53 protein-coding genes (1 of these 53 cut by a window edge) are annotated in these 55,795 nt (G+C 69.7%); 21 read left to right on the top strand and 32 right to left on the bottom strand.

Annotated features, from left to right (window positions below; all coding sequences use genetic code 11):
- The 5 genes from phoB to PO78_RS03025 form a co-directional block, all read right to left on the bottom strand.
- A protein-coding gene (gene phoB, locus PO78_RS03045; protein ID WP_004301653.1) for a phosphate regulon transcriptional regulator PhoB crosses the window boundary here: on the bottom strand, positions 1-7 show its beginning. It extends 704 nt beyond the left edge of the window; 7 of the gene's 711 nt are visible here — the first part of the coding sequence; its start codon is at positions 5-7; the stop codon falls past the left edge of the window.
- Between the two features lie 232 nt (positions 8-239).
- Positions 240-1,214: a 4-hydroxybenzoyl-CoA reductase subunit beta gene (gene hcrB / locus PO78_RS03040; RefSeq protein WP_004301651.1), complete on the bottom strand. Its 975-nt coding sequence runs from the start codon at positions 1,212-1,214 to the stop codon at positions 240-242.
- Positions 1,211-3,520 carry a 4-hydroxybenzoyl-CoA reductase subunit alpha gene (gene hcrA / locus PO78_RS03035; RefSeq protein WP_004301650.1) on the bottom strand — a complete coding sequence of 770 codons (2,310 nt, stop codon included), beginning with the start codon at positions 3,518-3,520 and terminating at the stop codon, positions 1,211-1,213. Before hcrA ends, hcrB begins: the two co-directional genes overlap by 4 nt.
- Entirely contained in the window at positions 3,517-4,002 is a 486-nt protein-coding gene (hcrC, locus tag PO78_RS03030) for a 4-hydroxybenzoyl-CoA reductase subunit gamma (protein ID WP_004301648.1), read from the bottom strand. Before hcrC ends, hcrA begins: the two co-directional genes overlap by 4 nt.
- Entirely contained in the window at positions 3,999-4,454 is a 456-nt protein-coding gene (locus PO78_RS03025; RefSeq protein WP_004301646.1) for a MarR family winged helix-turn-helix transcriptional regulator, read from the bottom strand. Before PO78_RS03025 ends, hcrC begins: the two co-directional genes overlap by 4 nt.
- Before the next feature lie 174 nt (positions 4,455-4,628).
- Here PO78_RS03025 and cobS point away from each other — a divergent pair, with 174 nt between their 5' ends.
- The 6 genes from cobS to PO78_RS02995 all read left to right on the top strand — a co-directional run bounded on the left by cobS (position 4,629) and on the right by PO78_RS02995 (position 10,361).
- Entirely contained in the window at positions 4,629-5,621 is a 993-nt protein-coding gene (gene cobS / locus PO78_RS03020; RefSeq protein WP_012584304.1) for a cobaltochelatase subunit CobS, read from the top strand.
- Between the two features lie 10 nt (positions 5,622-5,631).
- The gene (locus PO78_RS03015) at positions 5,632-7,500 is read left to right on the top strand and encodes a cobaltochelatase CobT-related protein (protein ID WP_004301642.1); all 1,869 of its coding nucleotides are present in this window, start codon (positions 5,632-5,634) and stop codon (positions 7,498-7,500) included.
- 39 nt (positions 7,501-7,539) lie between these two features.
- Positions 7,540-7,962: a gamma-butyrobetaine hydroxylase-like domain-containing protein gene (locus PO78_RS03010; RefSeq protein WP_004301640.1), complete on the top strand. Its 423-nt coding sequence runs from the start codon at positions 7,540-7,542 to the stop codon at positions 7,960-7,962.
- 7 nt (positions 7,963-7,969) lie between these two features.
- Complete coding sequence (gene ubiE / locus PO78_RS03005; protein ID WP_004301638.1) at positions 7,970-8,707, top strand: bifunctional demethylmenaquinone methyltransferase/2-methoxy-6-polyprenyl-1,4-benzoquinol methylase UbiE; 738 nt, start codon at positions 7,970-7,972, stop codon at positions 8,705-8,707.
- An 18-nt stretch (positions 8,708-8,725) separates the two neighbouring features.
- Positions 8,726-9,610 carry a Tim44 domain-containing protein gene (locus PO78_RS03000; RefSeq protein WP_004301637.1) on the top strand — a complete coding sequence of 295 codons (885 nt, stop codon included), beginning with the start codon at positions 8,726-8,728 and terminating at the stop codon, positions 9,608-9,610.
- A 169-nt stretch (positions 9,611-9,779) separates the two neighbouring features.
- Positions 9,780-10,361, top strand: coding sequence for a ubiquinone biosynthesis accessory factor UbiJ (locus PO78_RS02995; RefSeq protein ID WP_004301636.1), 582 nt, complete (start codon positions 9,780-9,782; stop codon positions 10,359-10,361).
- 132 nt (positions 10,362-10,493) lie between these two features.
- On the opposite strand, the gene PO78_RS02990 is transcribed toward PO78_RS02995, so the two are convergent.
- The 14 genes from PO78_RS02990 to PO78_RS02925 all read right to left on the bottom strand — a co-directional run bounded on the left by PO78_RS02990 (position 10,494) and on the right by PO78_RS02925 (position 23,365).
- Positions 10,494-10,919: a F0F1 ATP synthase subunit epsilon gene (locus tag PO78_RS02990; protein WP_004301635.1), complete on the bottom strand. Its 426-nt coding sequence runs from the start codon at positions 10,917-10,919 to the stop codon at positions 10,494-10,496.
- Positions 10,920-10,973: 54 nt separating this feature from the next.
- Positions 10,974-12,374, bottom strand: a complete 1,401-nt coding sequence (gene atpD / locus PO78_RS02985) for a F0F1 ATP synthase subunit beta (RefSeq protein ID WP_004301634.1) — start codon at positions 12,372-12,374, stop codon at positions 10,974-10,976.
- A 26-nt stretch (positions 12,375-12,400) separates the two neighbouring features.
- Entirely contained in the window at positions 12,401-13,270 is an 870-nt protein-coding gene (atpG, locus tag PO78_RS02980) for a F0F1 ATP synthase subunit gamma (protein ID WP_004301632.1), read from the bottom strand.
- 21 nt (positions 13,271-13,291) lie between these two features.
- On the bottom strand, positions 13,292-14,830 hold the full coding sequence (gene atpA / locus PO78_RS02975) for a F0F1 ATP synthase subunit alpha (protein ID WP_004301630.1): 1,539 nt from the start codon (positions 14,828-14,830) through the stop codon (positions 13,292-13,294).
- A 14-nt stretch (positions 14,831-14,844) separates the two neighbouring features.
- The gene (locus PO78_RS02970; RefSeq protein ID WP_004301629.1) at positions 14,845-15,378 is read right to left on the bottom strand and encodes a F0F1 ATP synthase subunit delta; all 534 of its coding nucleotides are present in this window, start codon (positions 15,376-15,378) and stop codon (positions 14,845-14,847) included.
- 3 nt (positions 15,379-15,381) lie between these two features.
- Complete coding sequence (locus tag PO78_RS02965) at positions 15,382-15,855, bottom strand: F0F1 ATP synthase subunit B (protein WP_043741944.1); 474 nt, start codon at positions 15,853-15,855, stop codon at positions 15,382-15,384.
- A 47-nt stretch (positions 15,856-15,902) separates the two neighbouring features.
- Complete coding sequence (gene atpE / locus PO78_RS02960) at positions 15,903-16,148, bottom strand: F0F1 ATP synthase subunit C (RefSeq protein WP_002925444.1); 246 nt, start codon at positions 16,146-16,148, stop codon at positions 15,903-15,905.
- 66 nt (positions 16,149-16,214) lie between these two features.
- On the bottom strand, positions 16,215-17,066 hold the full coding sequence (gene atpB / locus PO78_RS02955) for a F0F1 ATP synthase subunit A (protein WP_004301627.1): 852 nt from the start codon (positions 17,064-17,066) through the stop codon (positions 16,215-16,217).
- A 2-nt stretch (positions 17,067-17,068) separates the two neighbouring features.
- On the bottom strand, positions 17,069-17,410 hold the full coding sequence (locus PO78_RS02950; protein WP_004301624.1) for an ATP synthase subunit I: 342 nt from the start codon (positions 17,408-17,410) through the stop codon (positions 17,069-17,071).
- 281 nt (positions 17,411-17,691) lie between these two features.
- On the bottom strand, positions 17,692-18,543 hold the full coding sequence (locus PO78_RS02945; RefSeq protein ID WP_043741942.1) for a ParB/RepB/Spo0J family partition protein: 852 nt from the start codon (positions 18,541-18,543) through the stop codon (positions 17,692-17,694).
- 14 nt (positions 18,544-18,557) lie between these two features.
- Complete coding sequence (locus PO78_RS02940) at positions 18,558-19,328, bottom strand: ParA family protein (protein ID WP_043741940.1); 771 nt, start codon at positions 19,326-19,328, stop codon at positions 18,558-18,560.
- Positions 19,329-19,435: 107 nt separating this feature from the next.
- Entirely contained in the window at positions 19,436-20,089 is a 654-nt protein-coding gene (gene rsmG / locus PO78_RS02935; protein ID WP_043741939.1) for a 16S rRNA (guanine(527)-N(7))-methyltransferase RsmG, read from the bottom strand.
- 79 nt (positions 20,090-20,168) lie between these two features.
- The gene (gene mnmG, locus PO78_RS02930; protein WP_043741938.1) at positions 20,169-22,127 is read right to left on the bottom strand and encodes a tRNA uridine-5-carboxymethylaminomethyl(34) synthesis enzyme MnmG; all 1,959 of its coding nucleotides are present in this window, start codon (positions 22,125-22,127) and stop codon (positions 20,169-20,171) included.
- A gap of 113 nt (positions 22,128-22,240) precedes the next feature.
- Entirely contained in the window at positions 22,241-23,365 is a 1,125-nt protein-coding gene (locus PO78_RS02925; protein WP_043742140.1) for a substrate-binding domain-containing protein, read from the bottom strand.
- Between the two features lie 239 nt (positions 23,366-23,604).
- Between PO78_RS02925 and PO78_RS02920 the strand changes: the two genes are divergently transcribed.
- The 6 genes from PO78_RS02920 to PO78_RS02895 all read left to right on the top strand — a co-directional run bounded on the left by PO78_RS02920 (position 23,605) and on the right by PO78_RS02895 (position 30,574).
- A complete protein-coding gene (locus PO78_RS02920; RefSeq protein ID WP_043741937.1) occupies positions 23,605-24,606 on the top strand; it encodes an XdhC family protein in 1,002 nt (333 codons plus the stop codon).
- The gene (locus PO78_RS02915; protein ID WP_004301609.1) at positions 24,582-25,190 is read left to right on the top strand and encodes a nucleotidyltransferase family protein; all 609 of its coding nucleotides are present in this window, start codon (positions 24,582-24,584) and stop codon (positions 25,188-25,190) included. Before PO78_RS02920 ends, PO78_RS02915 begins: the two co-directional genes overlap by 25 nt.
- A gap of 248 nt (positions 25,191-25,438) precedes the next feature.
- On the top strand, positions 25,439-26,257 hold the full coding sequence (gene fdhD, locus PO78_RS02910; protein ID WP_043741935.1) for a formate dehydrogenase accessory sulfurtransferase FdhD: 819 nt from the start codon (positions 25,439-25,441) through the stop codon (positions 26,255-26,257).
- A 14-nt stretch (positions 26,258-26,271) separates the two neighbouring features.
- Complete coding sequence (locus PO78_RS02905) at positions 26,272-29,025, top strand: molybdopterin-dependent oxidoreductase (protein WP_043741933.1); 2,754 nt, start codon at positions 26,272-26,274, stop codon at positions 29,023-29,025.
- Positions 29,022-29,669 carry a 4Fe-4S dicluster domain-containing protein gene (locus tag PO78_RS02900; RefSeq protein WP_004301603.1) on the top strand — a complete coding sequence of 216 codons (648 nt, stop codon included), beginning with the start codon at positions 29,022-29,024 and terminating at the stop codon, positions 29,667-29,669. Before PO78_RS02905 ends, PO78_RS02900 begins: the two co-directional genes overlap by 4 nt.
- Positions 29,669-30,574, top strand: a complete 906-nt coding sequence (locus PO78_RS02895; RefSeq protein ID WP_043741932.1) for a DmsC/YnfH family molybdoenzyme membrane anchor subunit — start codon at positions 29,669-29,671, stop codon at positions 30,572-30,574. Before PO78_RS02900 ends, PO78_RS02895 begins: the two co-directional genes overlap by 1 nt.
- A gap of 34 nt (positions 30,575-30,608) precedes the next feature.
- Here PO78_RS02895 and paaX read toward each other — a convergent pair whose 3' ends face one another.
- Positions 30,609-31,568: a phenylacetic acid degradation operon negative regulatory protein PaaX gene (gene paaX / locus PO78_RS02890; RefSeq protein WP_004324810.1), complete on the bottom strand. Its 960-nt coding sequence runs from the start codon at positions 31,566-31,568 to the stop codon at positions 30,609-30,611.
- Between the two features lie 193 nt (positions 31,569-31,761).
- Between paaX and PO78_RS02885 the strand changes: the two genes are divergently transcribed.
- Entirely contained in the window at positions 31,762-32,598 is an 837-nt protein-coding gene (locus PO78_RS02885) for an extracellular solute-binding protein (RefSeq protein WP_043741930.1), read from the top strand.
- A gap of 198 nt (positions 32,599-32,796) precedes the next feature.
- On the opposite strand, the gene hmpA is transcribed toward PO78_RS02885, so the two are convergent.
- Positions 32,797-33,996 carry an NO-inducible flavohemoprotein gene (gene hmpA / locus PO78_RS02880; protein ID WP_043741929.1) on the bottom strand — a complete coding sequence of 400 codons (1,200 nt, stop codon included), beginning with the start codon at positions 33,994-33,996 and terminating at the stop codon, positions 32,797-32,799.
- 155 nt (positions 33,997-34,151) lie between these two features.
- A complete protein-coding gene (locus tag PO78_RS02875) occupies positions 34,152-34,622 on the bottom strand; it encodes an Lrp/AsnC family transcriptional regulator (protein ID WP_231570607.1) in 471 nt (156 codons plus the stop codon).
- 170 nt (positions 34,623-34,792) lie between these two features.
- Here PO78_RS02875 and leuA point away from each other — a divergent pair, with 170 nt between their 5' ends.
- The gene (gene leuA, locus PO78_RS02870) at positions 34,793-36,505 is read left to right on the top strand and encodes a 2-isopropylmalate synthase (protein ID WP_043741928.1); all 1,713 of its coding nucleotides are present in this window, start codon (positions 34,793-34,795) and stop codon (positions 36,503-36,505) included.
- A 22-nt stretch (positions 36,506-36,527) separates the two neighbouring features.
- Here leuA and PO78_RS02865 read toward each other — a convergent pair whose 3' ends face one another.
- Genes PO78_RS02865 through PO78_RS02855 form a run of 3 tightly spaced genes read right to left on the bottom strand, consistent with a single transcriptional unit; the run spans position 36,528 to position 40,413 of the window.
- A complete protein-coding gene (locus tag PO78_RS02865; RefSeq protein ID WP_004324820.1) occupies positions 36,528-36,776 on the bottom strand; it encodes a hypothetical protein in 249 nt (82 codons plus the stop codon).
- Positions 36,777-36,802: 26 nt separating this feature from the next.
- Positions 36,803-38,458: a PEP/pyruvate-binding domain-containing protein gene (locus PO78_RS02860; protein WP_012584296.1), complete on the bottom strand. Its 1,656-nt coding sequence runs from the start codon at positions 38,456-38,458 to the stop codon at positions 36,803-36,805.
- 26 nt (positions 38,459-38,484) lie between these two features.
- Positions 38,485-40,413 carry a DUF47 family protein gene (locus PO78_RS02855; protein WP_012584295.1) on the bottom strand — a complete coding sequence of 643 codons (1,929 nt, stop codon included), beginning with the start codon at positions 40,411-40,413 and terminating at the stop codon, positions 38,485-38,487.
- Between the two features lie 329 nt (positions 40,414-40,742).
- Between PO78_RS02855 and PO78_RS02850 the strand changes: the two genes are divergently transcribed.
- The 4 genes from PO78_RS02850 (at position 40,743) to PO78_RS02835 (ending at position 44,832) form a co-directional block, all read left to right on the top strand.
- Entirely contained in the window at positions 40,743-42,482 is a 1,740-nt protein-coding gene (locus PO78_RS02850) for a PHA/PHB synthase family protein (RefSeq protein WP_231570599.1), read from the top strand.
- Positions 42,483-42,559: 77 nt separating this feature from the next.
- On the top strand, positions 42,560-42,769 hold the full coding sequence (locus PO78_RS02845) for a hypothetical protein (RefSeq protein WP_043741927.1): 210 nt from the start codon (positions 42,560-42,562) through the stop codon (positions 42,767-42,769).
- A gap of 84 nt (positions 42,770-42,853) precedes the next feature.
- The gene (locus PO78_RS02840) at positions 42,854-43,285 is read left to right on the top strand and encodes a hypothetical protein (protein WP_043741926.1); all 432 of its coding nucleotides are present in this window, start codon (positions 42,854-42,856) and stop codon (positions 43,283-43,285) included.
- Between the two features lie 29 nt (positions 43,286-43,314).
- The gene (locus PO78_RS02835) at positions 43,315-44,832 is read left to right on the top strand and encodes an AarF/UbiB family protein (RefSeq protein WP_043741925.1); all 1,518 of its coding nucleotides are present in this window, start codon (positions 43,315-43,317) and stop codon (positions 44,830-44,832) included.
- Between the two features lie 158 nt (positions 44,833-44,990).
- On the opposite strand, the gene PO78_RS02830 is transcribed toward PO78_RS02835, so the two are convergent.
- Entirely contained in the window at positions 44,991-45,488 is a 498-nt protein-coding gene (locus tag PO78_RS02830; RefSeq protein WP_004314866.1) for a hypothetical protein, read from the bottom strand.
- Positions 45,485-46,150 carry a ParA family partition ATPase gene (parA, locus tag PO78_RS02825; RefSeq protein ID WP_004314867.1) on the bottom strand — a complete coding sequence of 222 codons (666 nt, stop codon included), beginning with the start codon at positions 46,148-46,150 and terminating at the stop codon, positions 45,485-45,487. The genes PO78_RS02830 and parA overlap by 4 nt, the downstream gene beginning before the upstream one ends.
- Before the next feature lie 239 nt (positions 46,151-46,389).
- Between parA and PO78_RS02820 the strand changes: the two genes are divergently transcribed.
- Positions 46,390-46,929, top strand: a complete 540-nt coding sequence (locus tag PO78_RS02820; RefSeq protein WP_004314868.1) for a CYTH domain-containing protein — start codon at positions 46,390-46,392, stop codon at positions 46,927-46,929.
- Positions 46,930-46,971: 42 nt separating this feature from the next.
- Here the strand turns inward: PO78_RS02820 and PO78_RS02815 are convergent, their stop codons facing one another.
- From PO78_RS02815 to menA, 5 genes are all read right to left on the bottom strand, one after another.
- Positions 46,972-49,221, bottom strand: coding sequence for an EAL domain-containing protein (locus PO78_RS02815; protein WP_231570597.1), 2,250 nt, complete (start codon positions 49,219-49,221; stop codon positions 46,972-46,974).
- A gap of 396 nt (positions 49,222-49,617) precedes the next feature.
- Positions 49,618-50,259, bottom strand: coding sequence for a response regulator (locus PO78_RS02810; protein WP_043741923.1), 642 nt, complete (start codon positions 50,257-50,259; stop codon positions 49,618-49,620).
- Entirely contained in the window at positions 50,256-51,629 is a 1,374-nt protein-coding gene (locus PO78_RS22095) for a CHASE3 domain-containing protein (RefSeq protein ID WP_197068719.1), read from the bottom strand. The genes PO78_RS02810 and PO78_RS22095 overlap by 4 nt, the downstream gene beginning before the upstream one ends.
- A 149-nt stretch (positions 51,630-51,778) precedes the next feature.
- Complete coding sequence (locus PO78_RS02800; protein ID WP_043741922.1) at positions 51,779-52,726, bottom strand: bile acid:sodium symporter family protein; 948 nt, start codon at positions 52,724-52,726, stop codon at positions 51,779-51,781.
- A 9-nt stretch (positions 52,727-52,735) separates the two neighbouring features.
- Positions 52,736-53,653, bottom strand: a complete 918-nt coding sequence (gene menA / locus PO78_RS02795) for a 1,4-dihydroxy-2-naphthoate octaprenyltransferase (RefSeq protein WP_082047678.1) — start codon at positions 53,651-53,653, stop codon at positions 52,736-52,738.
- 209 nt (positions 53,654-53,862) lie between these two features.
- Between menA and PO78_RS02790 the strand changes: the two genes are divergently transcribed.
- Entirely contained in the window at positions 53,863-54,990 is a 1,128-nt protein-coding gene (locus PO78_RS02790) for an extracellular catalytic domain type 2 short-chain-length polyhydroxyalkanoate depolymerase (protein ID WP_043741920.1), read from the top strand.
- 138 nt (positions 54,991-55,128) lie between these two features.
- Positions 55,129-55,795: TIR domain-containing protein (locus tag PO78_RS02785; RefSeq protein WP_043741918.1), on the top strand; the 667-nt coding region annotated here is incomplete at its 3' end.

Below are 55,795 nucleotides of genomic sequence, written 5' to 3'. Positions count from 1 at the left end.
CTGGCATGCCTGTGCTCCCTGAAAAATGCCCGTGAAGTGTATTGCAGCTCCTTGAAGCTTTGATGACACGTCATCGAAGCGCAATGCACAATCCCCGCGCGCCTCCGTCCAGGCCGGACAAGAGGCGTGCGGGGCGGGCGAAGCGCGCCATCGTGGGGCGCCACGCGGGCAGGATGCTTGCGGTCGCCCCCTCGCAGAGGGCGCGGCACAGGGCGAACGGAACACCAGGCTACAAGGATTCAGCCTCCCTGCCAGAGCGCGTCGACCGTCCGCGGCGCCAGCGCCAGCAGCACCCGGCGCCGATAGCCGACGCCGGTGACGGTGGTCTTGAGCACGTTCGAGGTCTTGCGCACCAGCTGGGACAGGGTCTCGGCGGCGGCGGCATCCCAGCGCCCTCCCACGAGCTCGTCCGTGGGCACGCGCAGCGGGGCGGAGTTGGTGCCGGTAATCGCTACCTTCAGGCCGGCGACCCGGTCTCCGTCACGGCGCAGGGCGACGGCGACCCCCGCGAGCGGAAAATCGACGGCGTCGCGGATGCGTGCCTTGGCGTAGACGGTCCTCCAGCCGCTGGCGGGGGGAACCTCCACGGCCACGACCAGTTCGCCCCGTCCGAGGCTCAGGTGCCCCGCCCCGTCTTCGCGGAACAATTCCTCCACCGCGAGGCTGCGCCTGCCCGCGGGCCCCGCGATCTCGACACGCGCGCCCAGCACCATCAGCGCCGGGGCGACGTCGCCGTGGTAGGTGGCGTAGCAGCGATCGTTCTTGACGATGACGTGGCACTTGTCGCCCTGGTACTTGAGGCAGTAGCCGTTGCCGGCACGCCACCACTCGCTCTGGTTGTAGAAGATGCAGCGCGTGTCCTGGCACAGGTTGCCGCCCAAAGTGGCCGCGGCGCGGTGGGTCGGACCCGCGACCGCCGCGGCCGCCTCGGCCAGTGCCGGCCAGGCGTTGCGGACGAGCCCGTGCTCGGCGATGGCCTCCAGCGTGGCGCCGGCACCGATGCGCAGGCTGCCGTCGGCGAGGATGGAGATCGTCTCCAGGCCCCCGATTCCGGTCAGATCCACCAGCACGGCGGGCTGTCCCAGGCCGCGACGAAGATTGGGCAGCAGGTCGGTGCCGGCAGCCAGGGGAACGGCCCCGTCGGCGGCCAGCGCACTGACCGCGTCGGCCAGGGTGGCGGGGCGATGGGTGCGGAAATCGGCGAGGATGTTCATGCTGCGGCTTCCTTGGCGTCGAGCAGTTCGGTGATGCGGTCGGGGCTGAGCGGGAATTCGGTGGCGCGCACGCCGACCGCTTCGTATACCGCCTCCTGGACGGCGGGGAGGAAGCCGGCCAGCATGCCTTCCGAGGCTTCCTTGGCGCCGAACGGGCCGTTGGGGTCGAGGCTCTCGACGATGATCACCTCGATGTCGGGGCTCTCCATCATGGTTGGGACGCGGTAATCCAGGATGTTGCCATGCAGCATCCTGCCCTTGTCATAGACGATCTCTTCCGACAGCGCCTGGCCCATGCCCATCCACACGCCGCCTTGCGTCTGCCCTTCCACCGCGAGCGGGTTGAGCGCCTTGCCCACATCGACCGCCACCCACACCTTGTGCGCGGTGACCTTGCCGGTGATCTCGTCCACCGAGGCCTCGACCACCTGGGCGGCGTAGCAGAAGCCCATGGTGGCGCCGATCGCGCTGCCGCGGATGCGCTTGTCGCCCTGGAACTCGGTCGGGCAGGTGAAGGTGCCCTTCACGGTGATGGTGCCGGAGTCGACCATCGCGGCCTTGACCACCTCCTGGAAGGTAAGCCCGGGGTCCTGGCTGCCCGACACCATGAACAGCTCGTCGATGACCTCGATGTCTTCCTCGCGGGCGTCGAGCTTCTTCGCCGCCGCCTTGACCAGGATGCCCTTGAGCTCCTCGGCGGCGGAGATCGACGCGTTGCCGACCATGAAGGTGACGCGCGAGGAATACGAGCCGTTGTCCTTGGGCGTCAGCGCGCTGTCGGCGGAGATCACCCGGATACGGTCGAGGCGCACGCCCAGGACCTCGGCGGCCACCTGCGAGGCCATGGTGTTGGAGCCCTGGCCGATGTCGGCTGCGCCGGTCAGCAGGGTGATGCCGCCGTCGAAGTCGAGCTTGAGGTTGACCGTGGCGTGGGGTTCGCCCGTCCAGTGCTTGGGCGTCGAGGTCCCCGACACGAAATGCGACAGCGCGATGCCGAGGCCGCGCCCCTTGGGCAGCCTGCCCTTGCGTTCCTCCCAGCCCGAGGCGGCCTTGACCTTCTCGAGGCACTCCGGCACGCCATAGCTCATCACCCGCTGGGCGTACATGGTGACGTAGGGGATCTCCGGCAGCATGTTGATCTGGCGGATGCGCAGCGAGTCGATGCCGAGCTCCTCGGCCATCTCGGTCAGCAGCGCCTCGAAGGCGGCGCGGGTGTCCACGGTGCCGTGGCCGCGCATCGCGCCGCTCGGCGGCAGGTTGGTGTACACGCGCCAGGCGTCGTGCTTGATCGCCGGGATGTGGTAGAGCCCGTGCATCAGCGCGCCGCTGTAGAGGATGGTGATGATGCCGTAGCCGGCATACGCACCGCCGGCCTGGGTGGCCTCGAGCACGAGGGCGGCGATCTTGCCGTCCTTCTTGAGGCCGAGCTTCATCTTCACCTCGGTCCACGGTCGCCCGCGATGCGCGATGAAGGTTTCCTCGCGGGTCTGCATCAGGCGCACCGTGCCCCGGGCCTTGCGCGCGAGCAGCGCGGCGATGATCTCGAAGTGCAGGGTCTCGGTGCGGGCGCCGAAGCCCCCGCCCAGGAAGGGCTTGATCACGCGGATGCGGGCCGAGTCCATCTGCAGGCAGGCCGCCACCTTCAGGTGAACGTAGTAGGGCACCTGGGTGGTGGTGTTCAGCGTCAGCATGTCGCGCACCGGGTCGTACTCGGCCAGGGTGGCGTTGAGCTCCATGTGGACGTGGTTGACCCCGGCGAAGGTGTAGGTCTTCTCGCGGATCAGGTCGGCCTCGGCGAAGGCCGCGGCGACGTCGCCGAACTCGGCGTGCACCTCGCGCAGCACGTTGTCGGGCTTGTCGTCGTGGATCGCGACCGCCCCCGCCTTGCGCGCCGCCTTGGGGGTGAAATACGCGGGCAGGACCTCGTAGTCGACCCGGATCAGGCCGAGGGCCTTCTCCGCCGTCGCCTCGTCGATCGCGGCGACCGCTGCGACCGGATCGCCGCGATAGCGCACCTTCTCGCGCGCGAGCGGGTATTCGTTCTCGGCGATCGGCAGCACGCCGTAGGGCACCGGGGTCTCGGCACCGGTGCAGACCGCGAACACCCCCTCCAGCGCCTCGGCCGCCGCGGTGTCGATGGACAGGATGCGGGCGTGGGCGTGCGGCGAGCGCAGGATGCGTCCGACCAAGGCGCCGGGGGCGGCGATGTCCGCCGTGTATTTGGCCTTGCCGGTGACCTTCTCCACCCCGTCGACCAAGGGCGTGCGGGCGCCGACCGTGCCATTCCTGGGGAGCCTCGGGTTCATTTCGCCTCCTCCGCGCACAGCCGGGCCGCCGCCGCGGCCTCCACGGACTCGATGATCTTCACGTACCCGGTGCAGCGGCACAGATTGCCGGCCAGCGCCGTCTTGATCTCCTCGCGCGAGGGATCGGGGTTCTTGCGCAGCAAGGCTTCGGACGCCATCAGCATGCCCGGCGTGCAGAAGCCGCACTGGGTACCCAGCTTCTCGTGGAATGCGGCCTGCAGTTTCGAGAGCGTGCCGTGGGTCGACAGCGACTCGACGGTCTCGACCTTCCGGCCGGCGACCTGGTGGGCCAGGGTGGAACAGGCGAGGCGGGGGCGATCGTCCACCAGGACGGTGCAGGCGCCGCATTCGCCGCCATCGCAGCCCTGCTTGGTCCCGGTGAGGCCGACCGCTTCGCGCAGGTAATCCAGCAGCAGCATGTTGTCGGGGACGAGGTCCTCACGGAGACGCCCGTTGAGGGTCAGGCGAAGGATGTTCTTCAAGATTCGGCTCCTATTCCCGCGCGAGCGGTCGGGGTTTCACTGTCTGGTCGGTAAAGTCGGGTCAGCAGCGCGATCAGCGTGGCGCGCTCGGTGTCGTCGAGGCGCGCCGAGAAGACCCGGTCCTGGCGTATCACGGCGTCCTGGATACGCCGTAGCGCCCGCGCGCCGGTCGCCGTCATGTGCAGCCGGTACCGCCTGCGATCGGTCGGAGAGGCGTCACGGACGATCAAGCCTTTCCCCTCCAGCCGATCGACGACCTTGACGATCGAGGAGCGGTCGACATCCATCGCGACCGCCAGCGCGCTTTGGCTCAGCCCGGGGTTGTTGTCGATCGCCTGGAGCATGCCGTAGAGGCCGGGCGTGATCCCTTCCACCGCACCGACGGCATGGGCGAAGTGCTTGAACGCGGCAAGCTGCGCGCAGCGCAGGTGGAAGCCGAGTTCGTCGGCCATGGGACCATGGGAAACCACTGCCGGCTTGCCTGGGTTCGGATCATCCGGGGGCATGCTATTGGCGCCTCAAATTGTTTGTGTTCCAATTGTTGCTCCAACAAACTTTTTCTGCAACTGGATTGTTTGCCGATTCGCCAGGACCGCCCTTGCCTCCTCCACACCCGGGAGCCCTCGATGACCGAAATCCCGATGACAGCCGCAGGCCCTCTTCCGCCCCTGCCCGATACCGAATGTCCAGTGCGCGAGGCCTTCGGGCTGGACAGCGACATGAGGGTGCCGGCCTTCAGCCGGGGCAGCGAGCATGTGCCGCCACGCGACGACACCTACCGCTTCGATCCCGATACGACCTTGGCCATCCTGGCGGGCTTCGCCTTCAACCGGCGGGTGATGATCCAGGGCTATCACGGCACCGGAAAATCGACCCACATCGAGCAGGTCGCCGCACGCCTGAACTGGCCGTGCGTGCGCATCAACCTCGACAGCCACGTCAGCCGCATCGACCTGATCGGCAAGGACGCCATCGTGCTGCGCGACGGCAAGCAGGTGACCGAGTTCCGCGAGGGCATCCTGCCCTGGGCCCTGCAACATGCCTGCGCACTGGTCTTCGACGAATACGACGCCGGCCGGCCCGACGTGATGTTCGTGATCCAGCGCGTACTGGAGGTCGAGGGCAGGCTCACGCTGCTCGATCAGTCGCGGGTGATCCATCCGCATCCGGCGTTTCGCCTGTTCGCCACCGCCAACACCATCGGCCTGGGCGACACCACCGGGCTCTATCACGGCACCCAACAGATCAACCAGGCCCAGATGGACCGCTGGAACATCGTCGCGACCCTGAACTACCTCGACCACGATGCCGAGGTGGAGATCGTCGTCGCCAAGATGCCCGCATACGACACGAAAGCCGGACGCGCCCGCGTCGGCGCCATGGTGATGCTGGCCGGACTGACCCGCAGCGGCTTCATCGACGGCGACCTGTCGACGGTCATGTCGCCGCGCACGGTGCTGACCTGGGCCGAGAACGCGCTGATCTTCGCGGACCTTCGCTTCGCATTCCGGGTCAGCTTCCTGAACCGGTGCGACGAGATCGAGCGCGCGGTGGTGGCCGAGTACTACCAGCGCTGTTTCGGCGAGGAGCTGATCGATCCGCGCGCCGCCGCGGGCTGATCGCAGCCTCATGACAAGCGAACGCCCCCGCTCCCGGCCCCTGCGCGGAGTCGCGAACACGGCCGTCTTTCTGCGGGCGGTCGACAGCACCCTGCGTGCGATCGCCGGGTGCGCCGGCGGCGCGTCCGCCCCGTCCGGCGTCGACGGCATCGAAACCGCTGCACTGCCGCCCGCCCTGACGACGGCGGAGATCGTCCGCCTGCGCGGCGAGGCCGACGCGCAGGCCCTGCGCCTGCGCCATCACGACGAGCGCCTCCATGCCCTGCACGATCTGCAGGGCGAGCGCGCACGCGCGGCCTACGATGCGATCGCACAGGCACGCGTCGAGGCCTTGGGGGCGGGCCGGATGCCGGGCGTGGCGGCCAACATCGCCGCGCTCATCGAGCAGCGCTGCCGGGACAGGCGGCTCGACCGCGCGACCAGCCGGGAACAGGTTGCGCTCGCAGAGGCCCTGCACGTCCTCGCCCGCGAACGCTTCTGCGGCGCGCCTCCCCCGCCGGCGGCGCGGACCATGGCCGAGCTGTGGCGACCCTACTTCGACGCCCACGTCGGCCCGCGCCTCGACGGCCTACGCGAGCACCTGCGCGACGAACGCACGTTCGCCGCCGGATTGCATGAACTGATCGAGGCGCTCGACCTGGAAAACCCCACCAGCGAAGCCCGCGAGCCGCGCAAGCTGGCCCGCAGCGAGGGCGAATCCGGAGACGAGGACGCTGCGGAGCAGGCGCGGGCGGGCGGCGCGGCTGCGAGGGACGCGCAGCCCTCGCTCCGCCACGCCTCGTCCGGTCGGAACGAGGGCGGACGGGCAGCGCAGGCAGACTTGGCCGCCGCGCCGGCACGGACTGGCGCGGCAGGAGGGGACGCAGTCCGCGACGCCGCGTCTGCGCGGGGGCCCAGCGCGTCGTACCGTGCCTACACCACCGCCTTCGACCAGACCGTGGGCGCGGAAGAGCTCTGCGACGCGTCGGAACTGCACCCGCTGCGCGCCCGCCTGGACCGCGAGCTGATGCGTCTCCCGGAACTCGTCGGGCGACTCGCCAAGCGGTTGCAGCGACGCCTGCTGGCGAGCCAGCTGCGCGACTGGGCCTTCGATCTGGAGGAAGGCTGGCTCGATCCCGGGCGACTCGACCGCATCGTCGTCAGTCCCGATCATGGCCTGTCGTTCAGGATGGAGAAGGCTTCCGGCTTTCGCGATACCGTGGTCGGCGTGCTGATCGACAACTCCAGCTCGATGCGCGGCCGTCCGCTCGCCGTTGCGGCGATGAGCGCCGACATCCTCGCCCGTACGCTGGAGCGCTGCGGCATCAAGGTCGAGATCCTCGGCTTCACCACGCGCACCTGGAAGGGCGGCCGTGCCCGCGAGCAGTGGCGGCGCGAGGGCGAACCCGTCGCTCCGGGGCGGCTCGCCGAGCTGCGTCACATCGTATACAAGGCTGCGGACACGCCCTGGCGGCGTGCGCGCAAGAACCTGGGCCTGATGCTGCGTGACGGCATCCCCAAGGAGAACATCGACGGCGAAGCCCTGCTGTGGGCCCACCGCCGCCTCGTCGCCCGCCCCGAGCAGCGTCGCATCCTGGTCGTCGTGTCGGATGGCGCGCCTGCCGACGAGGCCACGCTTGCGGCCAACCCGGGCGATTATCTGGAACGTCACCTCCACGAGGTGATCGCCTGGATCGAGCGGCGCTCGCCCGTCGAGCTGCTTGCCATCGGCATCGGCCACGACGTGACCCGCCATTACCGCCGCGCGGTCACCCTGCGGGATGCCGACGCGCTCGGCGCAGCCCTGCTCGAGCAGCTCGCGCGGCTGTTCGACGAGCGGCCCCGAGCGCCCGCGGGAGCGAGGATGCGCCCGCGGGCCAGCGAAACGGCTCCCCGATGATTCGGGTATGATTGGGCCCCCTGCACGCGGACCGACGCCATGGCCGGACTCGACGAAAACACCCCGACGCCCACCGACATCATCGTCCATCGCGACCGCAAGACGCTCGAAGTCGCCTTCGACGACGGCAGCCGCTTCGAGCTGCCGTTCGAGTTCCTGCGCGTGTATTCCCCCTCGGCCGAGGTGCGCGGCCACGGCCCGGGACAGGAGACCCTGCAGCAGGGCAAGCGCGACGTCGACATCGTGGACCTCGCGCCGGTCGGCAACTATGCGATCAAGCCCACCTTCTCGGACGGCCACGACAGCGGCCTGTACTCCTGGGACTACCTGTTCGCGATCGGCCGCAACCAGGAAGAACTGTGGAACAACTATCTCGAGGCCCTCGAGCGTGCGGGCGGCACCCGCGACCCGTCCAAGGTCCCGCCCCCGCCGCCCAAGGGCGGCTGCGGCCACCATCACTGAGCAGATCATGAGCGACAAGACGACCCACTTCGGCTTCCAGACCGTGGCCGAGGAACAGAAGGAAAAGAAGGTCGCCGAGGTGTTTTCCTCGGTGGCGCAGAAGTACGACGTGATGAACGACCTCATGTCGTTCGGCCTGCATCGGCTGTGGAAGCACTTCACCATCCAGGTCTCCGATGTGCGCGAGGGCGACCGCGTACTCGACGTGGCAGGCGGCACCGCCGACCTTTCGCTCGCGTTCGCGAAGAAGGTCGGACGCAGCGGCCAGGTCTGGCTTACCGACATCAACCACGCGATGCTCGCTCGTGGCCGCGACCGCATGATCGACCACGGCTTCGCGATGCCGGCCGCGCAGTGCAACGGCGAGAAGCTGCCTTTCCCGGACGATTGGTTCGACTGCGTCACCGTGGCCTTCGGCCTGCGCAACATGACCCACAAGGACGTCGCACTCGCCGAGATGCGGCGCGTGCTGCGTCCGGGCGGACGCCTGCTGGTGCTCGAGTTCTCGCGCGTGTGGAAACCGCTGTCGCCGCTCTATGACCTATATTCCTTCAAGCTGCTGCCGTGGATGGGCCAGAAGGTCGCCAATGACGCGGACAGCTACCGCTACCTGGCCGAATCCATCCGCATGCATCCGGGCCAGGAAGAATTGAAGGCGATGATGGAACAAGCCGGCCTGTCGAGGGTCAATTACTTCAATCTCAGTGCGGGGGTGGTTGCCCTGCACCGCGGTTACAAGATCTGAACCAGGAGACCCCGACAGATGAAGCAGTTCTTCCTCACCCTGATCGTCGCCGTGATGTCTTTCGGCTTCGTCGCCACCGAAGCCGAAGCCAAGCGCCTCGGCGGTGGCAGCAGCTTCGGCATGCAGCGACAAGCCACGCCACCTGCGCAGCGCCAGCCCTCGGCAACCCAGCAGCAGGCGCCCGCCGCCGGTGCAGCCACCGCGGCTGCGCAGCCCAAACGTTCGTGGATGGGTCCGATCGCGGGCTTGGCCGCAGGTCTGGGCCTTGCCGCACTGTTCTCGGCCCTGGGCCTCGGCGAAGGCTTCGCCAACTTCGTCATGATCCTGCTCCTCGCCGCGGCGGCATTCTTCGTCTTCCGCCTGATCTTCCGGCGCGGAGCGAACGCGGCCGCGCAACAGCCCGCGCGCGACCTGCAGTACGCCGGCGCACCTGCAGGCGCCGCGCAACAGGCCCGTCCGCAGCAGTTCGAGGCCGGTCGTCCGCTGGCCGGCGGCAGTGTCTCCGCCCAGAGCGGCCTCGACAAGGCGCTCGCCAGCGGCTTCGATGCCGAAGGCTTCGCCCGCCAGGCCAAGCTCAACTTCATCCGCCTGCAGGCTGCCAACGACGCCGGCAACCTGGACGATCTGCGCGAGTTCACCACCCCCGAAGTGTTCGCCGAGCTGTGCATGCAGGTCAACGAGCGCAAGGGTGCCGGGCAGCGTACGGACGTGGTCGAGTTGAACGCCCAGGTGATCGACGTCGCCGAGGAGAACGATCGCTACGTCGTCAGCGTCCGCTTCAGCGGCCTGCTGCGCGAACAGGCCGAAGCCGCTCCGGAAGCCTTCGACGAGATCTGGCACCTGAGCAAGCCGCTCGCCGGCAGCGGCGGCTGGCTGATCGCGGGAATCCAGCAGTCGCAGTAAGCGATCGGGGTCACGAGCCTCGTGTCCCCCCGCTGCCGCGGGCCTGCCCGTGTCTCCCCGGAGGCATCGGCAGGCCCGCGGCATTTTCGGCGCCCCGCCCGCGACAGGATGCCTCACCGCTGCGTATCCTTGGCGAACCTCCCTCCAGCCCTTCTCCGGAGCCCCGATCATGATTTCGAGCCTGTTCCTCTCGGCCACCAACCATCTGCTGTCCCAGGCCGGCTGGGCTCGCCAGCGCCTGCAGCCGCACGCGGGACGCACGGCGCGGCTGGTCCTCAGCCCTGTGGCCGAGATCGACTTTTCCGTGACCAACGAGGGTCAGCTCGCCGAGTGGAGCGGTGAGGAAGCACCCGAGGTGAGCCTGCGCCTCGCGGTGGCCGACCTGCCGCGGCTGCTGGTGGACGGACTGGAGACGGCGATGCGCCACGTGCGCATCGAAGGCAACGCCGAACTCGCCGAGGCGCTCGGCTTCGTCTTCCGTCATCTGCGCTGGGATGCCGAGGAAGACCTGGCGCGGCTGTTCGGCGACATCGCCGCCCACCGCCTGGTGGAAGGAGGGCGCAAGGTCGTGGACGAGGGCCGCCGCAGCCTGGAGCGCGCAAGCGGGAACGTGGCCGAATACCTTACCGAGGAATCCACCCTGCTCGTCCCGCGCAAGGCCCTGCCCGCATTCGCCGAAGAGGTGGTGGCGTTGCGCGACGCCGTGGCGCGCCTGGACAAGCGCGTAGCGAGGCTGGAAAAGCGGCGCTGAGCAAGCGGTACGCGCCCGGCTCGCATGTAGCCCGCGCCGCGCACCGAGCCCGGAAAACCGGCAAAAAAAAGCAGCTCGAGGTGAGCTGCTTTCGGGATGTCGAACGCGCCGGCGGACCGGCGCGCTCCGGTCTCAGTGACCGCGCTTGCGCAGGCGCTGGATCGCGGCGAGCTGCGCCACCGCTTCCATGAGCTCGGCCTGGGCCTTGGCATAGTCCAGACGCGCGGTCTGGTTCGCCATGGTTTCCTCAGCCTTGCGCTTGGCTTCGAGCGCCTTCGCCTCGTCGAGGTCCTTGCCGCGGATCGCGGTGTCGGCGAGCACCGTCACCAGACCCGGTTGAACCTCCAGCAGGCCTCCCGCGACGAAGATCAGCTCTTCCTCGGTCGCGTTTTGGGCACGCACGCGCACGGCACCCGGCTTGATCCGGGTCATCAGCGGCATGTGACCGGGCAGGATGCCCAGCTCGCCCGCTTCGCCCGGCAATGCGACAAACTCGGCCAGCCCGGAGAAGATCTGCTCTTCCGCGCTGACGATGTCGACATGAACCGTCATAGCCATTGTGTTTCCCCTTGATGTCCCGCACGCCGCTTGCACGACGCGCGGGCGGCCTCGTTACTGGAGCTTCTTCGCCTTCTCGATGGCCTCGTCGATGTTGCCGACCATGTAGAAGGCCTGTTCAGGCAGGCTGTCCAGTTCGCCGGAGACGATCATCTTGAAGCCCTTGATCGTGTCCTTGAGCGAGACGTACTTGCCCGGCGAGCCGGTAAACACTTCCGCAACGTGGAAGGGCTGCGACAGGAAACGCTGGATCTTGCGCGCGCGTGCCACCGACAGCTTGTCTTCCGGCGACAGCTCGTCCATGCCCAGAATCGCGATGATGTCGCGCAGTTCCTTGTACTTCTGCAGCGTCATCTGAACCTGACGCGCCACGTTGTAGTGCTCTTCACCCACGACCAGCGGATCGAGCTGGCGCGAGGTGGAGTCGAGCGGATCGACGGCCGGGTAGATACCCAGGGCAGCGATGTCACGCGACAGCACGACGGTGGAGTCGAGGTGCAGGAAGGTGGTGGCAGGCGACGGGTCGGTCAAGTCGTCCGCAGGCACATACACGGCCTGGATCGAGGTGATCGAACCGACCTTGGTGGAGGTGATGCGCTCCTGCAGGCGGCCCATTTCTTCGGCCAGCGTCGGCTGGTAACCCACCGCGGACGGCATACGCCCCAGGAGCGCGGACACTTCGGTACCGGCCAGGGTGTAGCGGTAGATGTTATCCACGAAGAACAGGATGTCGCGGCCTTCGTCCCGGAAGCGCTCGGCCATGGTCAGGCCGGTCAGCGCCACGCGCAGACGGTTGCCCGGGGGCTCGTTCATCTGACCGAACACCATCGCGACCTTGTCGAGAACGTTGGAGTCCTTCATCTCGTGGTAGAAGTCGTTACCCTCACGAGTACGCTCACCCACGCCAGCGAACACCGACAGACCGGAGTGCTGCTTCGCGATGTTGTTGATCAGCTCCATCATGTTCACGGTCTTGCCGACGCCGGCGCCACCGAACAGACCCACCTTGCCGCCCTTGGCGAACGGGCAGATCAGGTCGATAACCTTGATGCCGGTCTCGAGCAGTTCCACCGACGGCGACAGCTCGTCGAACTTCGGCGCCTTCTGGTGAATGGCACGCAGCTCGTCGGTCTCGATCGGGCCGGCGTCGTCGATCGGGCGACCCAGCACGTCCATGATGCGGCCGAGCGTACCCATGCCGACAGGCACGGAAATCTGCGTGCCCGTGTTCGCAACCTTCATCCCGCGGCGCAGGCCGTCGGAAGAACCCATCGCAATGGTGCGCACCACGCCATCACCGAGCTGCTGCTGAACCTCGAAGGTCAGGTTCGCTTCGGCGAAGGAGTCGGCCACGTCCTCGAGCTTCAGGGCGTCATATACCTTGGGCATCGAATCACGCGGGAACTGGATGTCCACCACGGCGCCGATGCACTGAACGATCGTACCTTGACTCATCGTCATATCCTTAATTCAATAATGCCTTACACCGCGGCGGCGCCGCCGACGATTTCCGACAGCTCCTTGGTGATTGCGGCCTGACGGGTCTTGTTATAGACCAGCTGCAGTTCGCCTATCACGTTCTTGGCATTGTCGGACGCGGCCTTCATCGCCACCATGCGCGCACTCTGTTCGGATGCCATGTTCTCAGCCACAGCCTGGTACACCAGCGCCTCGACGTAGCGCACCAGCAGCTCGTCGATGACGACCTGCGGGTCCGGCTCGTAGAGGTAGTCCCAGGAGCTCTCCGGCGTACCCAGCTGTTCGCCGGTGAGCGGCAGAAGCTGCTCGAGCACCGGCTCCTGCTTCATCGTGTTGATGAAACGGGTGTAAGCCACGTAAACCGCGTCGAGCTCGTCGTTCTGGAACGCATCGAGCATGACCTTGACCGGACCGATCAGCTTTTCCAGGTGCGGCGTGTCACCCAGCTGGGTGACATTCGACACCACCTTGACGCCCATGCGCTGCATGAAGCCCAGACCCTTGTTGCCGATGGCGCAGGCACGGATCTCGGTCACGCCCGAGGACTCCCAGTCCTTCATGGCGTTGAGCGCAATACGCTGGACGTTGGTGTTGAGGCCACCGCACAAGCCCTTGTCGGTGGTCACCAGGATCAGGCCCACCCGCTTGACCTGGTCCTTGCGGACCAGGAAGGGGTGCTTGTAGTCGGTCACATTGGCCTGGGACAGGTTCGCGGCGAGTCGGCGGATCTTTTCGGCAAAGGGGCGGGCGCTACGCATCCGGTCCTGCGCCTTGCGCATCTTGGATGCAGCCACCATCTCCATGGCCTTGGTGATCTTGCGCGTGTTTTGCACGCTCTTGATCTTGGTACGGATTTCCTTACCGCTAGCCATATTCCGTCTCCCTCGCCGGCCTTAAGCCCAGCTCTTCTTGAACTCGGCGATCGCGGCAGCCAGGGACTTTTCGCCTTCGGCGTCGAGTTCCTTCTTGCTCAGGATCGAGGAGACCAGGGCGGCCTGCTTGGTCTTGACGAACTGGATCATCGCGGACTCGAAAGCCAGCACGCGACCCACGTCGACATCGTCGAAGTAGCCGTTGTTCACCGCGTACAGAACGATGGCCATGTCGGCGATCGACATCGGCGAGTACTGGGCCTGCTTCATCAGCTCGGTGACGCGGCGGCCGCGCTCCAGCTGCTTCCGCGTGGCATCGTCCAGGTCGGAGGCGAACTGGGCGAACGCAGCGAGTTCGCGATACTGTGCGAGGTCGGTACGGATACCGCCGGAGAGCTTCTTGACGACCTTGGTCTGGGCTGCACCACCGACGCGGGACACCGAGATACCGGCGTTGATCGCGGGACGGATACCGGCGTTGAAGAGGTCGGTCTCGAGGAAGATCTGGCCGTCGGTAATCGAGATCACGTTGGTCGGAACGAACGCGGACACGTCGCCGGCCTGGGTCTCGATGACCGGCAGCGCAGTCAGCGAACCGGTCTTGCCCTTGACCTCGCCGTTGGTGAACTTCTCGACGTAGTCGGCGTTGACGCGTGCGGCACGCTCGAGCAGACGGGAGTGCAGGTAGAACACATCGCCCGGGTAGGCTTCACGGCCAGGCGGACGGCGCAGCAGCAGCGAAACCTGGCGATACGCCCAGGCCTGCTTGGTGAGGTCGTCGTAGACGATCAGCGCGTCCATGCCGCGGTCGCGGAAGTACTCGCCCATGGTGCAGCCGGCGTAGGCGGCCAGATACTGCATGGCGGCCGACTCCGACGCGGTGGCGGCGACGACGATGGTGTATTCCATCGCGCCGTTCTCTTCGAGCTTGCGCACGACGTTCGCGACAGTCGAGGCCTTCTGGCCGATGGCCACGTACACGCAGTACATGTCCTGGCCCTTCTGGTTGATGATCGCGTCGACCGCGACGGCGGTCTTGCCGGTCTGGCGGTCGCCGATGATCAGCTCGCGCTGGCCACGACCGATCGGCACCATCGAGTCAACCGACTTCAGACCGGTCTGCACCGGCTGCGAAACGGACTGACGGGCGATGACGCCCGGCGCGACCTTTTCGATCTTGTCGGTAAGCTTGGCGTTGATCGGGCCCTTGCCGTCGATCGGCTGGCCGAGCGCGTTCACGACGCGGCCGATCAGCTCGGGGCCGACCGGAACTTCGAGAATGCGGCCGGTGGCCTTGACGGTGTCGCCTTCGGTGATGTGCTCGTATTCGCCGAGCACCACGGCGCCGACGGAGTCGCGCTCGAGGTTGAGCGCCATGCCGAAGGTGTTGCCGGGGAACTCCAGCATTTCGCCCTGCATGACGTCGGTCAGGCCATGAACGCGGGTGATGCCGTCGGTGACGGAGACCACCGTACCCTCGTTGCGCGACGTGGCGGCGAGCTGCAGGTTCTGGATCCGGCTCTTGATCAGATCGCTGATTTCAGAGGGGTTGAGTTGCATAGACATTTATGCTCCTAGTTCTTTAGCGCAGCGGCCATGTTCGCGAGCTTGCCGCGGACCGAGGCGTCGATGACTTCGTCGCCGACGGCGATGCGGACCCCACCGATCAGTTCGGGGTCGATACTGACGGAGACATTGACGGCGGCCTTGAAGCGGGCTTCGAGGTCGGCCTTCAATGCGGCCAGAGCGGCATCGTCGAGCGGGAAGGCGGAGGCGATTTGCGCCTCCCGGACGCCTTCGTGTTCGTTCTTGAGAGCAACGAACAGGTCACGGATCTCCGGAAGCACCTGCAGACGTTCGCTTTCCACGAGGACGCGGACGAAATTCTGCTGTTCGGCGGTCAGGTCACCCGAGACACCCAACACGAGCTGGCAGAGCTGCTCGGCGGACAGTTTGGGATCGTTGAAGCACGCCTTCATGCCGGAATCGGCCGCCACGAGGGCAAGCCGATCCAGCGCTTCCGACCAAGGCCCCAGCGCACCTGCCCCGCGAGCCAGCTCGAAGGCGGCATCCGCATAGGGGCGCGCGATGGTGACGTTCTCGGCCATGACTTATTGCAGTTCCTGTTTCAGGTTGGCAAGCAGCGTCGCGTGCACCTTGGCGTCGATCTCGCGGCGCAGGATCTTCTCCGCGCCGGCGACGGCCAGATGGGCGACCTGGTCGCGCAGGGCTTCCTTGGCACGCTGTGTGGCGGCACCGGCTTCGTGCTCGGCGGCCTCGCGCGCGGCGGCAATGATGCGACTGGCTTCGGCGCGGGCCTCGTCGATCAGCTGGCTCGCCTGCTTTTCAGCGGAGGTCCGCACATCACCCGCGGATTCGCGGGCCTTGCGCAGTTCCTCGACGACCTTCTTCTCGGCGAGTGCCAGATCGGCCTTGGCCTTGTCCGCAGCTGCCAGCCCGTCTGCGATCTTGTTCGCACGCTCGTCCAGCGCCTTCACGATGGGCGGCCACACGAATTTCATCGTGAACCACGCCAGAATGAAGAACACAACGAGCTGGGCTATCAGGGTTGCGTTCAAATTCACGGTTCTTGGCCCTCAGGTTGGTTCAAAAAAGGATGAACTCGAACCGATCAGAGCTGGAACGGGTTGGCGAAGGCGAACATCATGGCGATACCGACACCGATCAGGAACGCGGCGTCGATCAGACCGGCCAGGAGGAACATCTTGGTCTGCAGGGCGTTCATCAGCTCGGGCTGGCGAGCCGACGCCTCGAGGTACTTGGAACCCATGATGCCGATACCGATACAAGCACCGATCGCACCCAGACCGATGATCAGACCAGCAGCCAGAGCAACAAAACCCAGAACGTTTTCCATGACGACTCCTTAGTGGGGAAGTAAGTTTAAAAACCAGGTACTACGCTGAAGGTGAAACCGAAACTCTTAGTGGCTCTCGTGCGCCTGACCGACATACACCAGAGTCAGCATCATGAAGATGAAGGCCTGGAGGGTGATGATCAGGATATGGAAGATCGCCCAGATCGAACCCGCGATCACGTGACCGAGGAAGCCGAACACGGTGGCGGTGCTGCCCAGCAGCGCGATCAGGATGAAGATCAGCTCGCCGGCGTACATGTTGCCGAACAGTCGCATGCCGTGCGAGACGGTCTTGGCGACGAACTCGATGATCTGCATCGCGAAGTTGATCGGATACAGCAGCGGATGGCTGCCGAAGGGAGCGGTGAAGAGCTCGTGCACCCAGCCACCGACACCCTTGATCTTGATGTTGTAGTAGAGGCACAGCAGCAGCACGCCGGTGGACATGCCGAGCGTCGCGGAGAGGTCGGCGGTCGCCACCACACGCATGTAGGCGTGGGCGGGGTCGCCACCACCGGCGGCGTACATGCCTTCCCAGATGCGCGGCAGCAGATCGACCGGCAGCAGATCCATCGCGTTCATCAGGAAGATCCACACGAACACGGTCAGCGCGAGCGGCGCGACGAAGCGGCGCGACTCGGCGCTATGGACGATACCCTTGGCTTGGTCGGCCACCATGTCGACGAGGATCTCGACGATTCCCTGGAAGCGCCCCGGAACGCCCGAGGTCGCCTTGCGCGCGGCAAGCCAGAGCAGGAAGACGGTGAGCGCACCGATCACGATCGAATAGAACATCGAATCGAGGTTGATGACGCTCCAGTCGATGATGTTTTCTTGCGCGTGTCCGGTGTTGTTGAGGTGCGTCAGGTGGTGAATGACGTACTCGGATGCGGTGGGGGCGTGCCCTTCTGTAGCCATGGTCAGGTCTTTACCAAAAATGCAAACAAATTCGCCTTAAGCGCCAGGATGAGACCGACCAGCATGCCCCCCCAATGGAGGTCAGGATAGACGGCCCACACCAGCACCAACAATCCCACGATCGAGGCGATCTTGAGGAACTCGCCTGCGACGAAGGCAGTCACACTCGCCGTACCGGACCTGCGCGTGATCGCCGCGAGGCGCAACGCGAACAGACCGCTCGGCAGCACGCATGCCAATCCTGCTCCTGCGGCGGAGACCGCTCCGCTGACACCGAAGAGCGCGCCCGATAGGGCCGCTGCGACGAGCGTCGCGATCACCTGCAGTATGACAGCTTTAAGCATCCGGTGTTATCGCGTGCGCGTCTGAGACGCCGGCGACCGCCTGAAATCCCGCGGATGGTAGGGGTTTACCGCAGCAAAGTCAAACCTTGGATGCGCTGCAACAAGGGTAAATGCATTGCTGTTGTATCTTATAGAAGACATAACATAACGAGCCTTCGCCATTGCGGTCACGCGGCCCCGGAGGAAACGCATGGAGGGGCGCGCATCCGCCTCGGCAAACGCGGTGATCAGTGCGAGGAAAGGCCGGCCGCAGGGCGGTGCCGGTCTGCGTCCGGGATGAGTCAGCGCAGCCTGCCGAGCACGCCGTCGAGCTGGTCGAGGCTGCCGAAACGGATCGTGAGCTCGCCAGCACCGTTCTTGTTGGCCTTGATCTTGACCGTCGCGCCGATCGCGTCCGCGATCTCCTCTTCCAGGCGCAGCAGGTCGCGGTCGGGCGGCGACACAGGCTTCTTCTGGCGCGGGTTCAGGATCTGCTGTACCAGCCGTTCGGTGTCGCGCACGGAAAGCTGGCGCGCGGCGACCTGGTTGCCGAGCTGGATCTGACTGGCGGCGTCGAGCGGCAGCAGCGCGCGCGCATGGCCCATGTCGAGGTCACCCGCCATCAACAGCTCCTGCACCGGTTTGGCGAGATTGAGCAGGCGCAGCAGGTTCGACGCCGCGGGGCGTGAGCGGCCGACCGCGTCGGCGGCCTGCTGGTGGGTCATGTCGAACTCGTCGATCAGGCGCTGGATGCCGCCGGCCTCTTCGAGCGGATTGAGGTCCTCGCGCTGGATGTTCTCGATCAGCGACATCGCCAGCGCGGCCTCGTCGGGTATCTCGCGCACCAGGCAGGGGACCTCGGCCAGCCCGGCGATCTGCGAAGCACGCCAGCGCCGTTCGCCGGCGATGATCTCGTAGGCGTCCTCGCCCACCGGACGCACCATGATCGGCTGCATCACGCCCTGGGCCTTGATCGAGGCCGCGAGTTCCTCCAGCGAACCCGGATCCATGCGCGTGCGTGGCTGGTACTTGCCGGGCTGCAAGGCGATCGTGGGCAAGGACTGCAGTTCGCCCTTGTCGGCCTCCTCTTCCTGGTTCGCGGCCAGCAGCGCGTCGAGTCCGCGGCCGAGGCCCTTGAGTCTGGGTTTGTTCATGTCGGCTCCGGAATTCAGAAGGTCTTCGCGCGCTCGATCATCTCGTGCGCGAAGGCCATGTAGGCCTGCGCACCCTTGGCGGACTTGTCGAACACCACGCCAGGCATGCCGTGGCTGGGCGCCTCGGCCAGGCGCACGTTGCGCGGCACGATGGCGCGGAAGACCTTGTCGCCGAAGTGACCCTCGAGCTGGTTCGAGACCTGCTGCTGCAGGGTCACGCGCGGGTCGAACATCACCCGCAGCAGGCCGATGATCTTGAGGTCGCGGTTGAGGTTGGCATGCACCTTCTTGATCGTGTTGACCAGGTCCGAAAGCCCCTCGAGCGCGTAGTACTCGCACTGCATCGGGATGATCACCCCGGTGGCGCAGCACAGGCCGTTGAGGGTCAGCATCGACAGCGAGGGCGGGCAGTCGATGAGGACGAAGTCGTAGTCGTCGACGAAGGCGGCGAGCGCGTTGCGCAGGCGCTTCTCGCGCTGGTCGAGGTTGACCAGCTCGACCTCGGCGCCGGCGAGGTCCCGATTGGCCGGCAGCACGTCGTAGCCGCCGGTGGGCGAGGCCACCCGCACCCCGGCGAGATCGACCATGCCCACCAGCAGGTGATACACCGAACCCTTCAGGTCGCGCTTGTCGACCCCGCTGCCCATGGTGGCGTTGCCCTGCGGATCGAGGTCGATCAGCAGCACGCGCTGCCCGGCCTGGTGCAGGGCGGCGGCGAGATTGACGCAGGTGGTGGTCTTGCCCACCCCGCCCTTCTGGTTGGCGACGCAGAATATCTTGGCCATGTCGGTTCAGGCTGTTCCGGTTGGAAGGCTCGCACACACGGTGCAAACCCTGGAGTGTACTTCAATGCGGCGATGCAGCATGCACGACGCTTCTCAGGGCCGCAGTGTCACGCCCGCCGGATGACCAGCAGATGACGCTCGGCGCCCAGCCCCGGCACCGTGAGCGCATGGGTCTCCGCCACCGCCCAGCCCGCAGGCAGCGCGGCGATCTCGTCGACCGGATTCACGCCTTTCATCGCGTACAGCGCGCCGCCCTCGGCGACGAGGTGGCCGGACAGCGCGACGAAATCCGCCAGGCTGGAGAAGGCCCGCGAGATCACGCCTTCCGGCGCGCCGCCGGGCAGCGACTGTGGCCGAACCTGCTCGACGCGCTGGTTCAGCACGCTGAAGTTGTCCAGCCCGAGCTCGATCTTCGCCTGCTGCTGGAAGCTCGCCTTCTTGCCCACGGTCTCGATCGAGGACACCGCCAGCCCGGGGCGCACGATCGCCAGCACCACGCCCGGCAGGCCGCCCCCTGAGCCGATGTCGGCGAGCCGGTTCACCGCCTCCAGCTGCGGCAGCACCGCGAGCGAGTCGAGCAGGTGATGGGTGATCAGCTCCTGCGGCGAGCGGATCGCCGTGAGGTTGTAGACCTTGTTCCACTTCAGCAGCAGCTCGCCGAAGGCGAGCAGGCGGTCGATGGTCTCCTGCGGGAGGGCGAGGCCGAGCGCGGCGACGCCGTCGGCGAGCCGGGCGGCGTAAGGCTGCAGGCGCCCGCTCACTGCAATTCTCTCCCGTCGCGGTGCGAGCTCTTCCCCATGGAAGCGGTGCGCTTGCCTTCCGGCCGCCATACGAGCGCGCTCATGCCGCCGGCCTCCGTGCCACGTCGTCGCCCGCGTCCGCAGGCGCCGCAAGCTCGGGCGCCACAGCGCCCGCGCGCGCCGCCAAGTCGCGGCGCTTGAGCCACACCAGCAGCAGCGAGATCGCCGCCGGGGTCACGCCCTGGATGCGGCCGGCCTGGCCGATGGTCTCGGGCTTGTGCTGGTTGAGCTTCTGCTGCACTTCCTTGGACAGGCCGCGAACCTGGGCGTAGTCGAGGCCCACCGGCAAGCGCGTGGCCTCGGCCTGCATCTGCTTCGTGACCTCGTCCTGCTGGCGGTCGATGTAGCCCTGGTACTTGGCGGCGATCTCGATCTGCTCGATCACCTGCGCGTCGGTCTCGCGCTCGTCCGGCGCGCCGGGCAGGCTCATCAGCGAGGCGTAACTGGTCTCTGGCCGGCGCAGCAGCTCGAAGTAGCGCTGCTCGCGCTCGAGCGCCTTGCCGAGCACGCGCTGCTGGTCCTCGGCCGGAATCGCCTCCGGCCGCGCCCACGCCGCCTTCAACTGCGCCGTGCCACGCTCGATGGCCTCGCGCTTGGCGCAGAAGGCGGCCCAGCGCACGTCGTCGACCAGGCCCAACTCGCGGCCCTTCCCGGTCAGGCGCAGGTCGGCGTTGTCCTCGCGCAAGCTGAGGCGGTACTCGGCGCGCGAGGTGAACATCCGGTAGGGCTCGGACACGCCGCGGGTGATCAGGTCGTCCACCAGCACGCCCAGGTAGGCCTCGTCGCGGCGCGGGCACCAAGGCTCGCGGCCCTGCACCTGCAGCGCGGCGTTGGCGCCGGCGAGCAGGCCCTGAGCGGCGGCCTCCTCGTAGCCGGTGGTGCCGTTGATCTGGCCGGCGAAGAAGAGCCCGCCGATCGACTTGGTCTCCAGGCTGGACTTGAGGTTGCGCGGGTCGAAGTAGTCGTACTCGATGGCGTAGCCGGGGCGCAGGATGTGGGCGTTCTCCAGGCCGCGGATGCTGCGCACGATCTGCAGCTGCACGTCGAAGGGCAGCGAGGTGGAGATGCCGTTGGGGTAGATCTCGTGCGTTTCCAGGCCCTCGGGCTCGAGGAAGATGTTGTGGCTGTCCTTGTCGGCGAAGCGGTGGATCTTGTCCTCGATCGACGGGCAGTAGCGCGGCCCCACGCCCTCGATCACGCCGGAATACATCGGCGAGCGGTCGAGGTTGGCGCGGATCACGTCATGCGTGCGCTCGTTGGTCTGCGTCATCCAGCACGGCAGCTGGCGCGGGTGCTGCGCGGCATGGCCGAGGAAGCTGAACACCGGCACCGGATCGTCGCCCGGCTGCACCGTCATCACCGAGAAGTCGATCGTGCGCGCGTCCAGCCGCGGCGGCGTGCCGGTCTTCAGGCGGCCCTGCGGCAGCGCCAGCTCCTTGAGCCGCACCCCGAGCGAGATCGCCGGCGGATCGCCCGCGCGCCCGGCGGAGTAGTTCTGCATCCCCACATGCACCAGGCCGTTGAGGAAGGTGCCCGCGGTCAGCACCACCGCCGGCGCCTCGAAGCGCAGGCCGATCTGGGTGACCACGCCGGTGACGCGGTCGCCGACCACGGTGAGATCGTCCACCGCCTGCTGGAACAGCCACAGGTTCGGCTGGTTCTCCAGCCGCCGGCGGATCGCCGCCTTGTACAGCACGCGGTCGGCCTGGGCGCGGGTGGCGCGCACCGCCGGGCCCTTGGACGCGTTGAGGATGCGGAACTGGATGCCGCCCTCGTCGGTGGCCGCCGCCATCGCACCGCCGAGCGCATCGACCTCCTTCACCAGGTGGCCCTTGCCGATGCCGCCGATCGAGGGATTGCAGCTCATCGCACCGAGGGTCTCGATGTTGTGGGTGAGCAGCAGCGTGGCCGCGCCCATGCGCGCCGCGGCGAGCGCAGCCTCGGTCCCGGCGTGACCGCCGCCGACCACGATGACATCGAAACGGGTGGGATAGAGCATGGCGCGCTCCGTGCTGCAATGCGTGAACAAGGGGCAGGATTCTACGCGCTTCGGACGCGAGCGGCCAGGTTCCGCGCTAATGTTTCACGGAAAATTGCAATTCAAACATCAGCTTATTGCTTTCCTTCGCGAGCGTTTCCACGCCCCCCGAAGCGCCACCACGGCAGCACCCGGCTCATCGACAGCACCTCGCCGCTCTGCATCGGCGCGTAGCCGGGCAGGGCGGCCAGGCGCTGCTGCCATGCGGCGGTGCGCAGCAGCGCGAGCAGGGCGCGGGTGGCGTCGTGCTCCAGGGTGGACTTGAGGCAGGCGAGGAAGTAGGCCTCTTCGACCAGCGGCACGAAGTCCAGCCCGCGGCTGCGCGCGCTCGCCTCGATGCCGAAGCCGGCGTCGGCCTGGCCGCTCGCCACCGCCTGCGCGACCGCGGCGTGCGAGGGTTCGTCATTGGCGTAGCCCTCGATCGCGGCGGGCGCGAGGCCGAGCTCGCCGAGCAGCTCGTCGAAAATCACCCGCGTGCCGGTGCCGCGCGCGCGATTGACGAAGCGCACGCCGGGGCGCGCGAGGTCGGCGAGGCCGTGCAGGCCGCGCGGGTTGCCATGCGCCACGATCAGGCCCTGGCTGCGGCGGGCGAAGCCGATCAGCTTGTGCAGGCCGGGGCGCAGCAGCGGCTTGTAGGTGCGCTGCGAGTGTGACGACGACCCCCGCGAGCCCGGCACCGCCGGCAGGCGCACGTGGAAGCCGGCCATGGTGCAGCGGCCCTCGTTCAATGCGCGGATCGCATCGACGCTGCCGGTGAAGCGGATGTCCAGGTGCAGGCCGCGGGTCCGCGCCTCCTCGCCGAGCGCGGCGAGCGCCTCGTCGTGGCTGGCGTGGAAGGACAGCACATGCACCGAATCGTCGAAGGCGATCGCGAAGGCGCGCTCGAGGTCGGCGCGCAGCGCCTCGATCTGCGGCAACAGGCGAGCCTGCACCTGGCGCTCGGCGAGCAGCAGCTTGGCGCCGAACTCGGACAGGCGCGCGGCCTGGCCCTTCTCCCACAGGATCAGCGGCTGGCCGAGCTCGAGCTCCCAGCGCTTGAGCTCGCCCCAGACGTGGCGGTAGGAGAGGTCCAGCACACGCGCGGCGGCGGAGATCGAGCCCTGCTCGCGCACCGCCTGCAGGAGGTCGAGCAGGGGATTGTGGAGCGGCGCCGACCCCGTGTCCGCGCCGAGTACGTAGTTCAGCCTGATCCTGCGCATCTGCCGCCCGCTCTCCGTGTCTGCCGCCATCGTGACGGCCTCGTGCGAGGTTAGCGCAAGCGCGTCGTCCGCGGCGAGCCCGCAGCCTTGGGCATGAGGCCGGGACGAAACGAAACCGGACATCCCGCCGCTGTGCCTTTCAATTTGCAAGGGCCCGGCACCCTGCTACACTTCGAAGTGTAATTGTTTGAGCTCCAACAGTTAGCGTGTCTAACATTTTCCTTTCCCGAGGAACCGACATGGACAGCGTCAATCTCGAGACCTTGCGCCAGGCCGTCGCCTGGCAGGCGGCCGGACTGCCGGTCACGCTCGCGACGGTGGTGCGCACCTGGGGCTCCTCGCCGCGACCCGAAGGCGCGCTGCTGGCGATCTGCGGCGACGGACGCCTGGCCGGCTCGGTCTCCGGCGGCTGCATCGAGGACGACCTGAGTGATCGCCTGCGCACGCAATGGTTCGAGCGCCCGGAGCTCGTCACCTACGGCATCACCGCGGACCAGACCCGGCGCTTCCAGCTACCCTGCGGCGGCTCGCTGAGCCTGGTGCTCGAGCCGCTGCACGCCGGCAGCCGGCTCGCCGAGACGCTCGCGCGCATCGAGCGCGGCGAACTGCTCGCACGCCGGCTGAGCCTCGCCACGGGCGCCGTGGAGCTGCTCGACTCCGTCCCGGACACCGCGGTGGTGTTCGACGGCTCCCGGCTCACCGCGGCCTTCGGGCCGCGCTGGCGCATGCTGATCGTCGGCGCCGGCCAGCTCTCCGCCTATCTCGCCCAGTTCGCGCTCGCCCTCGACTACCGCGTCACGCTCAGCGAGCCGCGCGAGGAATACCGCGCGAGCTGGACGCTGCCCGGCGTGGAGATCACCACCGAGATGCCCGACGACGCGGTCGCCGCGATGCGCCCCGACCGCCGCAGCGTGATCCTCGCCGCCGCCCACGATCCCAAGCTCGACGACCTCGCCCTCATCGACGCGCTGCACAGCGACGCCTTCTACATCGGCGCAGTGGGCTCGCGCGCAACCAGCGCCGCCCGCCGCGAGCGCCTGCGCCTGTTCGACCTCGGCGACGCGCAGATCGCCCGCCTGCATGCACCGGCAGGCCTGCCGCTGGGCAGCCGCACACCGCCCGAGATCGCGCTCGCGATCGTCGCCGACCTCACCGCGCGCCGCAACGGCACGAGCCTGACGGCCGCAGTCGCACGCCCGGCGACGGAGTCCGCCGCATGCCCGCTCGCACGCGCGGCCTGATCGTCGGCATCCTGCTCGCCGCCGGTGCCGGCAGCCGCTTCGGCGGCGGCAAGCTCGTCGCCCGCCTGGCCGACGGCCGCGGCGTGGCCGCGACCACCTGCGCCCGCCTGCTGCCGGCCGTCGACTTGGTGGTGGCGGTCGTTCCCGCCCAGCCCGGCACGCTTGAGGACGAGCTGCGTGCGGCGGGTGCCGAGGTGGTTCGCTGTGGCGCCGAGCACCCCGGCATGGGCGTCAGCATCGCCTGTGGCGTGGCCGCCACCGCCGATGCCGCAGGCTGGCTGGTCGCACTTGGCGACATGCCGCTGGTGCCCACCGCCCAGCACCGCCTGGTCGCCGACGCGCTGCGCGCTGGCGCCGCCATCGCCGCCCCCGTCTGCCGGGGCCGCCGCGGCCATCCGGTGGGCTTCGCCGCGCGCTTCGGTGACGAGCTGCGCGCCCTCGCCGGCGACGAAGGCGCACGCGCACTGCTCGCTCGCCACCGTGGGGCGCTGGTCGAACTCGCTGTCGACAACGACGCCAGCTGGCTGGACATCGACACGCCGTCCGACCTGGCCGCCGTGAATCACCGCCTCGGCAGCCACTGAACGCCCGCCCCTCGCACGGCAAGCACGGACCGCCCGGGCTCCCGCCGCACCCATCCTATGCAAAATCCCCCATAGCGAAGCAACACGAGCAATCTTATTCGTGGATATCTAACTATCTGCAACGTCATGATTTAACTTGACTTTATAATTTTGTGATACGCAGATATTGATTTCTTGATATTTTTTTGTATCATTAAGTCAAGCCGCTGCACGACCCTCTTGCGGCTCCTTCCCGACAGGAGGTCCCCATGCTCGACCACCCTTACCCCGCAAGCGGCGCGCACCGCAGCTACGGCGTCGAACGCCGCGGCACCGACTCCGCGATCCTCGGCGAGGACGCGGTCGCCGAAGAGGCGCCGGTCGCCCTCGTCTATAACGGCTTCTCCCACGCGGTGATGCTCGCCACCCCGCAGGATCTCGAGGACTTCGCGCTCGGCTTCACGCTCAGCGAGGGCATCGCCGCGAGCGCGCGCGAGCTCCACGACATCGACGTGGTGGAGCACGCCCTCGGCTGCGAGGTGCGCATGGCGCTCGCCGGCGAGCGCTTCGCCGCCATGCGCGAACGCCGCCGCACGCTCGCCGGACGCACCGGCTGCGGCCTGTGCGGCATCGAGAGCCTCGCCCAGCTGCAGCGCCCGCTGCCGCCCGCCCGCCTCGCCGACACCGCGATCCAGCCCGGCGCGCTCGAGCGCGCCCAGGCCGAGCTCGCCGCGCTGCAGCCGCTGTTCCAGCTCACCGGCGCGGTGCATGCGGCGGCGTGGTGCCGGCGCGACGGCAGCGTCGCGCTGGTGCGCGAGGACGTCGGCCGCCACAACGCGCTCGACAAGCTCATCGGCGCGATCGCCACGCGCGGTTGCGGCTTCGACGACGGCTTCGTGCTGATGACCAGCCGCGCCAGCTACGAGATCGTGCAGAAGGCCGCCACCGTCGGCATCGCCGCGATCGCCGCGCTGTCCGCGCCGACCGGCATGGCGGTGCGCCTGGCCGAGGCCGCGGGCGTCACCCTGGTCGGCTTCGCGCGCGGCCACCGCCACAGTGTCTACACCCACCCGCAACGCATGCACTGAGCGAGGAGTCCGCGATGACCGCCGCCACCGCCCGCAACGAACGCAAGATTCCGAGCTACTGCTACAACTGCGTCGCCGGCCCCGACTTCATGACCGTCAAGGTGATCGACGGCGTGGCCACCGAGATCGAACCCAACTTCGCCGCCGCCGACGTGCATCCCGCGCGCGGCCGCGTATGCGTGAAGGCGCACGGCCTGGTGCAGAAGACCTACAACCCGCACCGCATCCTGCAGCCGATGAAGCGCACCAACCCGAAGAAGGGGCGCAACGAGGATCCGGGCTTCGTACCGATCTCCTGGGACGAGGCGCTCGATACCATCGCCGCCCGCCTCGCCGCGGTGCGCGAGAAGGGCCTCGTCGACGACTCCGGCCTGCCGCGCGTGGCGGCCAGCTTCGGCCATGGCGGCACGCCGGCGATGTACATGGGCACCCTGCCCGCCTTCCTCGCCGCCTGGGGGCCGATCGACTTCAGCTTCGGCTCCGGCCAGGGCGTCAAGTGCGTGCATTCCGAGCACCTCTACGGCGAGTTCTGGCACCGCGCCTTCACCGTCGCCGCGGACACGCCCAACTGCCGCTACGTGATCTCGATCGGCAGCAACGTCGACGCCTCCGGCGGCCCGTGCGCGGTCACCCGCCACGCCGACGCGCGCGTGCGCGGCTACAAGCGCGTGCAGGTCGAGCCCCACCTGTCGATCACCGGCGCCTGTGCGTCCGAGTGGGTGCCGATCCGCCCCAAGACCGACCCCGCCTTCATGTTCGCGCTGATCCACGTGCTGGTGTGCGAGCACAGCCTCGGGCAGCTCGACCTCCCCTTCCTGCGCGACCGCACGTCCTCGCCCTACCTGGTCGGCCCCGACGGCCTCTACCTGCGCGACCCCGACAGCGCGAAGCCGCTGGTGTGGGATCCCGCCGCCGGCCGCGCCGTGCCTTTCAACACCCCGGGCGTCGAGCCCGCGCTCGAAGGCCGCTTCTGCGTCGCCGCGGCGGTGACCGTGGATGCCGACGACGCCCGCCATGCGCTCGTCGACGTGGAGGGCACGCCCGCCCACACGATGCTGGTCGAGCACATGCGCAAATACACGCCGGAGTGGGCGGAGGGCATCTGCGACGTGCCCGCGACCACCATCCGCCGCATCGCGGGCGAGTACCTCGAGAACGCGCAGGTCGGCGCCACCATCGAGGTGGACGGCGCCACCCTGCCGCTGCGCCCGGTCGCGGTCACCCTCGGCAAGTCGGTGAATAACGGCTGGGGCGCCTTCGAGTGCTGCTGGGCGCGCACGGTGCTCGCCACCCTGGTGGGCGCGCTCGAGGTGCCGGGCGGTACCCTCGGCACCACGGTGCGGCTGAACCGCCCGCACGACGACCGCCACCTCAGCGTCGCCGCTGGCGAGGACGGCTTCATGGCGCAGAAATTCAACCCCACCGACAAGGAGCACTGGGTCGCCCGGCCCACCGGCCGCAACGCCCACCGCACCCTGGTGCCGATCGTCGGCAACTCGGCATGGAGCCAGGCGCTCGGCCCCACCCAGCTGGCGTGGATGTTCCAGCGCGAGGTGCCGCGCGACTTCAACATGCCCAAGCCGACCCTGCCCGACATCTGGTTCATCTACCGCTCCAACCCGGCGATCTCGTTCTGGGACACGCCCAGCCTGGTGGAGACGATCGCCACCTTCCCCTTCACCGTGTCCTTCGCCTACACGGTGGACGAGACCAACTTCTTCGCCGACCTGCTGCTGCCTGAGGCCACCGACCTCGAATCCCTGCAGATGATCAAGGTCGGCGGCACCAAGTTCGTCGAGCAGTTCTGGACCGCGCGCGGCGTGGTGCTGCGCCAGCCGGCGGTCGAGCCGCAGGGCGAGGCGCGCGACTTCACCTGGATCAGCACCGAGCTGGCGCGCCGCACCGGCCTGCTCGAGCCCTACAACAAGGCGATCAACCGCGGCGCCGGCGGCGTCTCGCCGCTCGCCGGCGAGGGCTACGACTTCAGCCTCGACCCCACGCGCACGCACGACGTGGACACGATCTGGGACGCCATCTGCCGCGCGGCGAGCACCGATCTCTCGCAGGGGCAGGAGACCCACGACCTCGCCTGGTTCAAGGAGCACGGCTTCTACACCGTGCCGATGCCGCAGCGCTCGTGGTACCTCACCCCCACCCTGGCCGACAAGGGCCTGCGCTACGAGCTGCCCTACCAGGAGCGCCTGCTGCGCATCGGCCGCGAGCTCGGCAACCGCCTGCACGAGCACGACATGCACTGGTGGGACACCCAGCTCTCCGAATACACCGCCCTGCCCGAATGGCACGACGTTCCCGGGCGCTGGGAGCAGGCCCTGGTCGACAGCGGCGCGAAGCCCGAGGACTACCCGCTGTGGCTGCTCGCCACCAAGAGCATGCAGTACCACACCGGCGGCAACGTCAGCATCGCGCTGATGCGCGAGGTGGCGCAGAACGTGCGGGGCCACGCCGGGGTGATCATGAACGCCAACACCGCCAGGCGCCTCGGCATCGCCGACGGCGACCGCGTCGAGATCCGCTCGCACATCGGCGCCACCTACGGCAAGGCGGTGCTCGCCCACGGCATCCGCCCCGACACCCTGGTCATCCCGGGCCAGTTCGACCACTGGGCCACCCCGGTCGCCAAGGATTTCGGCATGCCCAGCCTCAACACCGTGGCGCCGATGTCGCTCGAACTCACCGACGCCACCGGCTCGGGCGCCGACATCGTGCGCGTGGCGATCCGCCGTCTCGAAGGGAGCACCGTGCAATGACCCGCTATGTGATGAGCATCGACCTGCGCCGCTGCGTGGGCTGCCAGACCTGTACCGCGGCGTGCAAGAACGCCAACGCCACCCCGCCCGGCGTGCAGTGGCGCCGCGTGCTCGACCTCGAGACCGGCGAGTTCCCCGACGTGCGCCGCAGCTTCCTGCCGACGGCCTGCATGCACTGCGCCGAGCCGCCGTGCGCGGCGGTCTGCCCCACCGAGGCGACGCAGAAGCGCCGCGACGGCCTGGTCACCATCGACTACGACGTGTGCATCGGCTGCGCCAACTGCGTGATGGCCTGTCCCTACGAGGCGCGCTCGATCGTGCACGAAGCGCGCTTCGCCTACGGCGAGCAGCCGATCGCCTCCGAGGCGATCCGCTTCGACCCGTCGCGCATCTCGGTGGCGACCAAGTGTTCTTTCTGCAAGGAACGCATCGACGCCGCCGCGGCGAGCGGACGCATCCCCGGGCGCGACCCCGAGGTCACCCCGGCCTGCGTCAACTCCTGCATCTCGGGCGCGATGGTCTTCGGCGACATCGACGACCCCGACAGCGCGGTCAGCCGCCTGCTCGCAAAAACCCAGCACTTCCACATGCACGAGGAGCTCGGCACCGGTCCGAGCGTCTATTACATCTGGGATCACGCCTGATGAAACCGAACCGTTCCCCCCTCCCCGGCCAGCCCGCACCCCGCCTGCAGCAGCACTGGGACTGGCGCGCCGCCGGCAACTTCATCTGCGGCGGCAGCGGCGGCGGGCTCGTGCTGTTCGCCGGGCTCGCCGGCCTCGCCGGTGTCGAGGTGCGCCCGCAACTCGCCGCCGGCCTGCTCCTCGTCGCCCTCGGGCTGCTGTGCGTCTGGTTCGAGATCGGCCGACCGTGGCGCGCGCTCAACGTCTTCCGTCACATCCGCAGCTCGTGGATGACGCGCGAGGCCTCGGTCGCACTGGCGCTGTTCGGCGCGGGCGTGCTCGCCCTCTACACCGCCCACCCCGCCGCGCAGGCACTCGCCGGGCTGTGCGGCCTCGCCTTCGTCTACGCCCAGGCGCGCATCCTCGCCGCCGACAAGGGCATCCCCGCCTGGCGCCATGCGCGCTGCGCGCCGCTGGTACTGGGCACCGGACTGGCCGAGGGCGCGGGCCTGATCGCCACCACCCTGGCGGGCGGGCTGCAGATCGCCGCCGCGATGGCCCTCGTGCTCGCCCTGTGCGCCCGCCTGCTGCTGTGGAGACGCTACCTCGACGGCCTGCGCGCCGATTGCGCCCCGGCCCCCAGCGTGCAGGCCTTCGAGGCGATCGCGGCGCGCATGGTGCGCGTCGGCCACCTGCTGCCGGCTGGGCTCGCGCTGCTCGCCGCGGCGGGCATCCTCGCCGGCGTGCCCGGCGCGGGCAGCGCGCTCGCCGCGGCGGGTCTGCTGGCTGCCGGCGCCGGCTGGTGGTTCAAATACACCCTGATCCGTCGCGCCGCCTTCACCCAGGGCATCGCGCTCAAGCATCACCCCGTGCGCGGCGGCAAGCCCGCCGGCCTCGCCAGCGCACCCCGCCTCGGCAACGCCTGAGCGGCCATGCGGGCGGGCGCCTCACAGCGCCCGCTCAGCCCTCGGCCGCGACCTCGTCCGTCGCCGCCGGCGGCAGCTCCAGACCGCCGAAGCGGCGGAAGAACTGCGCCGACGGCGGCGGCAGCGGCCCCTCGGGCGTGGCGCAACTCGCCTGCAGGTGCCGGCACGCCGCTCGCCAGCTCAGCCGATACAGTCGCGCGCACAGCTCGCGCGCCGCGTCCCCCCGCCAGCGGTTGGGCATGACCTGCACCGGCAGCTGCGGATCGTGCAGCAGCACGCGGCGGAACTCGTGCATCAACAGGGTCTGCACCAGGAAGGCCTGCTCCGGCTCGGCCTCGCCCGCACCGAAGGCGCGCAGCAGCGGCCGGAAGTGCTCGATGAAGCCGTCGTAGGTGGCGGCGATCGCCTGCAGGTCCCAGCACTCGCGCACCAGCTCGTCGGTGGCCGCGCCGGTCACCCCGTCCAGGCCGCGCGCGGTGAGCGGCACCACGCGGTCGCGCAGGCCGCAGCCGTCGAGGATGTTGCGCAGGGTCGAGGCGTCGTCGGTCGGGCGCAACAGCACGCCGGCGTTGAGCGCCCCGTAGCCCGCCCAAGACAGCTCCCGGCGCAGGTTGTCCGCCACCCGCGCCTCGAGCGCGGAGGGCAGCATCACCACCTGCCAGGTCCCGCTCCAGCCCTCCCCCTCGGGCTCGAAGATCCGCCGCCACGCCGGCGCGAAACGGCGCATGCCGGATGCGGCGAGGCGGTAGTAGCTGCGCCGGCCGACCTGTCCCGACTCCAGCCAGTCGTCCTGCACCAGCCGATAGACGCTGGTGCGCACCACGCGCTCGTTGAGCCCGAAGGGCGCCATCAGCCGGATCAGGTCGGCCAGCCACACCACGCCGCCGTGCACCGCGATCAGGTCGCCATACACCGAGATGATCAGCGAGTTGGCGCTGATGCGCCGTCCGGCGAGGTGGGCCTCGACCCAGCGTTCGATCACGCGGCTCTTCATGCGCTCTGGTCCATGTCCGTGGTGCGCGGCGGCATCCACGCCGCTGCGGCCCTCCATCCTATGCAGATCCCTTCATATTGATCCATCCCACCCGCCTGCCTAGATTGCCCGAGGCTCATCCGTCGCCGCAGCCGCCGCGACGGCCACGACACCGCCCACCCCGCGAGCCCACCCCCAATCGAGGAGACTCCGCATGACCCGCAACACCCGCATCGCGCGCATCCGCCGCAGCCTCGCCGGAATCGCCACCGTGGCGATCGGCCTCTTCGCCGCCCCCGCAATCGCCCAGCAGGCCACCTCGATCGTCGTCGCCTCGACGACCTCCACCGAGCAGTCCGGTCTCTTCGGCCACATTCTGCCGCAGTTCAAACAGGCGACCGGCATCGACGTGAAGGTGGTCGCGCTCGGCACCGGCCAGGCCCTCGACGTCGGCCGGCGCGGCGACGCGGACGTGGTGTTCGTGCACGACGCCGACGCAGAGCGGAAGTTCGTCGACGAAGGCCACGGCATCGAGCACCGCAAGGTGATGTACAACGACTTCGTGCTGATCGGGCCGAAGGACGACCCCGCCGCCACCCGGGGCAAGGACATCACCGGTGCGCTGCAGAAGCTCGCCGCCGCCAACGGCAACTTCGTGTCGCGCGGCGACAAGAGCGGCACCCACGCCGCCGAGCTGCGCTACTGGAAGGCCGCCGGGGTCGACAACAAGGGGAGCGGATACAAGGAATGCGGCTGCGGCATGGGCCCGGCACTCAACATGGCGGCATCGAGCGGCGCCTACGTGCTCGCCGACCGCGGCACCTGGCTCAGCTTCAAGAACCGCGCCGACCTCGCGGTGCTGGTCGAAGGCGACACCCGCCTCTTCAATCAGTACGGCGTGATGGTGGTGAACCCCGAGCGCCACCCGCACGTGAAACAGGCCGAGGCGCGCAAGTTCGTCGAATGGGTGGTTTCGCCCGCCGGCCAGGAGGCCATCGCCGCGTACAAGATCGAGGGCGAGCAGCTCTTCTTCCCGAACGCCGGGCAGTAAGGCGAACGGGGCAGGAGCGACGGGCGACGCGATCGGCTGGTGCCGAAGCGAAGGCGCGGACTCCAGGCACTGCAATCGCGACTTGCGTCGCTCCTACCGAAAAACACCGGACCGGCGCCGACCCCGGGCGGCCGCGCTGCGCACACGCGAGGCCGCGGCCCCGCGGCCGGATCGAAGCCGGACGAGCCGGCCCCGGCCTCAGGTCGCGATGCCGCCGGTGTCGAAGACCTCGGCATGGATGCGCGCCGACTCGACCCCCAGCTCGTGCAGGGTCGCGATCTGCGCCTCCAGGAAGCCGACCGGGCCGCACAGGTAGTAGTCGGCCCCCTCTGCCAGCACCTCGCCCGCCAGCGCGCGCAGATCGACACGGCCCGCCTGCACCGGTGCCGAAACCGCGCCTTCGTCGTGGAACAGATGCAGCCTCACCTGCGGGTTGCGCTCCGCCACCTTCGCCAGATGCGCACCGAAGGCGAACACCGCGGCATTGCGGCAGGCATGCACGAACTGCACCGGACGCGAGGGCGCCGCCGCTACCAGGCGGTCGAGCATGGAGATCATCGGCGTGATGCCGACCCCGCCGCTGATCAGCACCACCGGGCCGTCGAGGGTCTCGTCGAGGAAGAACTCGCCGAAGGGCGGCGCCAGCTCGAGCATGTCGCCCACCTTGTAGAAGTCGTGCAGGCGGTTCGACACCCGACCGGCCGGCGTGGTCGCGCCCGCCGGCTCGCGCTTCACCGAGATGCGGAAGTGCATGGCCCCCGGCGCGATCGACAGCGTGTATTGGCGCAACTGCATCACACCGAGCTCGGGCACGAACACCCGCGCGGTGGTGTACTGGCCGGCGCGGTAGGCCGGCAGCGGGCCGCCGTCGCAGGGCACGAGGTGGAAGGACGTGATCTCCTCGCTCTCGCGCACCTTGTCGATGATGCGGAAGCTGCGCCAGCCGCTCCAGCCGCCATCGGCGTTGCAGGCCTGGTTGTAGAGCTTGCTCTCGGCGTCGATGAAGACGTCGGCAAGCGCGCCATAGGCCACCCCCCAGGCGGCGATCAGCTCGTCGCTGGCGGCGTCGCCCAGGACCTCGCGGATCGAGGCCAGCAGGTGCTTGCCGACGATCGGGTAGTGCTCGGCGCGGATGCCCACGCTGGCGTGCTTGTTGGCGATCAGGGTGATCACCGGCGCCAGCACCGAAGGGTCGTCGATGTTTTCGGCGTAGGCCAGCACCGCCATCGCCAGCGCCACCGGCTGCTTGCCGGTCTCGTTGTGCGACTGGTTGAAGATGTTCTTCAGTTCCGGGTTGTGGCGGAACATGCGCTGATAGAAATACGTCGTCAGGGCAACGCCGTGCTCCTTGAGCACAGGGATGGTGGCCTTGACCAGTTCGCGAACGCGGGCGTCCATGTCGTCTCCTTGGGGGTCCGCACACGGCGGACTTCATTTTGGATGAACTCGAGCGCGGCGCAAGGGCCACGCAGCCCGGAGATCTTGGACGCAGACACCCGCCCCCGCTATCCGCTCACAACGTGACATATATCCAGTTTGTGCACACCCGGCGCTCAGGCCCCCGGCAATGGCAGCGCCGTCTTGTCGATCACCCGCCGCAGCACGAAGCTCGAATGCACGCCGGTGACGCCGGGGATACGGGTGATGCGCTCGAGCAGCAGCGCCTGGTAGCCGTCCATGTCGGTCACGACCACCTTGAGCTGGTAATCGGCGTCCTGGCCGGTGATCAGCAAACACTCCAGCACCTGCGGGATCTTCTCCACTTCCGCCTCGAAATGCGAGAAGCGCTCCGGCGTGTGGCGATCCATCGAGATGTGGATCAGCGCCATCAGCGACAGGCCGAGCTTCCTGGCGTCGAGCAGGGCGCGGTAGCCGCGGATCAGACCGGACTCTTCCAGCGCACGCAGCCGGCGCAGGCAGGCCGAGGGCGACAGCGCGATGCGGTCGGCGAGCTCCTGGTTGCTGATGCGGCCATCCTGCTGCAGCAGCTCCAGGATCTGGCGGTCGTAGCGGTCGAGTTGCACGATCGGGCGCTCCATTCTTTCCGAAAGGCAGATTATTTCATTTAACTTAATAATTACGCACGTTTCTGCACAAAGAAGCGCGCTCGCACCGCAACAACGCAATCGTCTGCCGCCGCACGGCGCGTAGACTTTCGTCCATCGAATCACGCCATGCCCACGAGGACCGCGCCATGATGTTGCAGAACCCCGCCGCCAAGTACCGTCCCTTCGCCCCGATCGCGCTCGCCGACCGCCAGTGGCCGAACAAGCTCATCGAGCGCGCCCCGATCTGGATGAGCACCGACCTGCGCGACGGCAACCAGGCGCTGTTCGAGCCGATGAACGTCGAGCGCAAGATGCGCATGTTCCGCACCGTGTGCGAGATCGGCTTCAAGGAGATCGAGGTCGGCTTCCCGTCGGCCTCGCAGACCGACTTCGACTTCGTGCGCGCGCTCATCGAGGGCGGCCACATCCCGACCGACGTGACCATCCAGGTGCTCACCCAGGCGCGCGAGGACCTCATCCGCCGCACCATGGAGTCGGTACGCGGCGCGCCGCGCGCGATCATCCACGTCTACAACGCCACCTCGCCCACCTTCCGCGAGCTCGTGTTCGGCATGGAGAAGCCGCAGGTACTCGCGCTCGCGGTCTCCGCCGTACGGCTGATCAAGCAGATCGGCGCGGAAATGGAGAAGGAGTGCGGCACCGAGATCCGCCTCGAATACAGCCCGGAGACCTTCTCCGCCACCGAACTCGACTTCGCCCGGGAGGTCTGCGATGCCGTCACCGCCGAGTGGGGCGCCACGCCCGAGAACAAGGTCATCCTCAACCTCCCGGCCACGGTCGAGGTCGCCACGCCCAACGTCTATGCCGACCAGGTCGAGTGGATGCACCGCAACCTCGCCCGCCGCGACAGCGTGGTGCTTTCGTTGCACCCGCACAACGACCGCGGCAGCGGCGTCGCCGCCGCCGAGCTCGGCCTGATGGCGGGCGCCGACCGCGTCGAGGGCTGCCTGTTCGGCAACGGCGAGCGCACCGGCAACGTCGACATCGTCACCCTCGCCCTGAACATGTACACCCAGGGCGTGTCGCCCGGGCTCGACTTCTCGGACATCAACGCGGTCGCGCGCACCGTCGAGTACTGCAACCAGTTGCCCATCCACCCACGCCACCCCTATGTGGGGGATCTCGTGTTCACGGCCTTCTCCGGCTCCCACCAGGACGCCATCAAGAAGGGATTCGCCGCTCAAAAGGCTGGCCAGCCGTGGAACGTGCCCTACCTCCCGATCGACCCCGCCGACGTCGGCCGCAGCTACGACTCCGTGATCCGGGTGAATAGCCAGTCCGGCAAGGGCGGGATCGCCTACCTGCTCGAGACCGAATACGGCATCGTGATGCCGCGCCGCCTGCAGGTGGAGTTCTCGCGCGAGGTGCAGCAGGTCACCGACGCCAGCGGCGGTGAGATGTCGGCGGCAGCGATCTGGGATCTGTTCCGCAGCACCTACCTCGACAACGTCGAGCCGGTGCGCTACGTCGAGCACCACCTCTTCGAGCATGGCGCGGCGCAGGGCATCCGCCTCGTGGTCGAGTTCGGCGGCACCCGCCACCTGTTGGTCGGCGAGGGCAACGGCCCGATCGACGCCGCCATCCACGCCTTGCGCGGCGCCGGCATCGACGTCCAGGTGCGCAGCTTCGAGGAGCGCTCGGTGGCGCCCAGCGAGAACGGCGGCAACGCCCAGGCCTGCGCCTTCCTCGAGCTCACCGAGGCAGGCGGACAGGGCGGCGATCGCTACGGCGTGGGTATCGATGCCAACATCGTCACCGCCTCGATCCGCGCAATCCTCAGCGGGGTCAATCGCCTGCAGCCGGACTGCGCCCGCGCACCCGCGGCGCGCGCAGCCTGAGCAGCGACGGCACCCGCTGCCGCTACACCTGGGACGGCCGGCTTTCGCAACCCGCGCCAGCCGGCCGCGCAGTGCTGCAGCTCGCGCAGTGATAGCCGTAGCGCGAGCTGCCGCGCACCACCTGGCGGCGTCCGCTCACCGACTGGCGCTTGCCGCAGCGCCGGCACATGAAGGTGGGAATGGTCACGCCGGCCAGCTTGGCCTGGCGCTCGGTGGCGTCGCGATACAGTTCGATCGCGCACTTGTGGCCGTAGCTGGATCTGAAGCTCATCGAACAACCCTCCCGCCGGAAAATCTTCAGGACTGCAGCGCCGCGACCTCGCGTCCGTGCAGCGCGTCGAGGCGCGCGAGCAGCGCCTGCGGCACGACTTCGACAACCGCCGCGGCGCCTGCATGGATCGCGCCCTCGTTGCCGTCCAGAGTCAGCAGCTCGCCCTCGCGCAGGATGTGACCGCCGAGTTCGAGCGTGCGCCCCGCCTCGTCGAGACGCAAGGCCTCGCAGCCGACCAGGCAGACCTTGCCGAGCTGGCGCGCGACCACCGCGGCGTGCGCAGTGCGCGCGCCACGGCAGGTGAGCAGGCCCTCGGCGAGTTCGAGCGCGGCGAGATCGCGCGTCTCGGCGTCCTGGCGCACCAGGATCAGCTTCGCCCCCGCGGCGTGGCGGGCACGGGCGCGCGCCTCGTCGAAGACGATCTCGCCACAGGCCACCCCGCTCGCCGCGCTCGCGGCGCGGCCGAGCGGCACGAGCGCGGCACCGTCGGCGCGCACGATGCGGTGCTCGGCGAGCGCGCGCACATCCAGCGCGGCGGTGCGGACACGCGCGGTTTCCGCATCGATCACGCCCTCGTCGAGCAGGTCGAGCGCGATCCGCGCCGCCGCTTGCGGCGTGCGCTTGCCGGCACGCGTCTGCAGCAGGTGGAGCACGCCCTGCTGCACGGTGAACTCGAAGTCCTGCATGTCGCCGAAGGCGCGCTCCAGGCGGGCGGTCACGTCGAGCACGGCCTGCCACACCGCGGGGGCGACCGCGGCGAGCTCGTCGTGGCCGTGCGCGCTGCGCCGGCCGCTGACCACGTCCTCGCCCTGCGCGTTGAAGAGGAAATCCACCCATGGCCGCGGCTCGCCGCTGCTCGGGTCGCGCGTGAAGCCCACGCCCGCGCCCGACAGCCCGCCGGCGTTGCCGAACACCATGCGCTGCACCGTGACCGCGGTGCCCATGTCGTCGGCCAGGCCGTGCATCGCGCGGTAGGCGCGCGCCTTGTCCGCATGCCAGGACGCGAACACCGCGGCGATGGCCTGGCGCAGCTGCTCGTGCGCATCCTGCGGGAAGGCCTCGCCGGCTTCGCGCCGGTAGGTGTCGAGGTGGCGGGCGGCGAGCTCGCGCAGCGCCGCGAAGTCGAGCACGCGCTCGTCGCCCTGGCCGCACTCGCCACACTCGCCGCGCACGGCCTCGAGGTCGGCGTCGAAATGCTGCGCGTCGATCCCGGCGACCACCTCGCCATAGCCGGCGATCAGGCGCCGGTAGGCATCCCAGGTCAGGCGTGGATGGCCGCTGACGCGCAGCAGGCCGGACAGCGTGGTCTCGGTGAGGCCGATGTCGAGCAGGGTCTCCATCATCCCCGGCATCGACACCGGCGCACCGGAGCGCACCGAAAGCAGCAGCGGATGGCGCGTGTCGCCGAGGCGCAGCCCGCTCAGGCGCTCCAGCTCGGCGAGCGCCGGCCGCCACGCGGCCTCGGCGAGCGCGCCGGGTTCGGCACACCATCCGGTACCGATCACGAAGGCCGGGGGCACCGGCAGGCCGAGCGCGGCCATGCGCGCGAGGTTCCACGCCTTGGAGCCGAGCGCCTCGGCGCTGCAATCGGCGGGCAGGGGCGCGTCGGCGTGGATCAGGCGGACGACACGACGGGCGTCGGCCGGCGCGGCGGCGGACGCCGCATCGGGATGCGCCATCATCGGACTCTCCTCGTTGTGTTGCGCGCTCATCGCCCCACCCCCGCGCGGCTGAAGACCAGCCGGCGCAGGCCGTAGCCGGTCGCCAGCAGCCAGTCGGTGGCCGACTCGAGCGCTTGGGCGAAGTCCGTGCTCAGGTTCAGCGTCGCCGCGTCGCTGACGTGCTCGGCGAGCGCGCGGCGCACGTCGCGCAGCAGCACGTCGCACTGGCGCTCGGCGTTGAGCACCCGCCACAGCGCGGCGACGAACGCCTCGTGGTCCTCGGCGCTGCTGTCCTCGCCGAATCCGCGCGCAATCTCGAGCGCGCGCACGTGGTCCTGCGCCGCACCGAGCACCGCGTCGGCGAGCAGCTGCATGGTCTGGTGCACCTCGCCGCGCCAGCCCTGGTGGTGATCGGCGGCGATCAGCGAGAGCAGGAAGGCGGCCTCCTCGAGCGCGTCGGCGACGTCGTCGGCGGTCTCCACCAGCTCGGCGAAGGCCTCCCAGCGCGGTCGCGCCTCGGCGCGCGCACGTGCGTCCATCACCAGCTGGTCGGCGCGGCGCTCCCAGTCCTTGGCGCGCTCGGAGAATTCGCGCGCCGCCTTGCGGTCGCGCTCGTGGCCGTGGGCGAGGCCGTCGCGCAGACCCTCGGCGAGCGCATGGCAGTAGGCCGCGTGTTCGGCGAGCAGGTCGAACTCGTCGTGCCGGTGCAGGTAGCGCGCGAGCAGCAGGCGGGTGTCGTCCGCGACCAGCGCGAGCGGCTGGCGCTGCTGCATCGCCGCGCTCGCCAGCGCCATGCTCTCGAGTACGAAGGCGCGGGCCTTCTCGGTGCCGAGCACGCCGTCGAGGCGGTCGCCGATGCGGAAGTACTCCGGCCCTAGCGCCTGCATCGCGCCGAACACCAGCTGCTCGCCGCCGGCGGCCAGCCAGGCCATGTGACCGACGCGCCGGCGTGCGGCCTCGGCGAGGATCGCCACCGCGTCGGTCTTGCCGACGAACTGTTCGAGCCGCTTGCGCGCGCGGTTCCAGTCGATGAGGAACACGATGCGCGTGCCGATGCCCTCCAGCACCCCGCACAGCGCCTCCTCGTCCGCACAGTCGAAGGTCGCGGTGCCGACGTAATAGGTGGCGCCGAAGTTGAGCCCGGCGCTGGTGCGCGCCTGCGGCTCGCTCCAGTTGGCGCCGACCTCGCACAGCAGCGACTGGAAGAAGGCGAAGCGGCGACGGTGGAGATCGGAGTAGGTGAGCACGACGCGCAGACCCTCGACCTGAATCACCAGCACGTGGGCGTCGTTGGTGCCGATATCGTTCTGCAGCAGCAGGCGCGCACCGTCGCGGGTGGCGGCGGTGTCCAGCCCGGGATGATCGAGCTTGAGCGCACGGGTGGCGTTGAGCCCGCGCATGAAGGCGGCGATGCGCGAGCGATCGGTCGCATCCACCTGCCATACGTGGGCGCCGTCGATGGTCTCGCTGGAGAGCTCCGAAGCGAGCCGGTTGAGCGCCTTGTGCAGGTCCATCACCAGCAGGTGCAGGCTGTCGTCCTTGCCGCGCTTGCCGCTGGTGAGCGCGTGGAGCTGGGCCGACGACAGCGTGTCCGGCGCGAGCGCTTCGAGCCAGGCGCACCAGTGCGCACAGCGCGCGGCGAAGTCCGCATCGCCTTCGAGCGGGCGCGCCATGGTGCACAGGTCCTCGGCGAGCAGGCCGGCCAGCCGGTCGAGCCCGGCCACATGCAGCTCCTTGCCCTCGCGGTAGGCGGTGGCCGGCAGCTGCGCCAGCCAGGGCGCATCGACTCCGGCGACGGCGAACTCGCGCGCGAGGTCGAGCGCGCGGGCGTCGCCGCGCTGCGCGCAGTCGTGCGCCGCCTGCAGCACGCTGAGATAGAGCTTCAGTCGATCGTTGGCGGCCAGCGCCGCACGCACGCGCGCCGGCCTGAGCAGTTCCGCCTGTCCCAGGCTGGCGACGGCCTCGATCTTCTCCATGACATCCTCCCGGTATTCGTGAAGGATTCTGTGGGTGAAATGTGACAGTCATGTCACGATGAATCCGCACCTTGCTGCGCTGCGCAAGACACGCTTCACGAAAGCGCAATACGGCTGTCAAGCGCCGGGCGCAGACTATGTTCAACGACCAGCGCGCGATCGTCGGGCGGGGTAGCGGCCCCCTCCGCACGGGATGCGCACGGAGGCGATTTCTCATGCCAGCTTCACGACGGGGCGGCAAACGGCCGGCGACGGCCCCTTCTGCCAAGCAGCAACCGGACCGGGGCGCGCACCCGGCCCCGCCCGACTCGAACGGCCACAATGGCCGCATGGTCTCCAATGGCCGCAACGGCCTCCCCGACGGACGGGCGGTTTACCGCCACATCGCCGCGATCGGCGAGGGCCTGACCGCACGCGCCGACCCCTTCGGCATCGCCGCACCCATCCTGCATGCGCAGATGGCCTGGCTGATGCATCCGCAGGAGCTCGGCGAGCGCCTCGCCGGCCTCGGCACCGACCTCTGGCAGCTGCAGTGGCACACCTGGCGGCGCGCGCTCGGCCTGCTCAGCGCCGACCCGGTCAAGCCGCACGCCGACGATCCACGCTTCGCCGACCCCGTATGGACCGACTCGGCCACCTGGGACCTGGTGAAGGAGTGGTATCTCGCCTTCACCCACCACGTCCAGGACATGCTCTACGAGACCCCCGGGCTGTCCGGCAAGGAGCGCCGGCGCGCGGCGTTCTGGTGGCGCAAGTGGCTCAACGCGGTGGCGCCGACCAACTATCTCTGGTCCAACCCGATCGCGCTGCGACGCTTCATCGACACCCGCGGTCACAGCCTGTGGCAGGGCTGGCAGAACATGCTCGCCGACCTGCAGGCGGGCAACGTGCGCATGACGGATCCCGACGGCTTCCACGTCGGCGACAACCTCGGCACCACGCCGGGCGCGGTGATCTTCCGCAACCGCCTGCTCGAGGTCATCCACTACGCGCCCACGCAGCCGCAGGTGCATGCCGAGCCGGTGGTCATCGTCACCCCCTGGATCAACAAGTTCTACATCCTCGATCTCAACCCCAGGAAGAGCATGGTGCGCTACCTGCTCGACCAGGGTCTGGACGTCTACATCACGAGCTGGAAGAACCCCGACGCATCGATGCGCGAGGTCCGCTTCGACGACTACCTCGTCGAGGGCATCTCCGCGATCGTGCGGGTGGCGCGCGAATGCAGCGGGGCCGAGCGGGTGCACGCGGTCGGTTACTGCATCGGCGGCACCGCGCTCGCCACCTGGATGGCCTGGGCGGCGCGCCATTACGGCGAGGACGCCGTGCCGGTGCGCGACTGGACGCTGTTCACCACCCTGGTGGACTTCCACAAGCCGGGCGACATCGAGGTCTTCATCGACGAGGAGAGCGTCGCCCACCTGAGCGAACAGATGAAGGAGAAGGGCTACCTCGATGGCAAGGACATGGCCGCCTCCTTCCGCCTGCTGCGCTCGAACAGCCTGATCTGGCACTACGTGGTGCACGGCTGGCTCTATGGCGAGTCGCCCGCGCCCTTCGATGTGCTGTACTGGAACATGGACACCACGCGCATGCCCGCCGCGATGCACGCCTGGTACCTGCGCGAGCTCTACCTGAACAACCGCCTCGTCCAGCCCGACGCCCTCGTCGTCGCGGGCGAGCCGATCGACCTGCGCCGCATCCGCCAGCCGCTCTACGCGGTGGCCGCGGAAGACGACCACATCGCGCCGTGGGCGCAGACCTTCCACACCATGCACCACGTCGCCGCCGACAAGCGCTTCGTGCTGTCGAGCTCCGGCCACATCCTCGGCATCGTCAACCCGCCGGTGACGCCGCCCAGGCGCCACTACCGTGTCGCCACCGCCCATCGCGCCGACCGCGCGCCACTCTGGCGCGAGCGCGCCGCGCTGCGCGAAGGCAGCTGGTGGGAGGACTGGATGGCCTGGCTGAAGCCGCGCGCCGGCGAGCTCGTCGCCGCACGCCCCGCCGCCGACGAAGGCCATCCCGCGCTGGGGGATGCACCGGGGACGTATGTGCTGGAAGCGTGAGCCGCGAGGGGTAGAGTGTGAATTGCGGGCGCAGCGCGGATTTTTTGCTTGGTTTCGATTCGACAGGAGGAAGCATCATGCAGACGCACGCTCATCTCACCGCCCCCGGCACGCCGACGGGCGACCGCCTCGGCCTCCATGCAGGCCGCGAGAGCCTCGGTGCGCAGCTCACCGCGCGCTGGCAATCGCGAACGAGGAAGCACGTCGCCGACCTGCTCGACGACGCCGACGCGCTCGCCGACTGGCATCGCAACCTGGAGCGCCTGCGCCGCGGCGAGCACGGCTGATCTCCTTGCGCGCGCCCGTGCGCACGTGCACGAGCGCGCAAGCGCAGCCTAGAATGCGGCGCTGAAGCCCCCGAGGAGCGCACCGTGAGCACCCACACCCGCAGCGCCCTGCGCGCCAGCCTGAAGCAGGAAGATGTCGCGCTCGACGAGCGCCTGCCCGAAATCGCCGGAACACGGCCCCCAACCCGCCCGGAAACCAAGGCCCCACCCCTGCCGGCAGAGCCCGCCAAGGCGAAACCCGAGAAGCGCAAGCGCGAATCCTTCGCTCTGGTCGCCAGCGACCTGCGCCGCCTCGATGCCCTGCGCAGCACGATGAAGGCCGCCGGCCGGACGGTGCGCAAGTCCGCGCTGGTGCGCGCCGGCCTTGCGGCGCTCGCGGCCCTCGACCATGCGGAAACGATCGCTCTGCTCGATGCGCTGCCGCCGTTGAAGCGCACCGCCGCGAAGGATGATGAGAAGGCCCGGGCCGGCAAGAAGAAATCCTCGCAGCGCAAGGCTGCGGCCCGCAAGCGCTGAGCCCGGCGCGCTTCCGCAGATTCTCCGCCATGGATCCCGACCTCGGCACCGAACTGTTCGAGTCGCTCGGCCTCGACGCCCTGCTGCCCGAGTCCCTCTCCGCCTGGCGTCCGCTGCTGCTCGAGGGAATGGCCTTCTTCCTCGATCGGCTGCCGGAAGCCCGCCTCGGGGCGATCGTCGCCGAGCAGCTCGCGCTCGCCGCGAGCGTCTCCGCCGCGCGCGCCACCGCCCTGCTCGCGCGCTGTCCCACACTGCACAAGCTCGGCCAGGTCGTCGCGCGCCAGCCCGGCCTCGACGCGGAACTGCGCCGCCACCTGCAGGCGCTCGAATCCCTCCCCGCGAGCACGGACGACGGCGCCCTGCACGCCCGCATCCGCGCCGAGCTCGGCGCTGGCCACGGCCTCCACCTCGCCGACCGCGCGCTCGCCGAAGGCAGCGTGGCCGTGGTGCTGCCCTTCTCGTGGCGGCAGGACGGGCGCAGCCATGAGGGCGTGTTCAAGGCGCTCAAGCCCGGCATCGGCGAACGGCTGGCCGAGGAGCTCGCCATCCTGCCCGCGCTCGGCGACTTCCTCGAACGCCGGGGGGCGGAGTTCGGCCTGCCCGCCATCGACTACCGCAGCCACCTTGCCGCCGCCAGCCGCCTGCTCGTGCAGGAGATCCGTCTCGACCGCGAGCAGGCCAACCTGCGCGCCGCCGCGGCGCTGTTCGCCGCCGACGCCGACGTCTTCGTGCCGGCGCTGCTGCCCTGGTGCACGCCCACGCTGACCGCGATGGAGCGCATCGACGGCCCCAAGCTCGCCGACGCCGCGCTGTCCGCGCACGAATCCCGCCGCCTCGGCCGCGCCCTCGTCGGCGGCCTGCTCGCCCGCCCCTTCTGGTCGTGCGGCGAGGACGCGCCCTTCCATGGCGACCTCCACGGCGGCAACCTGCTGCTCGCCCCCGACGGCCGCGTGGCGGTGCTCGACTGGAGCCTCACCGCGCGCCTGAGCAAGGCCGAGCGCGAGGCCCTGGTGGAAGTCGCTCTCGCCGCTCTCGCACTCGACGCATCACGCATCATGGCCGGCCTCGCCGGGCTGGGCCTGCGCGACACCCGCGCCGCCCCGATCGGCGCCACCGTCGAGCACGCGCTCGATACCCTGGTGCGCAGCGGCCGGCCGCTCGGCTTCGACTGGCTGGTCGGGCTGCTCGATGCGCTGGCGCTGCAGGGCGCGGGCGGCTTCGGCGAGCAACTCGCGGTGTTCCGCAAGAGCTGGCTGTCGCTCGCCGGCGTGCTCGGCGACCTCGGCGCCGGTCACGACACCGACCTGCCGCTGCTCGGCCTCGGCCTGCAGCGCTTCGCCGCCGAGTGGCCGGCACGCCTGCTCGCCGAGCCCGACTCGCGCGCCTTCTCCACCCACGTGTCGACCGCCGACCTGCTGCGCGCGGCCGCGGACACCTGGCCGGCCGGACTGCGCTACTGGTTGCGGCTGCTCGGATTCGCAGGCGCCGAAAATCGCGACGCGCGTCGCGCCGACGGAAAACCGACGCGGCTTCCGCAGGGCCTGTAGGAGCGACGCGAGTCGCGATACCGCGCTTGCGCAGGCGTGTGCGCAAATCCGCTGCGCTGCGACCACCGCGCTCCCGCCCGAGCCCAGGCCCGAAGTCTCCCGGGAGCCCGGTTCGCGCCTTGCGGCGCTGCTCCCTGGGCACCATCGCGGTTCCCGCGTCAGCGCCTCTTGCGCTTGCCCTTCGCCACCTTGGGCAGGGCCGCGACCAGGCGGGCGATCTCGCCGGTGTCGCGCTCGGCCAGCAGCGCGAGGCCGGCGCGCAGCAGCGCGGACTTGCTCACGAGCACACCGTGCTCGCCGAGCGCCTCGCGCAACGCCTTGATGCGCTTGTGCTCGCGCGCCGGCATCGAGAACGAATCGCGCTCGACCTTCTCGCCCTTGTCGCGGCGCCCGGCCGCGGCGGGCGCGGCAAGCTCGAGCAGCGTTGCCGTGGCACGCTTCTCCGCCGCAGCGGATCCACCCACCGTCGGCTGCAGCGCCTGCGCGGCGGTCGTCGGCGTCGCGGTGGCGGCAGGCTCCGCGGCGTCCGGCTTGCCCACACGAGGCTGCGCCGCAGCCGGCTTCGCGACCGCCCGGCTGCGCTCGGCGAGCGCGGCGTCCTCCTGCTTCAGGGTCTCGCGCAGCTTCGACTTCAGTCCGCTGCTGGTGGCGCTCATCCTCGCTCCTCGATCAACTTGACGACCGCCGCGACCAGGCGCGCCACCTCTTCCTGCGCGGGCGCGGCGGACCGCCCCAGGCCGAACACCGAGGTCCCGCGCACCGCGCCCAGCGCATAGGCGCTGCGCTGCGACAGCGCGGCGTCGAGCACCGGCAGGGTGAAGTCGCGCAGCACCTCGAGCACGTCCGCCGACAGCGCGGTACGCGTCACGCGGTTGGGCAGCAGCGCGCCGCGCAGGCCGGGGCGGCTGCGCTTGCGCTCGAGGATCAGGCGCTCGATGCCGCGCGTCGCCCACAGGTCGGTCGGGCCCGGCACCACCGGCACCAGGGCGATGTCGCACAGCGCGAGCGCGCTCATCGTGTGCGCATGCTCGATCGACGGCGGGCAGTCCATGACCACCACATCGACCTTGTTGGCAACCGGTCTCAAGGTCTTGCCCATCTCGTCGGCACTGCCGGACAGGCGCACCACGCGGGCGGGGAAGGGTGCATCGGCGGGCGCGGACTCGGCCCAGCGCGAGGCGCTCTCCTGCGGATCGAGGTCGGCCAGCGCGACGCGGTAGCCCTCGAGGGCGAGGCCGGCGGCGAGCTGCATGGCGACCGTGGTCTTGCCCGAGCCGCCCTTCTGGGAAATCAATGCGATCAGGGTGGGTGCGCTCATGGTCCATCCCGTGGAGGTGATGGCCGACAGTCTAGCCAATCGGCCGCCCGCCGTGGCCCGCCAGAGGCGTCCCGTGAACGCGTGGTGGGAGCCGGCGTCCGGTCATGCGACCGCCCTGGGCCGCAACAACGTCCTGCACGGGAAGGTCCGCAATCGAGGCCCCGAGAAATATTGCACCGCAACAATCACGCCGCAATCCTTTGCTACAATTCGAACCTTCTGCAACAGGGTTTCCAGCCATGGCGCAAGAGATCGAGCGCAGGTTCCTCGTCCGCGACGTCCGGATCCTCGACGGACGCAGAGGCGAGCCCATCATCCAGGGCTACCTCGCCAAGGAGGTCGGCTCCATGTCGACGCGAGTCCGCATCCGCGGCGAGCGCGCCTTCCTGACGCTGAAGTCGCCCAAGCAGGGCTTCAGCCGCGACGAATTCGAGTACCCGATCCCGGTGGACGACGCCCACCAGATGATCGTGCGGCACTGCGCCGGGCGGGTGGTGCGCAAGACCCGCTACCTGGTCGACCACGCCCACCACGTGTTCGAGGTCGATGTCTTCCAGGGCCATCACGCCGGCCTCGTGGTCGCCGAGGTCGAACTGCCGCACGAGGAAACCCCGCTCTGCCTGCCGCACTGGATCGGCGACGAGATCACCCACGACTCGCAGTACGGCAACTTCACCCTCGCCGAACAGGCCGCCCTGCTCCACGGTACGCCGCACCGCACGCACGCGGCGCCCACCCCGGTCGTCGTCGCCCCCCGCAGCCTGCCTGCAGCGCACTGAACCGGCGGCCGCAGCCGCGTTCCGACGCAAGCCGGCGCCCCCTCACGCCGCCGCGGCGCTCGGCACCAACCCACCCGCATGCTGCCCGGCGAGCCAGGCGCTTGCCGCCTTCGCCTCGAGCGGGCGCGCGCACAGATAGCCCTGGACCTCCTGGCAGCCGAGCTCCCCGAGCGCCGCCTGCTGTTCGGCATGCTCCACGCCCTCGGCCACGGTGCGCAGGCCCACGCTGTGCGCCATGCGCAGGATCGCCTCGACGATGGCCGCGTCCTGGCGGTTGGTGGCGAGCTCGGCGACGAAGCTGCGGTCGATCTTGAGCGCCGAGATCGGCAGCCGGCGCAGCAGGGTCAGCGAGGAGTAGCCCACGCCGAAATCGTCGATCGCGATCGAGGCGCCCATGCGGCGCAGCGCCTGCAACAGGCCGTTGGCGGCCGGTCCGTCGGCGGTGAGCGCGCTCTCGGTGAGCTCGATCTCCAGCCGGCGCGCGGCGACGCCGTGGCGGTCGAGGATCTCCACGATGCGCTCGACCAGCTCCGGACGCAGCTGCGCCGGGGACACATTCACCGCGATGCGCGGCACCTCCAGCCCGGCCCGGTCCCAGGCCGCGAGTTGCGCCAGCGCGAGTTCCAGGACCGCGAGACCGAGCTCCCAGATCAGCCCGCAGTCCTCGGCGAGCGGCACGAAGCGGCCGGGTGCGAGCAGGCCGAGGCGCGGATGGCGCCAGCGCACCAGCGCCTCCATGCCGGCAAGCCGGCCGTCTTCGAGGCACAGCTGCGGCTGGTAGTGCAGCTCGAGCTGGCCGGCGGCGATGGCGGTGCGCAGCTCCGACTCGACGGTCATGCGCTCGACCGCGCGCGCGTTCATCTGCTCGGAGAAGAGCTGGTGGCGGTTCCCGCCCGACTCCTTGGCGTGGTACATCGCCAGGTCGGCGTGGCGCAGCAGCGACTCCTCGTCGTGGGCCTGGAACGGGTACACCGCCACGCCCACGCTGCCGCCCACGCGCAGGGCATGCCCGCGCACCTCCAGCGGCCGGGTGATGACGTCCACGATCTTGGCCGCCACCGCCTCCGCATCCGCGACCTGCCAGAGATCGCCGAGCACGATCGCGAACTCGTCGCCGCCGAGGCGGGCGACGGTGTCGCACTCGCGCACCGCCCGGCTCAGACGCAGCGCCATCTCCTGCAACAGGGCGTCGCCGAGGTCGTGGCCGAGCGTGTCGTTGATCCACTTGAAGCGATCGAGATCGAGAAAGAGCACAGCGAGCAGGTTACCGCTGCGCTGCGCGGCCCGTACCCCCTGGTGCAGCCGGTCCATCAACGCGGCGCGGTTGGGCAGCCCGGTAAGCGCATCGCGGGTGGCGAGTTGCATGATGCGCGCCTCGGCCTCGTGGCGGCGGGCGACCTCCTCCTCGAGCTCGCCCACACGCTGGCGCAGCTCGAGCTCGTCGGTGACGCTGCGCGCCAGCACCGCCAGCGCCTCGCGCGCCGTCGCACCGAGGCGGCGCGGCCGGGAGTCGATCACGCACAGCGTCCCCACCACCTCGCCGCCCGGCATCACCAGCGGCATGCCGGCATAAAAGCGGATCCCCGGGTCGCCGCGCACCAGCGGGTTGTCGGCGAAGCGCGGGTCCAGGGTGGCGTCCTCGACCTCGAAGAGGCCGTCACCCAGCAGCGCATGGGCGCAGAAACTCACCGAACGCGAGGTCGTCTGCACTTCGACGCCCACGCGCGCCTTGAACCACTGGCGGTGGGTGTCCACCAGGCTGATCACCCCGACCGGCGCCTCCGCGATGCGTGCGGCGAGGCGGGCGATCGCGTCCAGCGCGGGCTCGGCCCGGGTATCGAGCACCTGCAGCTGCTGCAGCCGGCGACGGCGGCGCAGCTCGTCGAGCGGCAGCGGCGGCATCCAGCTCGCGAGCTGGGCGAGCAGCACGCTGGGGTCGCCGGCCTTGTCCAGGAAGGCATCCGCTCCGGCGTCGAGACACAGCGCCTCCCAGGGGTCGGCAGGCCGGCTGCTCAGCACCAGCACGCGCGGCGCCAGGCCCGGGGTGGCGCGCAGCCGGCGCAGCACGCCAAGGCCGCTGCCCTGGGAGAGCGAGAGGTCGAGCAGCACGGTGTCGGGGCGCTGCGCCGCGATCAGCGCGACGGCCGCGTCCTCGCCGGCCGCGCTGCCGAGCACGCTCAGCTCGGGATGGTCGGCAAAGAGGCGGATCAGGTTGTCCCGCAGGAGCGGGGAATCTTCGACGATGACGATGCGCATGATGGCGGTTCCACGGATGTTTCGAACGTCATCCATGTTCCGCTCCCGCACCCTGCACCCCCAGCGGCGCCTCGCCGATGCAAGGGTCGGCGGCCCGCCGATCATGATGTAAGGCGAACACCTACAACATCGACAGCGGGGCACCGCAGCCTCACCCGACGACACCGCAGCCTGCACGCCGCAGGCGGCGGGGCGGGACTTGCGGTCGCCAACTTCAGGAGCGCCGAGGCGGAGGGCGTCGCGGGGGAAACAAGGCGACGCATGTCCGAGGAGCGCAGCGACGAGTTTGCGTCGCCGCCCCCGCGACGTGCTCCGCCGAGGGCAGCCCGGCGCGAAAGCGACGGGCCGCGAGTGCAGGCGGCGACCGCAAGTCCCGCCCCACCGCCGGTTCGCTCGCGACACCTCGCCCGAAAAACCTCCCCCCGCGCGCCCTCAGCCCCCCCGATCCACCAGCCCGTGCTCGGAACAGTAGCGCGCCATCTCCGCCGTATTGGCGAGTCCGGTCTTGTCGATGATGCGGCTGCGGTAGGTGCCCACCGTCTTCACCGACAGATGCATGATCTCGGCGATCTCGCTCGCGCCGTGCCCGGCGGCGATCAGCAGCAGCACGCGGTATTCCTGCGCCGACAGCGTTTCGTGCGGCGCACGCGCCGGCGCCTCGCCCGAGAGCAGATCGGCGAGGCGGGCGGCGAGGTCGGAGCTGATGTAGCGCTGGCCGCCGCGCACGCGCTCGATCGCGGCGACCAGCTCGGTGGTCGCGTGCTCCTTGGTCAGGTAGCCGGCGGCACCGAGCTGCAGCGCACGCGCCGCATAAGCCGCCTCGTCGTGCATGCTCAGCACCAGCAGCCGGGTGAGCGGTGCGGCACGGTGCAGCCGCACGAGCCCCTCCAGCCCGCTGGTGTCGGGCATCGACAGGTCGAGCACGGCGAGCTCCCATTCCGCCGCCCGCACCTGTTCGAGCGCCTGCGCCAGGCAGGAGGCCTCGCCGATCACGGCGTCGGGCCAGCGTTGGGTCACGAGCTGGCGCACGCCGAAGCGCATCACCGGATGATCGTCGACGATCAGCAGCTTCATCCTCCTTCCCCCCCGGTCGCGATCAGCGGCACCCTCGCCTCGATCCTCACCCCGCCCCCGGCGCCGGAGCCGACGTGCAGCTCGCCGCCGGCGAGCGCCGCGCGCTCGCGCATGCTCAGCAGCCCGAGCGAGGAGCGCGCCTGCGGCGCCATGCCGACGCCGTCGTCCTCGACCGCCAGGCGATACTCGCCGTCGACCGCCACGCCCTCGACCCGCACCCGACGGGCCTGCGCGTGGCGGGCGACGTTGGTGAGCGCCTCCTGTGCGATGCGGTAGAGCTGATTGGCCTGGTCGGCGCTCAGCTGCCCGGCATCGACGAGCGCGACCTCGCAGGCCAGGCCGGTGCGCTCGGCGAACTGGCGGCCGGCGAGGCCGAGCGCCGCCTCCAGGCCAAGGTCGTCGAGCAGCGGCGGGCGCAGCGCCGCCGAGATCCGCCGCACGGTGGCGATGCCCTCGCCGAGCACGGCCTCGATCTGCGGCCAGTCCTGCTCCCGTCCGGGCGCGCCCTGGAGGGCGCGGTGCACCATCATCTTGAGCGCGGTAAGCAGCTGCCCGAGCTGGTCATGCACCTCGCGCGCGAGCCGCCTGCGCTCGTCCTCGATGCTGCGGTCGAGGCCGTGCGCGAACGCCTCGATCTCGCCGAGCGCCCTCTGCAACTCGACGGTGCGCTGCGCGACCGTGTCCTCCAGGCGGGCGTTCGCGGCGAGCAGCGCCGCCTCCGCATCGACGCGCCGGCGCCGCTCGCGCTGCAGCAGCCCCCACGCGGCGAGAATCAGCGCGCCACCGATTGCCGGCAGCAGCACGTTGAGAAGCAGCGCGTGCGCCCGCAGTGCCGACAAGCTGCGATCGCGCGCCTCGATCTCGGCGCGCAGCATGGCCTCGATGCCGGCAAAGCGCGCGCGGATGCGATCCATGGTGTCGCGGCCCTCGTCGAGGCGCTGCTTCCACGGCGAATTTTCTTCCGCGTAGGCGCGGCGGTCGGCGATGTTGCGTTCGGCGAGCGCGACGCGATGCTCGACGAGGGTCCACAGGGTCTCGAGGTGGGCCTGCGGCAGATCGTCGAGCGTCCGGCGCAGCGCCTCGAAGGTCTCGTCCAGGCTGCGCGTGCCGGTCTCGAAGGGACCGAGGTAGTGCTCGTCGCCGGTCAGTACGTAGCCACGCTGCCCGGTCTCGACGTCCTTCAGCGCCGACATCGCCTCGGCGGCCAGCAGCAGCCCGTTGCGCGAGCGCGAGCGCGCATCGGTGACCGCTTCGAGTTCGCGCAGGCTGGCGTGGCTGGACCAGGCCAGCGCGACAAAAAGCGCCAGGCCGAACAGGATCAACAGGGTTGCGGCAAGCACGCCGGTCGGCTTGCGGGGCAGATCGCTCATCGACATCGAGGGCCGGTCGGGGCGGCGGATCTCAGCCGCCGGTCATCAACTGCCCGATGTTAGCGGAATACGGCGTGCAGATGCACGCGCGCCCCGATCGAGGCCGTATCGCACGCCGCAGAGCCGGCGCCGGCGCGGAACGTGGGTGTTCAACGCCGCGGCGGCGTGGCGCGAGAACCCGTCGGAGGCCCCGGGGGCAGCCGCAGGACTCGTTTGGCGTCGTGCGCGAGCGCGCCCTCGCGCCGGCGCGCCACGAACACCAGGCCGAGCGCGCCGAAGTTCATCGTCAGCGCATACACCACCGCGCCGACGGCGAGCTCGGGCTGACGCAACAGCACGATGGCGACGAAGATCGCCAGCCCCGCGTTCTGCAGCCCGCACTCCATCGCCACCGCGACCGCGTCCCGACGCTCGGCGCCCGCCAGCATCACCAGGCCGTAGCCCAGGCCCATGACGACGAAGTTGAGCACCAGGGTCGCCGGTCCCACCGACAGCAGGTTGGCGAGGATGGTGTGCCGATGCGACACGAAGGTGGCGACCACGATGGCGGCGAAGAACAGCGTGGCGACGCGGGCGACGAGCGGCTCGGCGCGCGCCGTGAGCGCGGGCGCCCGGCGCCGCAGCAGCATCCCGGCGACGATCGGCACTGTCGTCACCACGAGCACGCTGCCGATCAGGCGGCCGACCGGCAGCTCGGCCAGCACGCTGCCGTCCGCACCGAAGACGCCCTCGCCGAATGCGGCGAGCACCGCCTTGACCAGCAGCGGGAAGGTCAGCAGCGCGGCCAGGCTGCTGATCACGGTAAGGCTCAAGGACAGCGCCGCGTTGGCGCGCGCGAGGTGGGTCAGGAAGCCCGAGCTCGCCCCGCCCGGGCAGGCCGCCAGCACCATCAGGCCCATGCCGAGAAGCACCGGCAGGTCGAAGGCCAGCACCACCGCGAGCGCGGCCAGCGGCACCAGCACGAGCTGGCCGAGGAGGCCGATCAGCAGCGCGCGCGGGCGTGCGAACACGCGGTGGAAATCCGCCCCCTGCAGCGCCAGCCCGACCGAGAACATGATGAAGGCGAGGGCGGCGGGGAGCAGGACGTCGATGCTCATCGGTGCGATCTACAGGCTGGAGACGAAGACGATGCCGGCCGCGGCGAGCAAGCCGGTGCGCGTACCGGCACGCGAGGTGTCGACCAGCAGGGCGTTGAGCGCCGGCCCGCCCTCGGCACGACCGAAGCGCCACACCAGCGGCGCCAGCGCGGGCGCGCCGACGAGGCCGAGGATCGCGCCCGGCGCGCCGCTCGCGGCGATCAGGATCAGCGTCGGGATGGGCAGCAGCACCAGCAGCGCGAAGGCGCGGCGCGCGCCCTCGGCGCCGAGCAGCGCGGCGAGCGTGCGACGCCCGGCGCGCAGGTCGCCGGCGAGGTCGCGATAGTTGTTGACCAGCAGCACCGCGGCGGCGGGTGCCCCCACCGCCAGCCCGGCGAGCAGGTCGAGGTGGCCGAGCGCGCGCGACTGCAGCCAGTGGCTGCCGAGCACCGCGAACACGCCGAAGAAGAGCAGCACGAAGAGCTCGCCGAGCGGCGAGTGCGAGATCGGCCGTGGCCCGCCGGAATAGGCCCAGCCGGCGATCAGCGAGGCCAGCCCGATCGCGAGGATCAGGGCGCCGCCGACGACACAGAGCCAGGCGCCGAGCAGGAGCGCGAGCAGCAGGCAGAGCAGGGCGCCGCGCTTGACCTCGGCGGCGCTCGCCCAGCCGGCGAGGGTGACCCGCAGCGGCCCGAGGCGCTCGGGGCGATCGGTGCCGCGCTCGAAGTCGATCGCGTCGTTGTAGAGGTTGGTGCCGATCTGGATCAGCAGCGCGCAGGACACGGTGGCGAACAGCACCGCCCACGCCAGCTCGGCGCCATCGGCGACGGCGAGCGCGGTACCGAGCATGACCGGGGCGAGCGCCATGCCCAGCGTGCGCGGCCTGATCGCCGCCCACCAAACCGCGAGCGTGCCCGGGCGGGATGGCGCGGGATGCGGCGGCGTCACGCCCCGCCTCGACGGGCGGGAGCGGCGCAGATGGGGGCGAGCCGTGAGGACGGAAAGGCGTGCGGGGCGAAGGGCAGGGAAACGGACATGGCGGGACAAGCGGGAAGACCGCGGATTATCGCATAGCCGCCGCGCAGCTCCCGCGGATGCGCCGCGCTCGACTATGCTGGACACGAATCCACCCCCACGCCGCCTGCCGGAGGTCCGCCATGAGCAAGCGCCTGCACCCTCTTTCCTCCCTCCTCCGCGCCGCGGTCAGCCTCGCCGCGGCCGCCCTCGCCGCCATCGCCCTCGCCGCGCCCCCCGGAGCGCTGCCGGCGCTCAACATCGCCATCGAGGACACCTCGGTGTCGGGCATCTCTTCGGGCGGCTTCATGTCGGTGCAGATGCAGGTCGCCCACTCCGGGATCGTCCGCGGCGCGGGGGTGGTCGCCGGCGGGCCCTACTACTGTGCGCAGGACAGCGTGCTCAAGGCCACGACCGAATGCTCCTGCACCGGCGCGCCGACGCTGTCGTGCAAGGTCGGCGAGGCCAGCACGGCGGTGCCCGAGCTGGTCGCGGCCACGCGCGCCTTCCGGGCCGAGGGCCGCATCGACGACCCGGCGCAGATCGCCCGCCAGCGCGTGGTGACCGTGGTGGGCGGAAAGGATGCCCTGGTGCCGGCCGCGATCACCCGCCAGCTGCACGGCTACTACGACGCCTTCGGCCTGCCCGCGGCCGCACTCAAGCCGGTGACGCTCGACGCCGCCGGCCACACCATGCCCACCACCGCCTACGGCGGCGCCTGCGGCACGACCGACGAGCCCTACATCGGCAGCTGCGGCTTCGAGGCCGCGCACGCGATCCTCGAGTGGATCTACGGCCCCGACGTCACCCCGCCGCGCACCACGCCCACGCCGGCGGGCCGCTTCGTCGAGTTCGACCAGCGCGCCTACATCCCCGCGACCGGCTTCTTCAGCCATCTGTGGGGCACCGGCCTGGACAAGACCGGCTGGGTCTACATCCCGCCCGCCTGCGCGGCGGGCGAGCGCTGCCGGCTGCACGTGGTGTTCCACGGCTGCAAGCAGGGGCAGAGCTTCCTGCCCTTGCGGCGGCCGCCCGATGGCGGGCTGTACAACGGCACCACCTTCGTGCGCAACACCGGCTACGACCGCTGGGCCGACACCAACCGCCTGGTGGTGCTGTTCCCGCAGGCGGTGTCGATCCCGTGGAAGAACCCCAACGGTTGCTGGGACTGGTGGGGCTACACCGACGCGCACTACGCCACCCGCGACGGCATCCAGATCCGCAGCGTGCGCGCGATGATCGAGCGGCTGGCCTCGGGTCGCCACGACTGAGCGCCGCGGTGGCGCGGGCGCAGCCCGTGTGGCCCAGCCCCGGCGCGTGGACTATAAGGAAAGCAGGGGCCGCCGCCCGGCGGCCCACCCACGCGGGACGGGCTGCGGCGATGCACGGGCCCGCGCGAGGGAGTCCCCATGTCCTATGTCGGAGAGCCCTTCCGCCACGACCTCTTCGTGAGCTACAGCCACGGCGACGACGGTAGCGGCGGCGCCTGCCTCGCGCCGTGGTCGGCCGCGTTCGCGCACGAGCTCGAGCGCGAGCTGCGTGCCGACCGCCGCTTCCGCACCAGCCTGAGCGTGTTCCGCGACCAGGACCACCGCCCGGCGCAGAGCCTCGACCCGATGGCACCGCTCACCGCCCAGCTGCAGGAGCAGATCGCCGGCGCGGCGCTGCTGGTGGTGCTGATGTCGCCCGACTACCTCGCGTCGAAGTGGTGCGCCGACGAGCGCGACTGGTGGTTGCAGCGCCAGGCCGCGCTCGGCCTGCCGCACGAGGAGCGTATCGCGGTGGTGCGCATCTGGCCCACCGACACACCGTGGCCGGCGGCGTTGTGCGATGCGCGCGGCGAGCCGCTGGTCGGCTTCGCCTTCTACCCGGCCGACGGCGTGCCGCCGCGCCCGCTCGGCTGGACCGACCTGCCGGGCGCCTTCGGCAGCGAGTTCCGCAAGGCCCTGCTCGACATGGTCGGCCGGCTCTACCCCAAGCTCGAGGCGATGCGCGCGCGCACCGAGGAGCTGCGCCGCCAGCGCGAGGAGGCCGAGCGCCTGGTCCGCGACGGCGGCCAGCTGCTCTACCTGCACG

This window comes from Thauera sp. SWB20 (assembly GCF_000831325.1).
Classification (GTDB): domain Bacteria; phylum Pseudomonadota; class Gammaproteobacteria; order Burkholderiales; family Rhodocyclaceae; genus Thauera; species Thauera aminoaromatica.
This window is presented reverse-complemented; position numbering and strand designations above follow the sequence as displayed.

Coding starts and splice junctions, on each gene's coding strand:
- hcrB (WP_004301651.1), bottom strand. CDS start 1,214: ATGAACATCCTCGCCGATTTCCGCACCCATCGCCCCGCCACCCTGGCC.
- hcrA (WP_004301650.1), bottom strand. CDS start 3,520: ATGAACCCGAGGCTCCCCAGGAATGGCACGGTCGGCGCCCGCACGCCC.
- PO78_RS03025 (WP_004301646.1), bottom strand. CDS start 4,454: ATGGCCGACGAACTCGGCTTCCACCTGCGCTGCGCGCAGCTTGCCGCG.
- cobS (WP_012584304.1), top strand. CDS start 4,629: ATGACCGAAATCCCGATGACAGCCGCAGGCCCTCTTCCGCCCCTGCCC.
- PO78_RS03015 (WP_004301642.1), top strand. CDS start 5,632: ATGACAAGCGAACGCCCCCGCTCCCGGCCCCTGCGCGGAGTCGCGAAC.
- PO78_RS03010 (WP_004301640.1), top strand. CDS start 7,540: ATGGCCGGACTCGACGAAAACACCCCGACGCCCACCGACATCATCGTC.
- ubiE (WP_004301638.1), top strand. CDS start 7,970: ATGAGCGACAAGACGACCCACTTCGGCTTCCAGACCGTGGCCGAGGAA.
- PO78_RS03000 (WP_004301637.1), top strand. CDS start 8,726: ATGAAGCAGTTCTTCCTCACCCTGATCGTCGCCGTGATGTCTTTCGGC.
- PO78_RS02995 (WP_004301636.1), top strand. CDS start 9,780: ATGATTTCGAGCCTGTTCCTCTCGGCCACCAACCATCTGCTGTCCCAG.
- PO78_RS02990 (WP_004301635.1), bottom strand. CDS start 10,919: ATGGCTATGACGGTTCATGTCGACATCGTCAGCGCGGAAGAGCAGATC.
- atpD (WP_004301634.1), bottom strand. CDS start 12,374: ATGAGTCAAGGTACGATCGTTCAGTGCATCGGCGCCGTGGTGGACATC.
- atpG (WP_004301632.1), bottom strand. CDS start 13,270: ATGGCTAGCGGTAAGGAAATCCGTACCAAGATCAAGAGCGTGCAAAAC.
- atpA (WP_004301630.1), bottom strand. CDS start 14,830: ATGCAACTCAACCCCTCTGAAATCAGCGATCTGATCAAGAGCCGGATC.
- PO78_RS02970 (WP_004301629.1), bottom strand. CDS start 15,378: ATGGCCGAGAACGTCACCATCGCGCGCCCCTATGCGGATGCCGCCTTC.
- atpE (WP_002925444.1), bottom strand. CDS start 16,148: ATGGAAAACGTTCTGGGTTTTGTTGCTCTGGCTGCTGGTCTGATCATC.
- atpB (WP_004301627.1), bottom strand. CDS start 17,066: ATGGCTACAGAAGGGCACGCCCCCACCGCATCCGAGTACGTCATTCAC.
- PO78_RS02950 (WP_004301624.1), bottom strand. CDS start 17,410: ATGCTTAAAGCTGTCATACTGCAGGTGATCGCGACGCTCGTCGCAGCG.
- PO78_RS02945 (WP_043741942.1), bottom strand. CDS start 18,543: ATGAACAAACCCAGACTCAAGGGCCTCGGCCGCGGACTCGACGCGCTG.
- PO78_RS02940 (WP_043741940.1), bottom strand. CDS start 19,328: ATGGCCAAGATATTCTGCGTCGCCAACCAGAAGGGCGGGGTGGGCAAG.
- mnmG (WP_043741938.1), bottom strand. CDS start 22,127: ATGCTCTATCCCACCCGTTTCGATGTCATCGTGGTCGGCGGCGGTCAC.
- PO78_RS02925 (WP_043742140.1), bottom strand. CDS start 23,365: ATGCGCAGGATCAGGCTGAACTACGTACTCGGCGCGGACACGGGGTCG.
- PO78_RS02920 (WP_043741937.1), top strand. CDS start 23,605: ATGGACAGCGTCAATCTCGAGACCTTGCGCCAGGCCGTCGCCTGGCAG.
- PO78_RS02915 (WP_004301609.1), top strand. CDS start 24,582: ATGCCCGCTCGCACGCGCGGCCTGATCGTCGGCATCCTGCTCGCCGCC.
- fdhD (WP_043741935.1), top strand. CDS start 25,439: ATGCTCGACCACCCTTACCCCGCAAGCGGCGCGCACCGCAGCTACGGC.
- PO78_RS02905 (WP_043741933.1), top strand. CDS start 26,272: ATGACCGCCGCCACCGCCCGCAACGAACGCAAGATTCCGAGCTACTGC.
- PO78_RS02900 (WP_004301603.1), top strand. CDS start 29,022: ATGACCCGCTATGTGATGAGCATCGACCTGCGCCGCTGCGTGGGCTGC.
- PO78_RS02895 (WP_043741932.1), top strand. CDS start 29,669: ATGAAACCGAACCGTTCCCCCCTCCCCGGCCAGCCCGCACCCCGCCTG.
- paaX (WP_004324810.1), bottom strand. CDS start 31,568: ATGAAGAGCCGCGTGATCGAACGCTGGGTCGAGGCCCACCTCGCCGGA.
- PO78_RS02885 (WP_043741930.1), top strand. CDS start 31,762: ATGACCCGCAACACCCGCATCGCGCGCATCCGCCGCAGCCTCGCCGGA.
- hmpA (WP_043741929.1), bottom strand. CDS start 33,996: ATGGACGCCCGCGTTCGCGAACTGGTCAAGGCCACCATCCCTGTGCTC.
- leuA (WP_043741928.1), top strand. CDS start 34,793: ATGATGTTGCAGAACCCCGCCGCCAAGTACCGTCCCTTCGCCCCGATC.
- PO78_RS02865 (WP_004324820.1), bottom strand. CDS start 36,776: ATGAGCTTCAGATCCAGCTACGGCCACAAGTGCGCGATCGAACTGTAT.
- PO78_RS02860 (WP_012584296.1), bottom strand. CDS start 38,458: ATGATGGCGCATCCCGATGCGGCGTCCGCCGCCGCGCCGGCCGACGCC.
- PO78_RS02855 (WP_012584295.1), bottom strand. CDS start 40,413: ATGGAGAAGATCGAGGCCGTCGCCAGCCTGGGACAGGCGGAACTGCTC.
- PO78_RS02850 (WP_231570599.1), top strand. CDS start 40,743: ATGGTCTCCAATGGCCGCAACGGCCTCCCCGACGGACGGGCGGTTTAC.
- PO78_RS02845 (WP_043741927.1), top strand. CDS start 42,560: ATGCAGACGCACGCTCATCTCACCGCCCCCGGCACGCCGACGGGCGAC.
- PO78_RS02835 (WP_043741925.1), top strand. CDS start 43,315: ATGGATCCCGACCTCGGCACCGAACTGTTCGAGTCGCTCGGCCTCGAC.
- PO78_RS02830 (WP_004314866.1), bottom strand. CDS start 45,488: ATGAGCGCCACCAGCAGCGGACTGAAGTCGAAGCTGCGCGAGACCCTG.
- parA (WP_004314867.1), bottom strand. CDS start 46,150: ATGAGCGCACCCACCCTGATCGCATTGATTTCCCAGAAGGGCGGCTCG.
- PO78_RS02820 (WP_004314868.1), top strand. CDS start 46,390: ATGGCGCAAGAGATCGAGCGCAGGTTCCTCGTCCGCGACGTCCGGATC.
- PO78_RS02815 (WP_231570597.1), bottom strand. CDS start 49,221: ATGGATGACGTTCGAAACATCCGTGGAACCGCCATCATGCGCATCGTC.
- PO78_RS02810 (WP_043741923.1), bottom strand. CDS start 50,259: ATGAAGCTGCTGATCGTCGACGATCATCCGGTGATGCGCTTCGGCGTG.
- PO78_RS22095 (WP_197068719.1), bottom strand. CDS start 51,629: ATGAGCGATCTGCCCCGCAAGCCGACCGGCGTGCTTGCCGCAACCCTG.
- PO78_RS02800 (WP_043741922.1), bottom strand. CDS start 52,726: ATGAGCATCGACGTCCTGCTCCCCGCCGCCCTCGCCTTCATCATGTTC.
- PO78_RS02790 (WP_043741920.1), top strand. CDS start 53,863: ATGAGCAAGCGCCTGCACCCTCTTTCCTCCCTCCTCCGCGCCGCGGTC.